At 63.3% G+C, this 56,818-nt stretch carries 51 protein-coding genes and 1 pseudogene (1 of these 52 cut by a window edge); 29 read left to right on the top strand and 23 right to left on the bottom strand.

From position 1 onward, the window contains the following. Positions 1–765: the 5' portion of a mandelate racemase/muconate lactonizing enzyme family protein gene (locus tag Q0602_RS21395; protein ID WP_295036104.1), read on the bottom strand. The gene continues 405 nt to the left of window position 1, outside the view; 765 of the gene's 1,170 nt are visible here — the first part of the coding sequence; its start codon is at positions 763–765; its stop codon lies beyond the left edge, outside the window. Between the two features lie 129 nt (positions 766–894). Between Q0602_RS21395 and Q0602_RS21390 the strand changes: the two genes are divergently transcribed. Then, positions 895–1,827 (top strand): LysR family transcriptional regulator, encoded by a 933-nt coding sequence (locus Q0602_RS21390; RefSeq protein ID WP_298847862.1) that lies wholly within the window; start codon positions 895–897, stop codon positions 1,825–1,827. 38 nt (positions 1,828–1,865) lie between these two features. Here Q0602_RS21390 and Q0602_RS21385 read toward each other — a convergent pair whose 3' ends face one another. After that, positions 1,866–2,735, bottom strand: coding sequence for an aldo/keto reductase family oxidoreductase (locus Q0602_RS21385; RefSeq protein WP_298847860.1), 870 nt, complete (start codon positions 2,733–2,735; stop codon positions 1,866–1,868). Between the two features lie 119 nt (positions 2,736–2,854). On the opposite strand from Q0602_RS21385, the gene Q0602_RS21380 reads away from it, so the two are divergent. The 4 genes from Q0602_RS21380 to Q0602_RS21365 all read left to right on the top strand — a co-directional run bounded on the left by Q0602_RS21380 (position 2,855) and on the right by Q0602_RS21365 (position 7,614). Continuing rightward, entirely contained in the window at positions 2,855–3,754 is a 900-nt protein-coding gene (locus tag Q0602_RS21380; protein WP_298847857.1) for a LysR family transcriptional regulator, read from the top strand. 59 nt (positions 3,755–3,813) lie between these two features. Beyond that, on the top strand, positions 3,814–4,746 hold the full coding sequence (locus Q0602_RS21375; protein WP_149435390.1) for a LysR substrate-binding domain-containing protein: 933 nt from the start codon (positions 3,814–3,816) through the stop codon (positions 4,744–4,746). Positions 4,747–4,859: 113 nt separating this feature from the next. After that, complete coding sequence (locus tag Q0602_RS21370) at positions 4,860–6,128, top strand: amidohydrolase family protein (protein ID WP_298847855.1); 1,269 nt, start codon at positions 4,860–4,862, stop codon at positions 6,126–6,128. Between the two features lie 97 nt (positions 6,129–6,225). Next, complete coding sequence (locus tag Q0602_RS21365; protein WP_298847853.1) at positions 6,226–7,614, top strand: sodium:solute symporter; 1,389 nt, start codon at positions 6,226–6,228, stop codon at positions 7,612–7,614. Positions 7,615–7,766: 152 nt separating this feature from the next. Here the strand turns inward: Q0602_RS21365 and Q0602_RS21360 are convergent, their stop codons facing one another. Next, complete coding sequence (locus tag Q0602_RS21360) at positions 7,767–8,363, bottom strand: phosphatase PAP2 family protein (protein ID WP_298847851.1); 597 nt, start codon at positions 8,361–8,363, stop codon at positions 7,767–7,769. A 627-nt stretch (positions 8,364–8,990) separates the two neighbouring features. Here Q0602_RS21360 and Q0602_RS21355 point away from each other — a divergent pair. From Q0602_RS21355 to Q0602_RS21335, 5 genes are all read left to right on the top strand, one after another. Beyond that, positions 8,991–10,358, top strand: a complete 1,368-nt coding sequence (locus Q0602_RS21355) for an MmgE/PrpD family protein (protein ID WP_298847849.1) — start codon at positions 8,991–8,993, stop codon at positions 10,356–10,358. 647 nt (positions 10,359–11,005) lie between these two features. Continuing rightward, positions 11,006–11,455, top strand: coding sequence for a tripartite tricarboxylate transporter TctB family protein (locus Q0602_RS21350; protein WP_298847847.1), 450 nt, complete (start codon positions 11,006–11,008; stop codon positions 11,453–11,455). Positions 11,456–11,464: 9 nt separating this feature from the next. Then, positions 11,465–12,973 (top strand): tripartite tricarboxylate transporter permease, encoded by a 1,509-nt coding sequence (locus Q0602_RS21345; RefSeq protein ID WP_298847845.1) that lies wholly within the window; start codon positions 11,465–11,467, stop codon positions 12,971–12,973. Positions 12,974–12,983: 10 nt separating this feature from the next. Further along, positions 12,984–13,937: a tripartite tricarboxylate transporter substrate binding protein gene (locus tag Q0602_RS21340; RefSeq protein WP_298847843.1), complete on the top strand. Its 954-nt coding sequence runs from the start codon at positions 12,984–12,986 to the stop codon at positions 13,935–13,937. Positions 13,938–14,012: 75 nt separating this feature from the next. Continuing rightward, complete coding sequence (locus Q0602_RS21335; protein WP_298847841.1) at positions 14,013–14,954, top strand: LysR family transcriptional regulator; 942 nt, start codon at positions 14,013–14,015, stop codon at positions 14,952–14,954. On the opposite strand, the gene Q0602_RS21330 is transcribed toward Q0602_RS21335, so the two are convergent. The 7 genes from Q0602_RS21330 to Q0602_RS21300 all read right to left on the bottom strand — a co-directional run bounded on the left by Q0602_RS21330 (position 14,909) and on the right by Q0602_RS21300 (position 21,395). Then, on the bottom strand, positions 14,909–16,051 hold the full coding sequence (locus Q0602_RS21330) for an N-acetylmuramoyl-L-alanine amidase (protein ID WP_298847839.1): 1,143 nt from the start codon (positions 16,049–16,051) through the stop codon (positions 14,909–14,911). The genes Q0602_RS21335 and Q0602_RS21330 overlap by 46 nt on opposite strands. Positions 16,052–16,166: 115 nt before the next feature. After that, positions 16,167–17,033, bottom strand: coding sequence for a metal ABC transporter permease (locus Q0602_RS21325; protein WP_298847837.1), 867 nt, complete (start codon positions 17,031–17,033; stop codon positions 16,167–16,169). Beyond that, positions 17,030–17,932 carry an iron/manganese ABC transporter permease subunit SitC gene (sitC, locus tag Q0602_RS21320; RefSeq protein WP_298847894.1) on the bottom strand — a complete coding sequence of 301 codons (903 nt, stop codon included), beginning with the start codon at positions 17,930–17,932 and terminating at the stop codon, positions 17,030–17,032. Before sitC ends, Q0602_RS21325 begins: the two co-directional genes overlap by 4 nt. Further along, positions 17,932–18,852, bottom strand: coding sequence for a manganese/iron ABC transporter ATP-binding protein (locus tag Q0602_RS21315; protein ID WP_298847835.1), 921 nt, complete (start codon positions 18,850–18,852; stop codon positions 17,932–17,934). The genes sitC and Q0602_RS21315 overlap by 1 nt, the downstream gene beginning before the upstream one ends. Beyond that, positions 18,849–19,736 (bottom strand): metal ABC transporter substrate-binding protein, encoded by an 888-nt coding sequence (locus Q0602_RS21310; protein WP_298847833.1) that lies wholly within the window; start codon positions 19,734–19,736, stop codon positions 18,849–18,851. Before Q0602_RS21310 ends, Q0602_RS21315 begins: the two co-directional genes overlap by 4 nt. Before the next feature lie 291 nt (positions 19,737–20,027). Beyond that, on the bottom strand, positions 20,028–20,624 hold the full coding sequence (locus Q0602_RS21305) for an HAD family hydrolase (RefSeq protein ID WP_298847831.1): 597 nt from the start codon (positions 20,622–20,624) through the stop codon (positions 20,028–20,030). Positions 20,625–20,711: 87 nt separating this feature from the next. Then, entirely contained in the window at positions 20,712–21,395 is a 684-nt protein-coding gene (locus Q0602_RS21300) for a GntR family transcriptional regulator (protein ID WP_295036113.1), read from the bottom strand. A 188-nt stretch (positions 21,396–21,583) separates the two neighbouring features. On the opposite strand from Q0602_RS21300, the gene Q0602_RS21295 reads away from it, so the two are divergent. Genes Q0602_RS21295 through Q0602_RS21285 form a run of 3 tightly spaced genes read left to right on the top strand, consistent with a single transcriptional unit; the run spans position 21,584 to position 24,366 of the window. Further along, a complete protein-coding gene (locus Q0602_RS21295) occupies positions 21,584–22,351 on the top strand; it encodes a class II aldolase/adducin family protein (RefSeq protein ID WP_295036114.1) in 768 nt (255 codons plus the stop codon). A 2-nt stretch (positions 22,352–22,353) separates the two neighbouring features. Beyond that, positions 22,354–23,298 (top strand): glyoxylate/hydroxypyruvate reductase A, encoded by a 945-nt coding sequence (locus Q0602_RS21290; RefSeq protein ID WP_298847830.1) that lies wholly within the window; start codon positions 22,354–22,356, stop codon positions 23,296–23,298. A 36-nt stretch (positions 23,299–23,334) separates the two neighbouring features. Further along, positions 23,335–24,366, top strand: coding sequence for a histone deacetylase family protein (locus tag Q0602_RS21285; RefSeq protein WP_298847828.1), 1,032 nt, complete (start codon positions 23,335–23,337; stop codon positions 24,364–24,366). Positions 24,367–24,382: 16 nt separating this feature from the next. Here the strand turns inward: Q0602_RS21285 and Q0602_RS21280 are convergent, their stop codons facing one another. Further along, positions 24,383–24,937: a flavin reductase family protein gene (locus tag Q0602_RS21280; protein ID WP_298847827.1), complete on the bottom strand. Its 555-nt coding sequence runs from the start codon at positions 24,935–24,937 to the stop codon at positions 24,383–24,385. 158 nt (positions 24,938–25,095) lie between these two features. Between Q0602_RS21280 and Q0602_RS21275 the strand changes: the two genes are divergently transcribed. Next, the gene (locus Q0602_RS21275) at positions 25,096–25,302 is read left to right on the top strand and encodes a hypothetical protein (protein ID WP_149435376.1); all 207 of its coding nucleotides are present in this window, start codon (positions 25,096–25,098) and stop codon (positions 25,300–25,302) included. Positions 25,303–25,374: 72 nt separating this feature from the next. On the opposite strand, the gene Q0602_RS21270 is transcribed toward Q0602_RS21275, so the two are convergent. Further along, positions 25,375–26,241 (bottom strand): glycine betaine ABC transporter substrate-binding protein, encoded by an 867-nt coding sequence (locus Q0602_RS21270; RefSeq protein WP_298847825.1) that lies wholly within the window; start codon positions 26,239–26,241, stop codon positions 25,375–25,377. Between the two features lie 177 nt (positions 26,242–26,418). Between Q0602_RS21270 and Q0602_RS21265 the strand changes: the two genes are divergently transcribed. Both Q0602_RS21265 and hutC read left to right on the top strand, forming a co-directional pair. Beyond that, positions 26,419–27,048, top strand: coding sequence for a HutD family protein (locus Q0602_RS21265; RefSeq protein ID WP_298847823.1), 630 nt, complete (start codon positions 26,419–26,421; stop codon positions 27,046–27,048). Continuing rightward, positions 27,045–27,761 (top strand): histidine utilization repressor, encoded by a 717-nt coding sequence (gene hutC / locus Q0602_RS21260; protein ID WP_295036119.1) that lies wholly within the window; start codon positions 27,045–27,047, stop codon positions 27,759–27,761. Before Q0602_RS21265 ends, hutC begins: the two co-directional genes overlap by 4 nt. Positions 27,762–27,785: 24 nt before the next feature. On the opposite strand, the gene Q0602_RS21255 is transcribed toward hutC, so the two are convergent. Then, positions 27,786–29,102 carry a YjiH family protein gene (locus Q0602_RS21255; RefSeq protein ID WP_298847821.1) on the bottom strand — a complete coding sequence of 439 codons (1,317 nt, stop codon included), beginning with the start codon at positions 29,100–29,102 and terminating at the stop codon, positions 27,786–27,788. 57 nt (positions 29,103–29,159) lie between these two features. Further along, entirely contained in the window at positions 29,160–30,521 is a 1,362-nt protein-coding gene (locus Q0602_RS21250; RefSeq protein WP_298847819.1) for a formimidoylglutamate deiminase, read from the bottom strand. A 258-nt stretch (positions 30,522–30,779) separates the two neighbouring features. Between Q0602_RS21250 and hutU the strand changes: the two genes are divergently transcribed. The 5 genes from hutU (at position 30,780) to hutG (ending at position 37,799) form a co-directional block, all read left to right on the top strand. Then, positions 30,780–32,447, top strand: coding sequence for a urocanate hydratase (hutU, locus tag Q0602_RS21245; RefSeq protein ID WP_298847816.1), 1,668 nt, complete (start codon positions 30,780–30,782; stop codon positions 32,445–32,447). A gap of 117 nt (positions 32,448–32,564) precedes the next feature. Further along, positions 32,565–34,166, top strand: coding sequence for a BCCT family transporter (locus Q0602_RS21240; RefSeq protein ID WP_298847813.1), 1,602 nt, complete (start codon positions 32,565–32,567; stop codon positions 34,164–34,166). Positions 34,167–34,170: 4 nt separating this feature from the next. Continuing rightward, a complete protein-coding gene (hutH, locus tag Q0602_RS21235; RefSeq protein ID WP_298847811.1) occupies positions 34,171–35,730 on the top strand; it encodes a histidine ammonia-lyase in 1,560 nt (519 codons plus the stop codon). Between the two features lie 30 nt (positions 35,731–35,760). Continuing rightward, entirely contained in the window at positions 35,761–36,966 is a 1,206-nt protein-coding gene (gene hutI, locus Q0602_RS21230) for an imidazolonepropionase (RefSeq protein WP_298847809.1), read from the top strand. Next, positions 36,963–37,799, top strand: a complete 837-nt coding sequence (gene hutG, locus Q0602_RS21225; RefSeq protein WP_298847807.1) for an N-formylglutamate deformylase — start codon at positions 36,963–36,965, stop codon at positions 37,797–37,799. Before hutI ends, hutG begins: the two co-directional genes overlap by 4 nt. Before the next feature lie 190 nt (positions 37,800–37,989). Here the strand turns inward: hutG and Q0602_RS21220 are convergent. Continuing rightward, a pseudogene (locus Q0602_RS21220) lies at positions 37,990–38,628 on the bottom strand (peroxiredoxin); the annotation flags it as partial. A gap of 208 nt (positions 38,629–38,836) precedes the next feature. Further along, entirely contained in the window at positions 38,837–39,406 is a 570-nt protein-coding gene (locus Q0602_RS21215) for a C40 family peptidase (RefSeq protein WP_298847804.1), read from the bottom strand. Between the two features lie 229 nt (positions 39,407–39,635). Here Q0602_RS21215 and gloA point away from each other — a divergent pair, with 229 nt between their 5' ends. Then, complete coding sequence (gloA, locus tag Q0602_RS21210; protein WP_298847802.1) at positions 39,636–40,199, top strand: lactoylglutathione lyase; 564 nt, start codon at positions 39,636–39,638, stop codon at positions 40,197–40,199. A 97-nt stretch (positions 40,200–40,296) separates the two neighbouring features. Here gloA and Q0602_RS21205 read toward each other — a convergent pair whose 3' ends face one another. After that, positions 40,297–41,697 (bottom strand): PLP-dependent aminotransferase family protein, encoded by a 1,401-nt coding sequence (locus tag Q0602_RS21205; RefSeq protein WP_298847892.1) that lies wholly within the window; start codon positions 41,695–41,697, stop codon positions 40,297–40,299. A 181-nt stretch (positions 41,698–41,878) separates the two neighbouring features. Here Q0602_RS21205 and Q0602_RS21200 point away from each other — a divergent pair, with 181 nt between their 5' ends. Genes Q0602_RS21200 through Q0602_RS21185 form a run of 4 tightly spaced genes read left to right on the top strand, consistent with a single transcriptional unit; the run spans position 41,879 to position 45,963 of the window. Continuing rightward, positions 41,879–43,168, top strand: coding sequence for a hydroxymethylglutaryl-CoA reductase, degradative (locus Q0602_RS21200; protein WP_298847800.1), 1,290 nt, complete (start codon positions 41,879–41,881; stop codon positions 43,166–43,168). Next, the gene (locus Q0602_RS21195) at positions 43,165–44,121 is read left to right on the top strand and encodes a hydroxymethylglutaryl-CoA lyase (RefSeq protein WP_298847798.1); all 957 of its coding nucleotides are present in this window, start codon (positions 43,165–43,167) and stop codon (positions 44,119–44,121) included. Before Q0602_RS21200 ends, Q0602_RS21195 begins: the two co-directional genes overlap by 4 nt. A 4-nt stretch (positions 44,122–44,125) precedes the next feature. Next, complete coding sequence (locus Q0602_RS21190) at positions 44,126–44,584, top strand: hypothetical protein (protein ID WP_298847796.1); 459 nt, start codon at positions 44,126–44,128, stop codon at positions 44,582–44,584. Next, the gene (locus Q0602_RS21185; protein WP_298847794.1) at positions 44,581–45,963 is read left to right on the top strand and encodes a tripartite tricarboxylate transporter permease; all 1,383 of its coding nucleotides are present in this window, start codon (positions 44,581–44,583) and stop codon (positions 45,961–45,963) included. Before Q0602_RS21190 ends, Q0602_RS21185 begins: the two co-directional genes overlap by 4 nt. 57 nt (positions 45,964–46,020) lie before the next feature. On the opposite strand, the gene Q0602_RS21180 is transcribed toward Q0602_RS21185, so the two are convergent. Then, positions 46,021–47,277: an alpha-hydroxy acid oxidase gene (locus Q0602_RS21180; protein ID WP_298847792.1), complete on the bottom strand. Its 1,257-nt coding sequence runs from the start codon at positions 47,275–47,277 to the stop codon at positions 46,021–46,023. A 398-nt stretch (positions 47,278–47,675) separates the two neighbouring features. Between Q0602_RS21180 and Q0602_RS21175 the strand changes: the two genes are divergently transcribed. Beyond that, a complete protein-coding gene (locus Q0602_RS21175) occupies positions 47,676–49,328 on the top strand; it encodes a glucan biosynthesis protein (RefSeq protein ID WP_298847790.1) in 1,653 nt (550 codons plus the stop codon). Between the two features lie 135 nt (positions 49,329–49,463). On the opposite strand, the gene Q0602_RS21170 is transcribed toward Q0602_RS21175, so the two are convergent. The 4 genes from Q0602_RS21170 to Q0602_RS21155 form a co-directional block, all read right to left on the bottom strand. Next, the gene (locus Q0602_RS21170) at positions 49,464–50,657 is read right to left on the bottom strand and encodes a sulfotransferase (protein WP_298847787.1); all 1,194 of its coding nucleotides are present in this window, start codon (positions 50,655–50,657) and stop codon (positions 49,464–49,466) included. Next, positions 50,654–51,370 carry a hypothetical protein gene (locus tag Q0602_RS21165; RefSeq protein WP_298847784.1) on the bottom strand — a complete coding sequence of 239 codons (717 nt, stop codon included), beginning with the start codon at positions 51,368–51,370 and terminating at the stop codon, positions 50,654–50,656. Before Q0602_RS21165 ends, Q0602_RS21170 begins: the two co-directional genes overlap by 4 nt. 138 nt (positions 51,371–51,508) lie before the next feature. Further along, complete coding sequence (locus Q0602_RS21160; protein ID WP_298847782.1) at positions 51,509–51,856, bottom strand: hypothetical protein; 348 nt, start codon at positions 51,854–51,856, stop codon at positions 51,509–51,511. A gap of 5 nt (positions 51,857–51,861) precedes the next feature. Continuing rightward, positions 51,862–53,199 carry an arylsulfotransferase family protein gene (locus Q0602_RS21155; protein ID WP_298847780.1) on the bottom strand — a complete coding sequence of 446 codons (1,338 nt, stop codon included), beginning with the start codon at positions 53,197–53,199 and terminating at the stop codon, positions 51,862–51,864. A gap of 362 nt (positions 53,200–53,561) precedes the next feature. Between Q0602_RS21155 and Q0602_RS21150 the strand changes: the two genes are divergently transcribed. Next, complete coding sequence (locus Q0602_RS21150; RefSeq protein ID WP_298847778.1) at positions 53,562–54,923, top strand: Na+/H+ antiporter NhaC family protein; 1,362 nt, start codon at positions 53,562–53,564, stop codon at positions 54,921–54,923. A 36-nt stretch (positions 54,924–54,959) separates the two neighbouring features. Here the strand turns inward: Q0602_RS21150 and Q0602_RS21145 are convergent, their stop codons facing one another. Next, a complete protein-coding gene (locus Q0602_RS21145; protein WP_298847775.1) occupies positions 54,960–55,853 on the bottom strand; it encodes a polysaccharide deacetylase family protein in 894 nt (297 codons plus the stop codon). A gap of 123 nt (positions 55,854–55,976) precedes the next feature. Here Q0602_RS21145 and Q0602_RS21140 point away from each other — a divergent pair. Beyond that, positions 55,977–56,818 (top strand): M42 family peptidase (locus Q0602_RS21140; protein ID WP_298847773.1); only part of this gene is annotated, 842 nt, incomplete at its 3' end.

The raw sequence follows: 56,818 nt of genomic DNA, 5'->3' as shown, positions 1-56,818 counted from the left end.
GTGGTTCGCGAGCTCCGCCTGCAGCGCGTAGTCGAGCGGATCGCCGGCCTCTTCGTACCAGAACAGATTGTAGGGCTTGAGTGCCTCGGCGTAGGCGATGGCCGTCGCCTGGTCGAAGCGGCCGTTGGCATCGACCGCCAGTCGACTGCCGTCGCCGACGATCTCCAGCACCGCGTCGATCCGGCGCAGGTCCTCATCCAGCGGTGCGGCGCCGATCTTCATCTTGACCACGCTGTAGCCGCGATCGAGATAGCCGCGCATCTCCTCCTGCAGCTTCGAGTGGTCCTTGCCGGGATAGTAGTAACCGCCGGCGGCATAGACCCAGACCTTGTCGTCGGCCTGACCATCGCGGTAGCGCTCCGCCAGCAGCCGATAGAGCGGCTTGCCCTCGATCTTGGCCACGGCGTCCCAGACCGCCATGTCGATGGTGCCGACCGCCACCGAGCGCTCGCCATGGCCACCGGGCTTCTCGTTGGTCATCAACGTCTTCCAGATGGCGAACGGGTCCAGGTTGTCGTGTTCGTGATCGATCAGCGTCTCGGGGTCGGCTTCCAGCACCCGGGCCAGAAAGCGGTCGCGCATCAGCGCGCCCTGGCCGTAGCGACCGTTGGAGTTGAAGCCGTAACCGATCACCGGCTTGCCGTCGCGGATCACGTCGGTGACCACCGCGACGACCGAACAGGTCATCTTGGAGAAATCGATGTAGGCATTGGCGATGGGAGAGGCGATCGATGCGGTCTGTTCGCGGATATCGACGATACGCATGGCTGAACACTCGTGGAGGAAGGAGAGGCCACGATAACGGTGGCGTCGACTCGCCAGCCAATGCTATTAACGGGGTTTGACATGCCGAAACGGCATTGCCATTGGTAACCCTCTCACAGGACTCCACCCATGGAACTGGTCTGGCTCGAGGACTTCATCGCCTTGGCGGAGCACGGCAGCTTCGTGCGCGCCGCCGAGGCGCGCCATATCACCCAGCCGGCCTTCAGCCGAAGAATACGCGCGCTGGAGGCGTGGATGGACGTCACCTTGTTCACGCGAACGCCCCAGGGGACGTCGCTGACCGAAGCCGGGCGGGCGATGCATCGCGGTGCGCTGGAGTCCGCCACCCGCCTGCATCGGTTGCGCGAAGAGGTTCGGGAGGTGGCGGGCAAGACCGCGCGAACCCTGCAGTTTGCGGCGACACACTCGCTGTCGTTCACGTTCTTCCCGCGCTGGATTCGTCAGATCGAGAAGGGCGCGCCGCTCGAGGCGCTGCAGCTGCACACCGAGAGCATGGCGGAATGCGAGCAGAGGCTGATGCAGGGGCGGGTACATTTTCTGCTCAGCCACCGTCACCCGGAGGTGCCCACGCGACTCGATCCGGGCCGATTCGAGAGTCGAAGGATCGCGCAGGACACGCTGGTACCGCTGATCGGTGCGGAATTGGGCAGAAAACTCGGCGAGGGCAAGGACGCAGCGGCGGGCTTCGATCCCGAATTCCCGCCGGTGGACGATCCCGCCGTTCCGTATCTGGCCTACACCGACGCTTCCGGGCTGGGGCGCATCGTTTCCCACCGCCTGCGCAGCGATGCCGAGTTCGCCTCGCGCGCGCCGCTGTTCTCGAGCCACCTGGCGGCAGTGTTGATGTCGATGGCGTTGGAGAACAAGGGGATGGCCTGGCTCCCGCTCATCCTGGCGGAGTCGGAGTGGCGCGGTCGTCAACTGGTCCGGGCGTTCGGACCGGCCTGGGACATACCGGTCGAGATTCACGTCGCCCGGGCCAGGGCGGCGCTGCCTGCCGCTGCCGAGGAATTCTGGCAGCGCCTGGCGACGTTGCCCTAGACCGTCACGCTGCGCCGGATGCCCCGATGTCGGCCGCGTTACTCGCTGCCGATACGATCGAGCAATGCCATTTGAGCATCAGGTATCTCCATCGCGGCCGCCTGGATATTCTGCTGCAGATGCTCGGGCGACGAGGTGCCGGGGATCAGCAGGATATTGGGCGAGCGCTTGAGCAGCCACGCCAGCGCCACCTGCATCGGGCTGGCGTCGAGGGTCTGCGCCACCTCGGACAGTGTTTCCGACTGCAGGGGCGTGAAGCCGCCTAGCGGGAAGAACGGCACGTAGGGAATCCCGTCCGCGGCGAGCCGGTCGATCAACGCATCGTCGGCGCGATTGGCCAGGTTGTACTGGTTCTGCACGCAGACGATGGGGGCGATCTTCTGTCCGTCGGCGACCTGGGTGGCGGTGACGTTGCTCAGCCCGATGTGCTTGATCAGGCCGCGCTCGCGGAGCTCGACCAGGGTCGTCAGCGGCGCCTCCAGCGAGCCTTCCGCCGGGCCGTGGACGTCCAGCATGCTGCGCAGGTTGACGACCTCCATCTGTTCCAGGCCCAGGTTGCGCAGGTTGTCCTCCACCGCCTGGGTCAGCTCGGCTGGGGAGAGCGCGGGCAGCCAGGCGCCGGTTTCATCGCGTCGGGCGCTGACCTTGGTGACGATGCAGAGATCGTCGGGATAAGGATGCAGTGCCTGCCGGATCAGTTGGTTGGTGACGTGGGGGCCGTAGAAATCCGAGGTGTCGATATGATCGATACCGGCGGCGATGACCTCCTCGAGCACCCGCAACGCCCGTGCCGGATCCCTGGGCGGACCGAACACGCCGGGGCCGGCGAGCTGCATGGCGCCGTAGCCCAGGCGCTTGACCCGACGATCGCCGAGGGCATATGTACCGGCCTTGTCGATGAGAGACATGGTTCACTCCTGTATCGAATAACGGATGGTGGACGCTCTTGTGAGTCCTGCATGGTAGGCCTGCCGATGCTGTGCGACTATTCCGTTCAATCCATACAGGGCGTACGGGAAAGTGCACAATGAGCGCCGATCTCGGTGATCTTCAGGTCGTGCTGGCGGTGGCCAGAGCCAAGGGGTTTCGGGAAGCCGCGAGACTGAGCGGTACCAGCGCCTCGCGCTTGAGCGATGCGGTGCGGCGTGCGGAGACCGCACTCGGCATTCGACTGTTCCATCGCACCACTCGGGCGGTGACGCTGACGCGAGCCGGCGAGGCGCTGGTGGCGCGCTTGTCGCCCGCGCTGGCGGAGGTGGAAAGCGCGCTGGATGCGGTCAACGGCTTCAAGGATCGCCCGGCCGGTACGCTGCGGCTCAACGTGCCGGTCAGCGCATCGAGACTGGTGCTGCCCTCGATCCTGCCCGACTTCCTCAAGGCCTACCCGGAAATTCGCGTGGAGATCACCGCCGACAGCGCGGTGACCAATATTCTCGCGGCGGGATACGACGCCGGCATTCGCTACGATGAGCGCCTCGAGCAGGACATGATCGCCGTGCCCATCGGCCCGCGCGAGCAGCGTTTCGCGCTGGTCGCGTCGCCCGACTATCTGGCCCGCTGCGGCACCCCCGAACATCCCCGGGATCTGCTCGACCACGCCTGCATTTACGGCCGTTTCACCAATGGCAACCTGGCGGTCTGGGAGTTCGAAAAAGGCGAAGAGCTGATCCGTATCGAGCCCCATGGGCCATTGGAGGTCAGTATCGGTGGCGGGGTCGATCTCGGCGTCGACGCCGCGCGGCAGGGCGTCGGCCTGATCATGCTGTTCGAGCAGTGGCTCCGGCCCGACCTGGAAAGCGGTGCGTTGATGCCGGTACTCGAACCCTGGTGGCCACGGTTTTCCGGCCCCTATCTCTACTACGCCGATCGCCGGCTGGTACCCGGCCCACTGCGCGCCTTCATCGACTTCATCCGCGATCGCGACTAGCGTTCCCGCCGGCGCGATGACGTATCCTGGCCCTCTCCGCCGCCTCCCTGGAGCTTCTCATGCGCATGTCGCCGCTGCCGCCGCTCAACGCTCTGATCGCTTTCGAAGCGGCGGTGAGACACATGAGCTTTACCCGTGCCGCCGTCGAGCTGAACCTGTCCCAGAGCGCGGTGAGTCGTCAGATCGTCCATCTCGAACAGTTTCTGGGCCGCAAGCTCTTCATCCGCGAGCAGCGCCAGCTGACGCTGACCCGGGCGGGCGAAACCTACGCGCTGCAGGTGCGCTCGATCCTGGACGACTGCGTCAACGCCACCGCCGAGGTGATGAAGAGCACCGGCGAGAACGAGTTGACGGTGGCCTGTACCGCCGGGGTGGCCCAGTTCTGGATGGCGCCCCGGCTGGGCGATTTCCGGCGCCAGTACCCCAACTTCAAGCTGCGCCTGATCGTACGCGACGGCGTGACCTCGCTGTCGTCGTTCGAATTCGACATCGGGCTCTACTACCTGAAGCAGGCGGCGCTGCCGGGATTCGAGACCACCTATGCGATTCCCGAGAAAGTCTTTCCGGTCTGCGCACCCGCCTACCTCGCGGCGTGCCGCGAGCGTTACGGTCTCGGCGAGCATCAGAAGCTCGAGCCCGAGCATCTTCTGCAGGAGACGCTGTTGACCCTGGAGGATGCCCAGAGCCTGTGGATTTCATGGCGCGACTGGTTTCGATATCACGATGTGACGATCTCGCCGGCGACCCAGGCCGTGATCTTCAATCACTACCCGACGCTGGTCGAGATGGCGGTGTTCGAGCAGGGCATCGTGCTGGGCTGGCGCCACGTCATCGACAGCCAGATCGAACGTGGGCGCCTGGTGGTGGCGTCAAACCACTGGGCGAGCCACGGCGGCGGCTACTATCTCATCACCCCGGACGAGCGCCGGGAGAACGTCGCCACGCGCTGTTTCAAGCGCTGGCTGCTGGAAATATCGCCGCAGGGGGAGTGATCGGGGGATCGATGCGCTGACCGCATGCTGCCATGCGTTTTTAGCGCTTTTCACGGGCTCGAGGCGCTGGGTAGGCTCAAGCCGTATTCGAGTCACCCACAAGAGCCCAAGCCATGACCGAACGCTCCTCCGCACTCTCCTCGCAAGCTGTCCTGTTCCGAAACGCCAGCCTGGTCGACGGCTCCTCCCCGCAGCCGCGGACCGGCGTGCATGTCCTGATCGAGGGCGACCGCATCGCCCAGGTCTCCGATGCGCCGATCGAGGCGCCCCAGGACGCCCGCGTGATCGATCTCGAGGGGCGCACGCTGATGCCCGGCCTGATCGACTGCCATGTCCACGTCATCGCCACCACCGCCGATCTCGGCGCCAACGCGCTGCTGCCGGACGCGCTGGTCGCCGCCCGCGCAACGCCGATCATGGAAGGCATGCTGATGCGTGGCTTCACCACCGTTCGCGACGTCGGCGGTGCCGACCGCGGCATCCAGCAGGCGGTGGCGGAAGGGCTCTTCGTCGGCCCGCGGCTGGTGATCTGCGGCAAGGCGCTCTCCCAGACCGGCGGTCACAACGACTACCGCGGCTTCTATGACGAGCGCGACGACCAGTACCAGACCCGCCGGCTCGGTTCGATGGGGCGGATCTGCGACGGCGTCGAATCGGTGCGCCGCGCGGTACGCCAGGAGATCAAGGCCGGTGCCCAGTTCATCAAGGTGATGGCCAACGGCGGCGTCTCCTCGCCCAGCGATCCGATCGACTTCCTGAGCTTCTCGGTGGACGAACTCAGGACCATCGTCGAGGAGGCGAGCAACGCCCAGACCTACGTCAGCGCGCACCTCTACACCGACGAGGCGATTCGCCGCGCCGTCGAGGCCGGGGTGCGATCGCTCGAACACTGCAACCTGATCGAGGCGGACACCGCCCGCCTGGCCGCCGAGCGCGGCGCCATGGCCTGCCCGACGCTGGTGACCTACGAACGGCTCAAGATCGAAGGCGCCGATTATGGTCTCAAGCCGGAATCCGTGGCCAAGATCGACGACGTACGGCTGGCCGGGCTCGAGAGCCTGGTCACCATGCGCGAGGCGGGGCTGGAGATGGCCTACGGCACCGACCTGCTCGGCGAGATGCATCCGCACCAGTCGGAGGAGTTCGTGATCCGCTCCCAGGTGCTGCCGCCCCACGAGGTGATCCGCAGTGCCACTTCCACGGCGGCCAAGCTGCTGCGGATGGAGGGCGAGATCGGCTGTGTCGCGCCGGGGGCGTGGGCGGACCTGATCGTGGTCGACGGCAACCCGCTGGAGGACATGAGCCTGCTGACCGGCCAGGGCCAGCACCTGTCGCTGATCATGCAGGGCGGCCGCGCGGTCAAGGATCGCCTGAACCGCTGATGTCCCGCCGGCCCGGGGCGAGCGTTCGCACCGGGTCGGCAAGACGACACGCATCACAATCACGACGTATAACAATCAAGAACGGGAGGCTGCGATCATGCAGGCATTCTTCGTCATCGCGTATATCGTACTGATGGTCGTCATCGGGCTCTACTTCTCGCGACGCAAGGTCCACGACGATACCGACTTCATCGTGGCGGGGCGTTCGCTCTCCACCCTGGTGCTCACCGCGACGCTGCTGGCCACCTTCGTGGGGTCGGGCTCCATCGTCGGCGGCGCCAGCTTCGTGTTCCAGCACGGCCCGGGCGCGGCGATCTTCTTCTTCGCCGGCACGCCGATCGCCGCGCTGGTGGTCTACTTCCTGCTGGCGCGCAAGATGCGCCGCTCGCGGGCGACCACGATTCCCGGTCTGATCGAGGAGCGGTTCGGGCCCACGGCGCGCTCGATCGCGTCACTGATCATCCTGCTGGCCTACGTCGGCATCGTCTCGTACCAGTTCACCGGAGCGGGGCAGGCGCTCAACCTGGCGTTCGGCCTGCCGGTGTGGCAGGGCGTGGTGATCGCCGCGCTGGTGATGATCGGTCTGGCGACCATGGGCGGGCTGGTCTCGGTGGCCTACACCGACTACCTGAGTGCGATCATCATCTTTGGCAGCATGCTGATCGCCTTGCCGCTGGTGCTGACCCGGCTGGGCGGTCTCGGCGACATGATGGACGCGCTGCCGGCCACGCACCGGACGCTGCTCGGCGGTCTCACCCCGTGGCAGGCGCTGGGCTATTTCCTGCCGCTGTTCCTGCTGATCCTGGGCGACCAGAACCTGTTTCAGCGCTTCGCCGCCGCGCGGGACCCGGCCACGGCCAAGAAGGCCGCCATGGGCCTGGTCATCGCCTCGATCGTATGTACCTCGCTGATCACCCTGCTGGTCTGCGCCACGCGGGTGATGTATCCCGATATCACGCCATCGACCGCGATGATGACCCTGGCCCAGCAGGGGCTGCCGACGGTAGTCGGCGGGCTGCTGCTGGCGTCTCTGGTGGCGCTGCTGCTGACCACCGGCAACAGCTACCTGCTGTCGGCATCGGCCAGCCTGACCCAGGACATTCTCGGTGGATTGCTGAAACTGAATATCCCGGCAGGCAAGGCGTTGCTGGTCAATCGCCTGACCGTCGTGGTGCTGGGCGTATTGGCCTGGGTGCTGGGGGCGTTCTTCCCCAGCGTGCTGGCGATGCAGATGTACTCCTACGGCATGTACGGCGCCGCGATCACCCCGGTGTTCCTGGCCGCGCTGCTATGGCCCCGCGCCACGCCGGCCGGCGCGCTTTCCGCGATGATCGTCGGCGGCGTGATGACGCTGGTGTGGGAGATCGCGCTGGGCAAGCCGATGGGCTGGAACAGCGTGCTGGTGGCGATGCCGCTGGCGGCGGTGACGCTGATCGGGGTGAGTCTCGCCGGGCGGAGACGGCCCATGGTATCCGCCGGCGCCTGACACGTACGGCTGCACCTTGGAAACCAGCGGCCGGGCCATCACCGATGGTCCGGTCGCTTGGTTTTGGTCACTCGTAGCAGGGGGAACCACCTAGCGCATTGAGTTGGCATCGCTCGAGTCCGTGCAGGGACATGGCCTGGCGATATATCGGCTCAGTGGGCCAGCCAGCCGCGACTGATCAGGGGAGCGAAAAGGCGCCGATACAGGCCACGCGATAGGCCATGGAGCGTCGGCATGTAGAAGCGCTCGGTGATGGCCAACAGACTGGCAACGAAGGCCGACACGACGATGGCGCCGAGCATGTCCAGGGGAAAGTGAACGCCGAGGTAGACCCGGGCCCAGGCGATACCCATCCCCAGACCGGCGGAGAGATAGCCGAGCGGACGCCACTCACGGGATAACAGTAGCGTGATTGCCAGTGTCGAAATTACGGTCATATGATCGCTGGGAAACGAGCTATTCGCGGCGTGATCCAGGTAGGTATGGCCGACGGGGATGGCGAAAGGTCGAGGGTGATCCCACAGTAAGGTGACGACCTCGTTGACCGACAGGGCGGCGAGGCATCCTAACAATGCCTTCAACGCCAGGCGCTGGCGGTCGGGATCTCGATGCAACCAGCCGAGAATCATCAGTAGCGGCACGAGATAGATAGCGTAGATGGCCAGGGCATAGGCTAGTGACAGCGTCAGATGCGAAGCGTGCGAAGGGGCATTGAGCCAGGCGAAGAGACGTAAGTTGAAAGATTCCATGGTCCGGTACGATAGCGTTTGAATAAAGCCGCTCATGCTACAGACGCACGGGAAGGCGATTCACAGGAATTGGTAACGACACTGTCATTTTTTACTCGCCAACACGCGCAGGCGTCTGCCGACGGCGACGCTTTGCCAGTGTCATTTCCGCCACACCGGATTACGCCGGGAGCTCGCCAACAGAAATCGCTGTGTGAGACTAAAGTCTAATTCTGATGTCTGCCGTAACCACTTTCAAACCCCACCGTAAAAATCCTTTTTGTCCATAGACTTAAGATTGCTTTTTGATAGCTATCCATTTTCTTTGGAGCCCATCGAGAAAAAGCGATTTGTGACGCCGCGATCGGCCGTGACACCTTTCCAAGCCATGACACATGCGGCGCAGGGCATGACACTGGGCAGCGAAGAATCACGGCGATTCCCCATCTTTCTGTCCAGTGCCGCAACGTCGACCTGACAATGCCGGCAGGGGCCGTGACTTCCCCGTCCAAGTAGTCGACATCTCGCGTCCTGTATTGCGCCTGTAGCTGATAGCGCCGCCAATCCTTGCTGCGCCTTTTCTAGTGGCCGTACCAGACGATACGGCGCTATTGGTCCTGACTTCCGACATTCGAGACAGCCCTACCCATGACTTTATCCCAGCAATTGGCGGCACGAATCGTGGCGTTGACCTACGATGATCTTCCGGTGACCGCCATCGACAATGCCAAGACGGCGATTCTCGACACGCTAGGCTGCGCGCTTGCCGGTGCCAGGGAACATGCGGTGGGCACCTTGATGGCGACGCCCGGGATGGCAACCTCTGGCGAGTGTTCGCTAATGGGCCGGAGCGAACGCCTCGATCTATTGAGTGCCGCGCTGATCAATGGGTGTGCCGCGCATGCGCTCGACTTCGACGACGTCAATACTGCCATGGGCGGGCATCCGTCCGCGCCTCTACTGGCTGGGTTATTACCGTTGGCCGAGGAACTCGATAGCAACGGGAAGGCGCTACTGCTCTCCTTCATCGCGGGATTCGAGACCGAAACGCGACTGGCGCGGGCGGTCAATTTCCATCATTACGATCTCGGCTGGCATCCGACCGCCACGCTGGGCGTATTTGGTGCCGCTGCCGCCTGCGCCAAGCTTCTGAAACTGAGCGCGAATCATACTGCGACAGCACTCAGTATCTGCGTGAGTCTCGCCAGCGGTATCAAAGCCAACTTTGGCACCATGACCAAACCTTTCCACGTGGGGCATGCCGCGCGTCATGGTGTGTTGGCAGCACTGATGGCACGTCAGGGCTTCTCTGCGAGCCTGGATGCCTTCGAACATCGTCAGGGCTTCTTCAATGTCTTCAACGGCGAGGGCAATTACCAAGCCGATCGCGCACTCGAGAACTGGGCCGCTCCGCTTGATATCGTCACGCCGGGAATCGGTATCAAGCTCTACCCGTGCTGCGACAGCACCCACGCCAGCATCGATGCCGTGCGATTGCTCCAGGGCGAGCAGGCGTTCGATGTCGCAGATATCGAACGCGTCGTGGTAACAATTCATCCGCTGCGTCTGACCCACGTCGATCGTCCCGTACTGCGCAGTGCGACCGACGCCAAGTTCAGCGTCCAATACTGTATTGCGCGGACATTGCTGAATGGGCGAATTGATTTCGATAGTTTTACTCAGCAGGCCTATAAGAACGAGGCAGCAAAGTCGCTGATGGCCAAGGTCGAAACGCGCCCTCATGCCCACAACGCGCCGACCCCCGAAGGCAACTATCTCACTGAGCTTTGCATCGTGCTGCGAGATGGGTCGCAGCGGTTCAAGCGGCTGGAGCGCCCGTTGGGACGCCACGCCGAAGAGCCCGCTCCGCCAGCCATGATTCGGGCTAAGTTCGATCGCTGCGCGGCGTATGTCCTATCGTCTGAAGCTGGATCTCGACTGCACGATGCCGTCATGGGGTTGGAGACGCTGACGCGCGTGAGCGAGTTGACGGCGCTGGCCCGTTCTACCGAATGACCGATCAGGTCCGTCACGTGGGTGGCCACCGTACCCACTCGGTCAGGTGTGTCATGCGCTGGATCAATGGATCCTGTAGGCCGTTGGGACCACGATGAGGGTGGCGCTGACGCTCGTCGGCGTGGTTGCTCCGTGTGCACGACGGTAGTTCAGCCCCTCGCGCTCAGCTCTAGTCTTTAAACGCCCCATCGTCTCTTTTGGCTATATCCTCGGCTGCGCACTGCCGTTTGTGGGCCATGTGCGCGGCCAATTCCCACGCGGTGTCATCCATGCTGCTGTCGGCTCGACGACGATGATGTCGTGAGACGGAGCACACTGCTGGCATCAAGTCGGCACTCTGTCCTCATCCCGAAATCAAGACGATTGCCACGACATGACACGGGTTTTTTGGCCTGCGCCGAGGCTATCGGCGTAGGTAATATGGCCGGTAGAAAGCTTTAACTTTAGTCTAAGGGTGGCTCTACATACCACCTTCTGCTTAAGCTTTAATAATTTTTAAGTTTTTAATTTAAAATAAAAAATAAAGGTCTTCCCGGTTGGTGAGAGCCAGGTATAGCGCAATGCTATGGGTCTGGCAAAAAAACGCATTCGTGGCGCTCCGGCTTTTTCCCTAGCGTGACTCCCGAGACTACAGAGGGGAGAGGTACATGAAAGCCATATCCAAGGGGTTAATGCCAACGGCCGGTATCTGCATCGCACTGATCGTGACATCTACCTCCTTCATCGTCATGGGTACGGGAATTCCATTGGAATCGGCGATGTTTCCATTGACCGTTCTCGGCGTCGTGGGTGTTTTGAGTGTCGTGCTGCTCGCGCAGTCCTGCCTGCAGGGTCGGCAGTGCGAGGCTGGGGAGGGGCATCCCGAAAGCCTGGGCAAGGTCTTACTCGGCTTGCTCTGCGTGCTGATCTACCTGGTGGCCGTTGCCAAACTTGGCTTCTATGTCTCCACCTTCCTGATGATTCCGCTGATGAGCGCGGCATTCGGCTATCGCCGATGGGAGCGCAGCCTGTTCGGCTCAGCGCTGTTCACGGTGATGCTCTATTTGCTGTTCGACATGGCCATGGGCAGAAGCTTGCCCCATGGCTGGCTGATGTGAGGCTCGCCCATGTTTGAAGCACTCTGGCACTCCCTACCCGATATTCTTAGCGTCAGCAGTCTGCTGGCCGTTGCGGTCGGCGTCGTCGCCGGCATTTTCCTTGGCGCATTACCGGGATTGAGCGCAACGCTCGGCATCTCTGTATTGCTCCCCTTCACTTTCGGCATGAGCCCGCAGGTCGCGCTGGGCATGATGGCGGGTATCTACAATGGCTCGATGTACGGTGGCGCCATTCCCGCCATCCTGTTGCGTATCCCTGGCACGCCAGCGGCCGTGGCAACCACCTTCGATGGCTACCCGATGGCGCAGCAGGGCCACGCCAACAAGGCGCTGCGCGTGGCGCTTGTCTCCTCTGCCATCGGTGGTCTGGCCAGCGGGTTGGCGCTGATGTTGCTGGCACCGCCGCTGGGCAGTGTGACGCTCATGTTCGGGCCGACCGAGATTTTTTGGGTCTCCGTATTCGGCATTCTGAGCATCGCGTTATTGATCAAGGGTAACGCGGTGAAAGGGTTGATCAGCGCAGGTATCGGTATCTTCGTCGCCACGGTGGGGATCGACCCGGTGAGTGCCAATGAGCGCTTTACCTTCGGCTCGCTTTATCTCGATGACGGCATCAGCGTGATTGTGCTCCTGATTGGGCTGTACGCGATGCCACCTGTCATCGACACCTTGGTCAATCCGCAGAGCGGTGAAGAGAGCCACGCCAAAGAGGTGGGCGACGAGGGTTTCTTCAAGTCCTTGGTATCGATGCTCGGCTACTGGAAAACCTGGTTACGGGCGTCTCTGATCGGCATCGCGGTAGGCATCCTGCCTGGGGCTGGCGGATCCTTCGGGACATTTATCAGTTATAACGAAGCCAAGCGAAGTGCGCGCAACTCGGAAGAGTGGGGCAAGGGGGAGCCAGAGGGCGTCGCCGCCGCCGAGACCTGCAACAACGCCGATACCGCGGCTTCGATGATTCCGGCACTGACCCTGGGCATCCCCGGCACCTCGGTGGCTGCTGTCATGCTGGGGGGATTTCTCATCCATGGACTGCAGCCTGGCCCCAACCTGTTCCGAGAGCACCCTGACGAGGTGTTCGGTTTCATGTGGCAGTTCCTGATTGCGTCGGTGATGTTGCTATTTCTGGGTGGGTCCGTGGCGACCCGACTCTTCTCCAAGGTGCTCTATCTGCCGAGACCGCTGCTGGGCAGCATCATCCTCTCGCTGATGGTGGTCGGCGCCTACTCAATCCACGAAACCCTGTTCGACGTCTTTCTGATGTTCGGTTTCGGGGTATTCGGTTACGTACTCGAGAAGCTCAAATTCCCGATGGCGCCCATTGTGCTTGGCGTCATCCTGGGCGGGTTCATGGAATACAACTTCCGTATTTCGATGCTGATGAGCGGCAACGACCCCGCCGTGCTGTGGAGTTCGGCTCCATCGATCGTGCTCATTGCGATGATCGTGATGCTGATCGTCTTGACCTGTTTCAAGCAACGTCTGTCGTCGCTGATCGGTAAAAGACTAACCAACTAGGAGAGGCACCATGTTGAATGACTGGAACAAGATGACATTGATAGCGGGCTTGGTGGCGTTGATGCCGCTGGCGGCTCAGGCCGACTTTCCGGACAAGGACATTACCGTCGTGGTCGGCTACGGCCCTGGTGGTGGTACCGACATCACCGCGCGTGTGGTCGGGCGCTATCTCGAGAAGTACTTGGATGGCGATGCCAGCGTGGTGGTCAAGAACGTCAAAGGGGCGGGTGGCGTCATCGCGCTGACGCAGGTATCCAGAGCCGACCCTGATGGCTACACGGTGGGAACCTTCAACGTGCCCGCATCGATTGGACGGATGGTCGACCGCAAAGTGAGCTACGACCTCGATAGCTTCGAATTTCTTTCCAGCGTCACCTCGGATCCCAACACGCTGATTACTCAGCGCGATGATGACATCGCCTCGCTGGATGATCTCAAGCAGGCATGCGCCGGTGGCGGCCGGTTGACGCTGGGCCTGGCAGGATACGGCGGTGAAGACCATTTTGCCGCCAATCAGGTCGAGAGTGCCCTGGGCTGTCACTTTACCTACGTACCGCTGGGCGGCGACGGCTCTGCGCGGACGGCATTGATGGGCGGGCATGTCGACCTTGCAGTCGTCAACGTCAGCGCAGCCTACAATTATCAGGATTCCGTGAATTTCCTGGGTGTGATGGATGAATCCCGCTCGGAGTACCTGCACGACGTGCCGACCTTCAAGGAGCAGGGTTACGATATCGATATGGCCTCGACTCGGGGGTACGTGCTGCCCAAGGGAACGCCGACGGCGATCGTCGATCAGTACAATGAAGCCTTCGCACAGATGTTCGAGGATCCCGAGTTTCTCGAGGACATGAGCCGAGAGGCCGTACCAGCTGCCTATCTCGACGCCGATGCTTGGAAGGCGCTGGTCGAGCAGCAGCATCAGGCTGTCCTTGAACTCTGGAACAGCGATCCCTGGAAGTGAGGGAAAACTCAGACATTGGGTAGCCGACCAGGTACTTCCGCACTACCGAAAGTGTCTTCATCGTCAGGAGTCGGCATGAAAGCCAGTATCCGCAGCCTCGAGGTGTTTCGTTCGGTGATGCACACCGGTTCGATCAGCAAGACGGCCATCGAACTGAACGTATCGCAGCCCACCGCCAGCGGCATCGTCAAGAGGCTGGAGGAGAAGGTCGGCATGCCTCTGTTCTATCGCACCAGCTTCGGTCTCTCGCCGACGCCGGAGGCGGTACAGTTGCTGCCCGAAGTGGAACGTATTTTCGGCCACTTCGACCATATGCAGACCAAAATCGACAACATAGCCCGAGGCGGCGACGCCTTTCTGGCGGTGCAGTCGATCTCATCGATGTCGAAGCACTTCGTGGCGCCGACGATCCCTCGATTCATGGCTGCCTATCCAAGAGCGCGGGTCTCCTTCCATGCCGGACAATCCTCTCAGGTGATCGGCAATATCGAGGTCGGCTCGTTCGACGTCGGTTTCATCTATGGCACCAAGGTCAACGAGACGCTCGAGGTCATTCCTCTGGAACAGATCCAGTATCGGTGCATCGTTCGCCGAGACAGTCGACTGGCCAGGAAGGTGGTGGTGGATGTCGACGATCTAGCGGATGAGATTCTGATCCTCAACCGCAGCGGTACCTACTTGCGACATGCCGTCGAGCGCGCGCTGCAACGGCAGGGTTCGCATTTGGAGCCTCAGATCGAAGCCGGGACCATGCAAGCCTATGATCTGATCAGTCAAGGCGTCGGCGTGGGCATTCTCGACGCCTCGCTGATCACCGAGGGACACTATGCCGATCTGATCTCTCTGCCTACGACCCTCGATATTCGTGTGCAGGCATCGCTTATCTATAACAAGAACGTTTCGCTGTCGTTCTTCGCCCGGCAGTACATCGACATGGTAGTCGATCGGTTTACTTCGAACACCAACGACACTCAGCCCGGTATCGGGTTGGCCTCGAAGAAATCGGCCACGCTCTGATGCAGTGCCTCCGCGAGTTCCTGCTGGTGGGCGCTGCGCAGTAGCCGGCGGCAGTCCTGTCGATTGGACATGAAGCCCGTCTCGACCAGCATCGAGGGAATGTCCGGCGACTTGAGCACGGCGAAAGCCGCCTTGTTGACGCGATCGTTGTGCAGCGCGGTCACGCTGCCAAGGTGGTTCAACGTCGTCCTGGCCAGTTTTTGGCTGGCGACGTCAGTGCCGCGCATCGACAGGTCGATGAGCACCGACTGCACGTCGGGATCGTCCGAATAGATCTCGCTGTCCCGGGTCGAGGCGTAGCGGTCGGAGCTGTTCTGGCTCTCGGCCAGCCACCGGGCCGTGGCCGAACTGGCTCCGTGTTCCGAGAGAATATAGACGGAGGCGCCTGCGGCCTTGGTGGTCGGTGCGGCGTCGGCGTGTATCGAGATGAACAGGTCGGCGTGGTGATTCCGCGCCATCAATACACGTTGGTGCAGTGGGATGAAGATATCGCTGTCCCGTGTCAGCGATGGCTCGAACCTGGGATCCGTGTCCAGGCGCCCCTTGAGATAGTCGGCGACCCCCATGGTGACATATTTCTCGTAATGATCGTCGGCGCTGACGCAGCCTGGATCCTTGCCGCCATGGCCGGCGTCGATCTCGATGATCGCCTTGCGCGGCTGGTTGCGGGACTGCGCCTCGGCCGTCACCGCGGCCATCAGCGGGTCGGGATCGTTGATACTGACGATCAGTTGCGAGCGATTGGCGCCCAACTGGCGGATATGCGTCTTCGGTTGCTTGAGCGTCTTCAGGTCGAGCACGATGCGAATGCCGCCCGCCCGTTGGCCGGTCCGTACATCCTCGACGATGCCGGCATGCTGGTGAAGGGCGCTGGAGGGTGCCACCCGCGTGACCTGAGGCAGGTCGATGACGACGCGCGGTGGATGATCCAGCGTAAATACGTTGTGTTCGTTGCTGCCCTCCAGTTCGATGACGAAGCTGGCGCTCTCTTCGTCCTTGGACAGCGTGAAGGGGATTAGCGGGTTGCCGGCCAGCGCCCGGGTACTGGGGAGCAAACAGGTGGCCAAAAGCGTGGTGATGAAGCGCCTTCTGTCCATGGTGAATATCCGTAAACATGATAAGGAAAAAAGTTACCACGCATACGTTATAACATAACCAAATTTGTCGGTGACACCGGCCGTCGACGAGACATCCCAGGGCGACGACCGTTGCTCAGCGCCTCGCTGCCGGGAAGGCGTCGTCCTGGGCACGTTCTTGCCGCGCCGTGCGCCTTGTCGAGATGACGAAGGCCACACCGAACGCGATCGAGAACAGCAGCACGATGGTCGGGGCCGGGGCGCTGTCGAGGAAGAACGAGAGGTAGACGCCGAAAAAGGCGATGAGCGCCGACAGGGCAACGGATAGCAGCAGCATGGTGCTGAAGCGCCGGGTCAGCAGAAAGGCGATGGCGCCGGGCGCGATCAGCAGCGCAATGGCCAGGATGATCCCCGCCCCTTTCAGGGCGCCGACGATGGTCAGCGAGATCAGGCAGAGCAGGCCGTAGTGCAGAAGGCCGGTTCGCAGACCCACCGCCCGGGCCTGGGTCGGGTCGAAGGCGTGGAGCAGGAAGTCCTTCCACTTGAGACCGATGACGCCGACGGTGACAAGGGCGATCAGCGCCGATTCGCCGATATCACGCCAGGCCACGCCAAGGATGTCGCCGAACAGGATGTGATCGAGATGCACCGTCGACTGGATCTTGACGTAGAGCACCAGGCCGACGCCGAACATGCCGGAGTAGACGATCCCCATCACCGTGTCCTGCTTGATCCGGCTGTTCTCCTTGAGGAATCCGGTCGCGATGGCGCAGAACATGCCGGCGATGAAAGCGCCGATGGCGTAGGGGATGCCGACGATATAGGCGATCACCACGCCCGGGAAGACGGCGTGGGAGATGGCATCCCCCATCAGCGACCAGCCCTTTAACACCAGGAAGCAGGAGAGCAGGGCCATCGGCACGGTGACCAGCACGGCGATGACCATGGCGTTGACCATGAAGCCGAACTGGAACGGCATCAGCAGTGTGTCCAGCCAGCTCATGATCGCGACTCCGCCGCTTCGGCCACTGGCGTCCGCGCCAGCGACGCGGCGGCCCGGCGTCTCGCCGCCAGCATCCCGTGCTTGGGGGCGAACACGAACGCCATGAGGAAGATCAGCGTCTGCAGCACCACGATGATGCCGCCGGTGGCGCCGTCGAGGAAATAGCTGGCGTAGGCGCCGAGGAAGCTGGTCAGCGAGCCGATCGTCACCGCGATGATCAGCAGACGCGGGAAGCGATCGCTCAGCAGATAGGCCGTCGCGCCCGGGGTGACGACCATGCAGATCACCAGAAAGGCGCCCACCGTCTGCAGCGCCGCGACGGTCGATGCCGCCAGTAGCGTGAAGAACAGGATCTTGAGCGCGGTGGGGTTGAGGCCGATCGAGCGGGCATGGTTCTCGTCGAAGAACGTCACCATCAGGTCCTTCCACTTGGCCAGCAGGACGATCAGCGATATCACGCCGATCGCCGCCAGCTGCAGGGTGTCGGCGGGCGTGATCGCCAGGACGTTGCCCAGCACGATGGTCTGGATATCCACCGACGTCGGCGACAGCGAGACCATGAACAGCCCCAGGCCGAAGAACGAGGTGAAGATCAGGCCGATGATGACATCTTCTTTCAACTTGCTGCGCTGGTTGAGGAACAGCATCGCCGCCGAGGCGAGTCCGCCGGCAAAGAAGGCGCCGAGCGAGAACGGCAGCCCCAGCATGTAGGCCCCGGCGACGCCGGGCACGATCGAATGGGAGAGCGCATCGCCGATCAACGACCAGCCCTTGAGCATCAGATAGCAGGAGAGGAAGGCGCAGACGCAGCCCACCAGCGCCGATACCCACATGGCGTTACGCATGTAGCCATACCCGAAGGGCTCGGATAAATAGGCGAGTGGCAGGAGGAGATCCATCAACGGGAGCCTCCCTTTCCTGGACCGCGGTGGCGCCGCGCGGCGATGCCGTTCTGCAGCACCAGCGGCCGCTCGTCGTCGGTGAAGACACCCACGGCATGGGGTGGCGCGCCGGCCGAGTGGGACTGGTCGAGCACGAAGTGACGCAGCACGCCGCCGAACGCCAGCTCCAGATTGTGCTGGGTGAAGGTCTCGTCGGTGGGGCCGGACGCCAGTATCGTGCCCTTGATCAGTACGGTACGGTCGCAGAACTCCGGCACCGAGCCGAGATTGTGGGTCGAGACCAGCATGACCCGCCCCTCGGCGCGCAGTTCGCGCAGCAGGGCGATGATCTGCTCCTCGGTCTTGACGTCGACACCGGTGAACGGCTCGTCGAGCAGGATCACCCGACTATCCTGGGCCAGGGCGCGGGCCAGGAAAATACGCTTCTTCTGGCCGCCGGAGAGTTCGCCGATCTGGCGCCGGCGGAACTCGCTCATGCCGACCCGCTCCAGCGCGGCGGCGACCGCCTCGTGGTCGGCCCGCCTGGGGATGCGCAGCATGCCCATATGGCCGTAGCGCCCCATCATCACCACGTCCTCGACCAGTACCGGGAAGTTCCAGTCCACCTCCTCGGATTGCGGTACATAGGCGATCAGGTTGCGCTTGAGCGCGGTTTTGGCCGGCAGGTCCAGCACCCGGATGTCGCCCTGGGCCAGACGCACGAACCCCATGATCGCCTTGAACAGCGTCGACTTGCCGGAACCGTTGACGCCTACCAGCGCGGTGATCGTGCCGGTGGGGATCTCGAAGCTGGTGTCGCGAAGCGCCGTGTGTCCATTGCGGTAGGTCACGGTGGCGCCAGTGACGGAGATGCCGCCCCCACGCTGTCGGGAGGCGGTCGCTGTGGCCGGCTGCTCGGGCGCTCCGGGTTCGATCACTGGCTGGTTCCCTCGGTGAGACCGTCGGCGATGGTGCGGGACGTGACCTCGAGAAGATTGGTATAGGTCGGGACCGGGCCGTCCGGGCCGCTCAGCGAGTCGACGTAGAGCACGCCACTGTAGAGCGCGCCTGTCTCGCGGGCGACCTGTTGGGCCGGCTTGGCGGAGACGGTGCTCTCGCTGAAGACCGCGGGAATATCATGCTCGCGAACGCTGTCGATCACGTGGCGAACCTGTTGCGGCGTGCCCTGCTGGTCGGCATTGATCGGCCACAGGTAGAGCTCGCGCAGCCCGAAATCCCGTGCCAGATAGGAGAAGGCCCCTTCGCTCGTCACCAGCCAGCGATCCTCCTCGGGGATCTGCGCCAGCGAATCGCGGATGGGCGCAACGGCGGCTTCGATCTCTAGCTTGTAGCGTTCGGCGTTGTTGCGGTAAGTCTCGGCGTTGTCCGGATCGTACTTGATGAAGGCGTCGCGGATATTGTCGACGTAGATCAGCGCGTTGCTCGGCGACATCCAGGCGTGGGGGTTGGGTTTGCCGTCATACGGGCCGGAGGTGATGCCGATGGGCTCGACGCCCTCGGAGGCGATCACGCTGGGCACGCTGTCCAGATGCTGGAAGAACTTCTCGAACCAGCGCTCCAGGTCGAGGCCATTCCAGATGATCAGGTCGGCACCCTGGGCGCGCATGATGTCACCCGGCGTCGGCGAGTAGTTGTGGATCTCCGCGCCCGGCTTGGTGATCGACTCCACCGTGGCAGCATCGCCGGCCACGTTCTGGGCCATGTCCGCGATCACCGTGAAGGTGGTCACGGCCTTGAACTTCTGCTGCGCGGCTTCATTCGCGCCGGCGGGCAGGGCAAGCGCCAACATTGCGATGGCCATCAAGCACATCAGGGGCGAACGTCGACAGACAATCCCGGGCATGAGCGGCTCCGATCGAGTGGAGGTTGGCCAGGGCATCGCGCTCGCCGTTCGAAGGCTTTCGAGCGCAAAACGTTAGCATGATTTCTTTCTTTACCCTGGTTAAACAGTGTTCCTTTGGTTTCGATTTATAGCATTGGTTGATTCGGCTGTGAAGGGGGATGCGATGTCATTCGAAAAGGGGAAGGGGTTCGACGCGGAGACCGGCAAGGAGGCTGGAGCGGGGCGGATCACGCCCCGCTGGCGTTGGGCTCAAAGTTGCGCCAGCAGCCGTCGACAATCCCGATGGTGCCAGTCGGTGAGGTTCGGCCAGCGGTTTTCCGCGACGTTGACCAGAATCGTGCGGGCACCGGCGGCGCGACCGCACTCGAGATCCATCGGGCTGTCGCCGACCATGACCACTGCCGAGGGTTCGACCCGCCAGCGATGGATGAAATGGTCGAGGCCGCCGGGATGCGGCTTGGGCGGCGCCTCGTTGCGTCCGAGAACCTCATCGGGAGCGAAGCAGCCGTCGAGGCCGATGGCTTCCAGGGTGATATGCGCCAGCTCCTTGGCATTGCGGGTCAGGATACCCAGACGACAGCCGCGCTCGCAGAGTGCCTGAACCAGCTCGACCGCGCCGGCTGCCGCGGTCGAGCGCAACGCCAGCTCGCGCTCGTGCTCGAGCAGCCAGGCGTGCTTGGCATCGCGCTCGGCGGCGGGCAGCGTCTCCAGGTGATGCAGGATATCGGCGCCGTCCGGAATCTCCAGCTCACGCCGGATCGCCGGGAAATCGTGCACGCCGAGGGTGAGCGTGCCATCCATGTCGAAGACCCAGTGGGTCAAGCTCGCGAGGCTAGCGGTGGGCATGAAAGGGACCAAGGCCGAGACAATATCTCATCCTACCTGTCTGGGCGGGCGATACCAGATTCGAACGCGAAACCGGCACCGGGCCGCTCAGCGCGTCTCTCGCTCCCGAAACATCTCCACCACGCGCTGCTGGGCGATACCGATGTGGTAGTCGATCGCGGCCTCGCAGGCGTTCGCATCTCGTGTCCGCAGGGCGTCCATGACGGGTTGGTGGCTCTCCGCGACCTGGGCGGGGTCGTCGTAGAGCTGGCCGATCAGCAGGATGCAGAAGCGCATCTCGTGGCACAGTTCGTCGAAAACGCGCACCAGCCGCTGGTTGCCGCTGAACTGGCACAGCATGCGATGAAAGGCGACGTCTTCCTCGATCTGCTGGAGCGCCGTGCCGTCGTTGGCGACCCGGCGCATGGTCTCGAGCTGGGCGTCGAGCGCCGCCTCCATCTCGGCCGTCAGCTTGCCGGCGAGCAGGCGCACGGCATGGCGCTCCAGGCACAGGCGCAGGTCGTAGACATCGTCGAGTTCAGCGGCGTTGAAGGTGCGAACGAAGAAGCCGCGCCGGGGTTGGGAGACCAGCATGCCACGGCTCTCGAGCAGGCGTGCCGCTTCCCGCACTGGGGCGCGGCTGACGCCGAAGTCCCGTGCCAGCTGCGCTTCGGCCAGATGCACGCCCGGCGCGAAGTCCCCCTTGAGCAGGGCCTCGGTCAGCATGTCGGCGATCTGGTTGACCAGGTCGCGCTGCTGGATCGTGGCGAATCCACTTGTGGTCGTGGTCATGGCGTCTCGTTCTGCTCGGTTTCCGGTCGTCGCACTATCGCTCAAATTGCCATTAGGGTCGACTGTCGAGTGTCGACAGTTTGAAAGTTGCCTGATAGGTTATCTCTCACCGCTTCCGTCATGGTAACGGCGGCCGGCGACCCTCCCACAAGCACAACGATGATCCAGCGCCAACCAGGAGATCGACGATGAACATGGTGACCGATGCGCCTCATGACACGGCCCGGCAGGCAGCGCGCCGGGATCTGGCGGCCGCCTACCGGCTGATCGCCCACTTCGGGCTCGACGACAGCATCTATACGCATATCTCCGCGCGGGCCGAGGCCGGCAAGGAGCACTTCCTGATCAACCCCTACGGCTATCGCTTCGAGGAGGTGACCGCGGCCAATCTGGTCACCATCGATCTCGAAGGCAACGTGATCGACGATCCGGAGGGCGCGGGGGTCAACAAGGCCGGCTTCACCATCCACAGCGCGATCCACGAGGCACGACCGGACGTGCACTGCGTGCTGCATACGCACTCGGTGGCCGGGGTGGCGGTCTCCTGTCTCGAAGAGGGGCTGCTGCCGCTGAACCAGTGGTCGATGGAGTTCCATGGCCGCACCGCCTACCACGACTACGAGGGCATCGCGCTGGATCTGGCCGAGCGCGAGCGGCTGGTGGCCGATCTCGGCGACAAGCCGATCATGGTGCTGCGCAACCACGGCATGCTGGTGTGCGGGCGTACCGTGGGAGAGGCGTTCAAGCGGATGCACAATCTGGAGCGCAGCTGCCAGGCACAGCTGGCGCTGATGGGCAGCGGCATGAAGGTTCGGCGCGTGGACGATGCGCTGGCCGAGCATACCGCCCGGCAGTATGAACAGTGGGATTCGGATCACGGCGTCACCGACCACGATCCGGAGTGGGACGCCTACCTGCGGCTGCTGAAGCGCATCCAGCCGGACTTCGAGGGCTGAGCATGGCGCGGACGATTCAAGGCGTGCTGCTGGGCTCCCCGGAGATCATGCGCGACTATATCGCTGCCTTCGAACGCACGGCGCCGCATATCCAGCTGGCGCTGCCGCAGGAGGTCGTCGACCCAGAAGCGGTGACGCTGGCGCTGGCGTGGGACCCGGGTGCCGACGATTTTCGGCCCTATCCCAACCTGCGCCTGGTGTCGTCGATCGCGGCCGGCGTCAACGGCATCCTGGCGAGTGCGAGCCTGCCTGGGGACGTGCCGCTGATGCGCATTGCCGGCGAGTCCCAGGCGCAGATGATGGCGGGTTTCGTGACTTGGCACGTGCTGTGGCACCACCGCCGCTTCGGCGACTATCTGGCCAATCAGCGCCAGCGGCACTGGCAGCGGTTGCCCAAGCACGATGCCGGCGATGTCCGCATCGGCCTGCTGGGGGCGGGCAAGATGGGTGGCGCGGTGGCGAGGGCGCTCACGGCGCTGGATTATGACGTCGCGATCCACTCCCGCAGCGGGCGCAATCTGCCGGCTGGCGTCGAGGGCTTCAGCGGCACCGACGGTCTCGAACGGCTCGCGGCGCGCAGCGACATCCTGATCAATCTGCTGCCACTGACCGCTGAAACCCGCGGTATCCTGAATGCCGAACTGTTCTCGCGGCTGCCTTCGGGGGCGGCGCTGGTCCATGTCGGTCGCGGCGAGCACCTCATCGAGGCCGACCTGCTCGCGGCGCTGGAGAACGGCCAGCTTTCGGCAGCCTCGCTGGACGTGTTCGCGATCGAACCGCTGCCGCAGGATCACCCGTTCTGGCATCACCAGCGGATCGTGATTACGCCCCACGACGCCTGCGATTCGACGCCGAACCAGGTGGCCCACGAGGTCGCCGAAGCGATGGCGCGGCTGGATGACGGCCAGCTGCCGGCAAGCGTCGTGGATCGCCACGCGGGCTATTGAGGATCAGGTGGACTGCGGATGACAAGGACAACATCGATGAAGACCTTCTTCCACGACGACCAGTTGCTGCACCAGCCGCAGACCTATTTTTCCCGCGGCAAGATGCGCCAACCCCAGGAAGTTCGCGACCGCGCCGAGCACCTGCTGACGGCGGCCAGACGTCTCGGCTTCGAGATTCAGACGCCTCCGGATCGTGGCGTCGCGCCGCTGCGCGCGGTGCACTCGCTGCCCTACCTGCGCTTTCTCGAGGGTGCCCATCGACGCTGGCACGATGTCAGCGAGAACGGGGGCGAAGATTGGGGCGAAGAGGTGATCTCCAGCATCTTTGTGCGCTCGCCCAATGCGCTGCGCGGGATTCTCGCCGAAGCCGCGCGCTATCTGGCGGATGGCAGCGCCCCGGTGGGGGAGCACACCTGGCAGGCGGCTTACTGGGCGGCCCAGAGCGCGGCGGCCGGCGCCGAAGCGCTGCTGGCGGGCGAGCGCTTCGCCTATACGCTGTCGCGCCCGCCGGGGCACCACGCCGGCATCGACTCCGCCGGGGGCTTCTGCTTTCTCAACAACGCCGCCATCGCGGCGCAGCGTCTGACCTCGCGCTATCCGCGCGTCGTCGTGCTCGACACCGACATGCATCACGGCCAGGGCGTGCAGGAGATCTTCTACGAGCGCGATGACGTCATGTACATCTCGATCCATGGCGACACCACCAACTTCTACCCGGCGGTCACCGGCTTCGAGAACGAGCGCGGGCGCGGCGCGGGGCTGGGTTACAACCTCAATCTACCGATGCCCCACGGCTCACCCGAAGCGGTGTTCTTCGAGCGTCTCGAACAAGCCTGCCAGGCGATTCGTCTGTTCGAACCGGATGCGCTGGTACTGGCGTTGGGCTTCGATATCCACGAGAAGGACCCCCAGGCCAGGGTGTCGGTCTCCACGCCGGGATTCGGCAAGCTCGGCCGCGCGGTGGCGGGCTTGAACCTGCCTACGCTGATCGTGCAGGAGGGCGGTTACTACCTGGAAGGGCTCGAAGCCAACGCGGTGAGCTTCTTCGAGGGGCTGTTGAAAACATAGCTGCCCGCGATGGCTTCTACAGATTCTGCACCCGGAAGTCCCTCGATCGGTCGACCTCGTCGCCGGCGACCATGAAGCGGCCATGGCCGCGGTAGTGGAGCGTGCGGGGAAGCTCGATCGAAGTGTCGACATGGGCCTTGACGATCTCCCAGATGAACAGCTCGTGGCGGTCGATCTGGCTGTCGTCGACCAGACGGCATTCGAAGCTGGCGTAACACTCGGCGACCAGCGGTGCCGAGACGATCTCTCCCTCCTCCGGTGTCAGACCGAAGGCATCGAACTTGTCGAGTTGGTCGCCATCGCTGTTGCCCACCCCCACCGCGGCGTCGGCGATCTCCAGCGTCGGCACGTTGATAGTGCATTCGCGGCTTTCGCGCACCAGACGATGGCTGTGGTTGCCGGCGGTAATCAGGCAGCCGAAGTGTGCAGGCGCGAAGCCGAGCATCATGTGCCAGCCCATCACCATCAGATTGCGTTCGCCCCGCCAGTGGGAGCCGACCAGCACGATCGGCCCCGTTTCCAGATGGCAGCGGCATTGGTCCAGCGGAAAATCGGTCTTCGACGGTCTCAAGCCAGGTACCTCTCGGCCGATACTGTGGCTTCAGCATAGACCACCGACATCGATGACTCGCATACCGGTTATCGACGCCTTCAATTTTTCGTCACAGTCGTGTGGTTATATCCTCCGTGTCATTCCCCCCGATACCCCCCCATTCAAGGAGAAGCAGCGTGAAGATTTCAGGGCGCATCAAGGCGTTGATCGTTATGGCCGTGGTTGTCTACGTGCTCGCGCACGTGGTTCGCGCCATGCTGTCGACGATGCTGCGTTCGAATGTGCTGCTGCATCCGTTGCGCCGGTCTCCGGCATCGCCGCGCCGCACCCCGCGGCTCGAGAGCGACGAGGCCGAAACCCTGAAGCACTGCACGCGCTGCTGACGATCGCCGAGTTGTCGGCATGAAAAATCCTGGCTGATGGCCAGGATTTTTTCGCGCTGGTGATGAACGCGGTTATGGCCTGGCGGCGAGCCAGCCATCGACGAGATCGCGGTTGGCGGCGATCCACTGTGCCGCACCCTTGTCCGGGTCGCCCGTGTTCTCGATTTCCAGCATCAACTGGGACAGCTGTTCCGGTGTCATGTGCCAGGCATCCAGCATCGCCTTGAGCCCGGGGTTGTCATCGCCGAAACCGTGGTGCGATACCCACTTGATCTGCTCGCCGGCGCTGAAGGTCTTCTTCGGATCGTCGAGAATCTTCAGATCGTACTCGGCGAATGCCCAGTGCGGTTGCCACAGGGTGACGGCAACCGGCTGCTTCTCGCGATAGGCTTCCTTGAGCTGGGCCATCATCGCCGATTCGCTGCTGCTGAGCTGACGGAATGGCAGTCGATACTGTTCGATGGCAGCGTCGGTCTCGTCGGCGATGGTCGAGCCGGGCTCGATGCCGAAGATCGTCGGCTCGCCCTGATACTCGAAATCCTCGGCATGACGCTCGAGATCGGCAACGGAATTGATATCGTCGACGTAGGATGGCACGACTAGCGCGTCGAGCGCATCGTCGTACCAGGTGCCGTGGAGATCGATGCGATCGCTGTAGGGTTCGACGAACGAATTGTCGCTCGGCAGCCAGACTTCCAGCGAGATGTCGATATCGCCCGCCGCCAGCCCGCCGAACAGGATCGGCTTGGAGACTTCGCTGAGCGAGACATCGAATCCCTTTTCACCGAGCAGTTGCTGCCACATGTGGGAAATGGCGATATTCTCGGCCCAGTTGTTGGTACCGATGGTAATGGGGGGATTCGCCGCGCTCACGGCACTCATGCTCATGCCGGCGATGAGGAGACCGCCACCGACCAGTAGATTTTTGAAAGGGGACATGCGACATCCTTTTTGGTTTATTGATGTTGTTGTCTGAAAAGGTACGGTAGTGACTGGGGTCACGCGTCGAATGTTTATATAATGTATATACATTAATTTCAATGCTTCGACCATCGTGTCAGCCGTGTCATGCAAGCGCGGCTGAAACAGATGACCCACTATCGGATCGAGACGCGTATGACCTTGTCGCTGGAAACCGTTCACTGCTTGCCATGGCGCAATCTGGAGGCGGTGCGCTGGAAGAATGGTGGTGGTACGACTCGTGAAGTGGCATGCGATGCCAGTGCCAGCGAGCCCGGCTGGCGCCTTTCGATTGCCGATCTGGACCGGGCCGGCCCGTTCTCTTCTTTCAGCGGTTGGCAGCGCTGCTTTGGCGTGCTTGGTCGTCATCCCGTCACGCTGGCCTTCGGTGACCGCGAGGTTGGGCTATCGCTCGCTGAGTCGGTCGTTTTCTCGGGAGGCGAACCCGTCGACTGCCGCCTGCCAGAAGGCCCCAGCCTGGCGCTGAACCTGATGTTCGATCCAGCGCGATGGGATGGCAGCATGAAGCCGTGCCACTGGGATGACGTCGTCTGCCCCAAAGGTTGTGAGGCGGCTTGGTTCGTACTGGCCGCCTGCCCGACGCAGCCGAGTCAGGGCGGATGTACCTGGATGGCAGGCGATACGCTGGTTTTGAAAAGCCATCCCGCGAGGCGCAACGAACGATGCTTCGATGCCTCTGCGCCTACGTTTCTGGCAGACACGTCCGTTGCCGGTTTTCTGATCGCGATCTACCCGGCACAGCTATCATCAAAGGAGCGTAAGTGAGCCCCCAGCCTCCACGTTATAAAGTTATCAAGCAGTATCTGCTCGACAGGATCCATAGCGGTGAGTTTCCCGTGGACCACCAGATCCCGCCAGAGGAGGCGCTGGCGGAGACATTCGGCGTCAGTCGCATGACCGCCAATAAAGCGATCCGCGACCTGGTGCAGGAGGGGTATCTCTGGCGCCAGTCGGGTATCGGCACTTTCGTCGCCGATCGCCGCTCCGAATCGCCACTGGTCGAGATCAACAACATCGCCGACGAGGTGCGGGGACGCGGTCACGAATATGCCAGCCGTGTGCTGACATTGGAGAGCGTTGTGGCTGACGACGAGATTGCCATGCGCATGGGGGTCAAGGTCGGCACCAGGCTCTATCACTCGCGCCTGATTCATCTCGAGAATGGTCGGCCGATCCAGTTGGAGAATCGTTACGTCAACCCGCGTTGGGTGCCGGCCTACCTGGACGCTGACTTCCACCGCCACACGCCCAATGAGGTACTGGTAGCGGCTTGTCCTATCAGCGATATGGAACATATCGTCGAGGCGATCCTCCCTGACATCGAGATCGCCCTGCAACTCGATGTCGCAGAAGCCATGCCGTGTCTGAGCGTTCGACGGCGCACCTGGTCCGGCGATCGCCTGATCAGCTACGCGCATCTCATCCATCCCGGTGACCGTTACAAGCTGCGTTCCATGGCGCACGCACCAACGGCTTGAGCCGGTTGGACAGTGGCCCCGGTTTCAACTGACCCAGGCAGCGACGAGATAGCCGGCGGGAACCGCAAGCGCCACACTCAGGAATGTGCGCTGAAACCAGATCACCAGGATTTTTCCCACCGACAGCGGGATCTGCGTCGACATGATGCAGGGAATGGACGCGGAGAAGAAAAGGATCGTCGATACCGACACGACCCCAGCAGCGAAACGCGCCGGCAACGAGGCATCCGCCATCAACAGGGCGGGCAGAAACATCTCCGCCATGCCGGACGCCACTGCCTGGGATAGCTCTCGCGCTTCCTCCAGTCCGAACAGCGCGATCAGCGGATAGAACAGAAGGCCCAGCCATTCGAACACCGGCGTGTATTTGGCCAGCAGCAGTCCGAGCAAGCCCACCGACAGAATGGTCGGGAGAATACTCATGGTCATCAGCAGGCCTTCCTTCAGGTTGGTCACGACGCTTTCGCCGAGTCGGGGCGCGCGGTCCGCTGCCTTGAGGCCTTCTTCCCAGGCATGGCGTAGACGAGAGCCGGAAAATGTCTTCGCCTCCGCGACCGCCACGCGATCATCCATCCGCGCCAGCGGCGGCAACCGTACACTGATGGCGGTAACGATGAACGTGATCAGTAGGGTGAGCCAGAAGTAGAGATTCCAGATCGCCATCAAGTCGAGCGTTCTGGCGACGATGATCATGAAGGTGGCCGAGACGGTCGAGAAACCCGTGGCGATGATGGCCGCTTCGCGTGCCGAATATCGTCCGGCCCGGTACACCCGGTTGGTAATCAGTAGCCCGATCGAGTAACTGCCGACGAAAGACGCCACCGCGTCGATTGCCGATCGCCCCGGCGTACGCCATAGCGGACGCATCAACGGCTGACATAGCACGCCGACGCTCTCCATGAGCCCGTAGTTGATCAGCAACGCCAGAAAGACTGCGCCGACGGGAACGATCAAGCCCACCGAGATCACCAGTTTATCGAACAGAAAAGGCAGCATGTCCGGTGCGAACAGTGCCTCTGGGCCGATGCCGCTGATCGCCATGCCCGCGACCAGCGTACCCATCACCTTGAAGAGCGTCAGAACGGCTTCGGTTCGGCTCTGGCGCCAGCGTCCGGTGTAGAGCGGATGGATGGCCCCGGCGACGATAACGGCCAGCGCGAGTAAATTGACGCTGGAGCCAAGCCCATGACGAATGGCCGTCACCAGATGATCGAGCAGTATCGTGCGGGTACCGGCGATCGATATCGGAACGAAGAAGATGAGAATGCCGAGTACGCTCGGCATGATCATTTTTGCCCGTGTCCGCAGCGTGGGCTCGAAAGGCTTGTCGGTCGTATCCATCGTCGTTCCCGTTGTCGATTATTGTATTGGCGAGCGTGGGTATCGTTGCGTGGGGCCTCAGGCGAGTGTTTTGAGCAGTGCACCCAGTTCGCGTCGATTGACGTCATCCAGCGCATGCCGGCGATCACGGATTTGCCAGTGACCGGCGACCATGACGTCGCGAATCTGCGAGCGGGCCCCCCCGAACAGCCAACGCCCGAGGCGTGAGGCGTCGTCGCTGGCGGCGAGATCGGGATCTTGCCCATCGAGCACGAGCCAGTCGGCGCGCTTGCCGACCGCCAATTCTCCAATCGGCTGCCCCGAGGCGAGGGCGCCGCCGGTCACCGCCTGTCGGTAGAGCCAATCGCCTACCCCTCTCCGCTCGACGTCGTGCAGTACGTTCCTCCGTTGTGTCATCAGACGCTGACCGTATTCGAGCCACCGCAGCTCCTCGACCACATTCCGCGAGACGTGACTGTCCGAGCCGATGCCCCAGCGCCCGTCTAGCTCAGCGTAACGCGCCGCGGGGAAGACACCGTCGCCGAGGTTGGCTTCGGTGGTGGGGCAGAGACCGACCACGGCACCGCTGGCGGCAATACCCCGCACTTCGGCGTCGTCGAGATGGGTGGCATGAATCAGACACCACCTTGAGTCGAGCTCAATGTTGTCCAGCAGCCACTGGACGGGACGTTGGCCGCTCCAGGCGATGCTTGCCTCGACCTCTTTCACCTGTTCGGAGATGTGGATGTGACGCGGGCCGGCGGGATTGGCTGCAAGCACCGTTTCGATCTCCTCGAGCGTCACCGCGCGGAGCGAGTGCAGCGCCGTGCCCAGGCACAGACGCGGGTTCTCGGAGCACCGTGGTGTGAGCTGCGCCAGTAATTCGAGGTAGGTTTCCGGCGAGTGGATGAAACGCCGCTGGCCGTTGCTGGGTGGTTGACCGCCAAAATCGCTGTGGGCGTAGAGTACCGGCAGCAAGGTCATGCCGATTCCACTGGCATCCGCCGCTTCCAGCAAGGCATGCGACATCGTCGCCGGGTCGGCATAGGCGTGGCCCTGCGGATCGTGATGCAGATAGTGGAACTCGCCGACTTGGGTGTAGCCCCCTCTGAGCAGCTCGACGTAGAGTGCGCGGGCGATAACGCCCACGTCTTCAGGTGTGAGGCGATCCACCAGGCCATACATGTGGTTACGCCAGCTCCAGAAACTGTCCGCCTTGTCAGAGGCGATCTCGGCGACACCGGCCATGGCGCGCTGAAAGGCGTGAGAGTGGAGGTTGGGCATGCCGGGCAGCACGGGTCCGCCGAGGCGTTCCGCCTCGTCTGCAGTGGCATCGGCGGTCACGTTGTCGATGAATCCTCGATCATCGACACGGATCCGGACGTCGTGTCGCCATCCGTCGGGCAGTAGCGCGGCAGTGGCGAAGTAGGTCTTTGGCATCCCGGGTCCCTTTGGTGCAGTTTATTGTATATACATATAGCGTGTCCGGTGACAGGATTCAAGCGTCTCGATCTGCATCGTTTTGGTGCGTTTAGCGCCCGTATTTGCACCATTGTTGGAGAAATCAGGAATCCCCCCGATTTTTGATGACACACTTGGCTGCCGACGTTTGACAGGGTAATGTATATACATATTCAATGGTAGAGCTCGCCGTCTCGGCCAACGTTCTCGTCCCGTTATCGACTGCCCGGAGTACTCATGACTCATTCTCGTTTTCGTGATATCGACATTCGCGCCCCCCACGGTTCGACGTTGACTGCCAAGAGCTGGTTGACCGAGGCGCCGATGCGCATGCTGATGAACAACCTCGACCCGGACGTGGCCGAGAACCCGAAGGAACTGGTCGTCTATGGCGGCATCGGCCGCGCGGCACGCGATTGGGAATGTTTCGATGCGATCGTTGCCACGCTGAAAACGCTCGAGACGGATGAAACACTGTTGGTGCAGTCGGGCAAGCCGGTCGGCGTGTTCAGGACGCATGCCGATGCGCCGCGGGTTCTGATTGCCAACTCCAACCTGGTTCCACACTGGGCCGACTGGGAGCATTTCAACGAGCTCGATGCCAAGGGGCTGATGATGTACGGCCAGATGACCGCGGGCTCGTGGATCTACATCGGCTCCCAGGGCATCGTTCAAGGGACCTACGAGACGTTCGTCGAGGCCGGGCGCCAGCATTACGACGGCAGGCTCGCCGGGCGCTGGATCCTGACGGCGGGGCTCGGCGGCATGGGCGGCGCGCAGCCGCTGGCGGCAACGTTGGCGGGCGCCTGTTCGCTCAACATCGAGTGCCAGCAATCACGTATCGACTTTCGCCTGCGTACGCGCTATGTCGACGAACAGGCGGAAGATCTGGACGATGCCCTGGCCCGGATAGAGCGCTACACCGCCGAAGGCAAGGCGGTTTCCATCGCCCTGCACGGTAATGCGGCTGAAATTCTGCCTGAACTGGTACGCCGTGGCGCACGCCCGGACATGGTCACCGACCAGACCAGTGCCCACGATCCGCTCAACGGTTACCTGCCTGCCGGTTGGCGCTGGGAGGACTATCGCGCGCGTGGCAAGACCGAGCCGCAGGCGGTGGTCAAGGCGGCCAAGGCGTCGATGGCCGAACATGTGCGCGCCATGCTGGCGTTTGCCGAGCAGGGCATCCCCACCTTCGACTACGGCAACAACATCCGCCAGATGGCGCAGGAGGAGGGCGTTGCCAACGCCTTCGACTTCCCAGGCTTCGTTCCCGCCTATATCCGGCCGCTGTTCTGCCGGGGCATTGGCCCGTTCCGCTGGGCCGCGCTGTCCGGCGATCCGCAGGACATCTACAAGACCGATGCCAAGGTGAAGGAACTGATTCCCGATGACGCGCACCTGCATCGCTGGCTCGACATGGCACGAGAGCGCATCAGCTTCCAGGGGTTGCCGGCGCGTATCTGCTGGGTGGGTCTGGGCCTGCGCGAGAAGCTGGGGCTGGCGTTCAATGAAATGGTGCGTAGCGGCGAGCTCTCCGCGCCAGTGGTCATCGGACGGGACCATCTCGACTCCGGTTCGGTGGCCAGCCCCAACCGGGAAACCGAGAGCATGAAGGATGGCTCCGACGCCGTCTCCGACTGGCCGCTGCTCAACGCCCTCCTCAACACTGCCAGCGGTGCCACCTGGGTCTCGCTCCATCATGGCGGCGGCGTCGGCATGGGCTTCTCTCAGCACGCTGGCATGGTGATCGTCTGTGACGGCAGCGACGACGCGGCGCGCCGCATCGCCCGGGTTCTGCACAACGACCCGGCCACCGGCGTCATGCGTCATGCCGACGCGGGTTATGACATCGCCATCGATTGCGCCAGGGAGCAGGGGCTTGACCTGCCGATGGTCAAGTAACGCATTCGGGCCGGCAGCCGCATCGGGGTGCCGGTTCCCGCGAGACCCCGACTGCTGATATCACCCACTCGTCGTGGGCTTACGCGCCGTTCTAAACCTTCATTTCAGGGTATAAAAATGTCAAAACCCGCACCGAGAAGCATCAAGCTCAGCGTGTTCATCCCGACCTTCTTGATCGTTGCCGTCGCCGCGATCATCGGTCTGGTCGACAACGAACTGCTGATCGACGTCACACAGGATATTTTCTACCTGACGCTCTCCGACTTCGCCTGGCTCTATCAACTGGTCGCCGTGTCGGCCCTGGCCGTGGTCGGATACGTCTTCTGCTCGAAGGTGGGCAATATTCGTCTCGGCGGGCCGGATGCGAAGCCGAAATTCTCGCTGATGTCGACCTTCGCGATGGCGCTGACCGGCGGTATTGCGACGGGAGTCGTGACCTACGCCGTCAACGAACCCATCATCTACATGGGTAACGTCTACGGTGAAATCGACAATCAGGGCTTCGCGCCGGGTAGCGGCGAGTCGGCGGTTTTCGCGCTGGCACGCAGCTTCCACAACTGGAGCTTCATTCCCTACGCCATGTACGCCGTGGTCGGCATGATGATCGCCTACATGCACTACAACCGCCGCCAACGGTTCTCCATTTCGGCAGCCATCTCGCCGATCATCGGCGATCATCACCGTCGACCGACGGTCACCGCCATCATCGACATCGTCTCGGTTCTGGCGATTGCGCTCGGTCTGGCGTCGTCGCTGGGCGCCGGCGTCGCTCTGATCGGCTCAGGGGTGCAGGAGGAATACGGCATCAGCGTTGGCCCGACGACCTGGCTGGTGCTGGTGGCCATCATCACGGTGATTTTCATTGCCTCCTCGGTTTCGGGGCTCAAGCGCGGCATCCGCTACCTGTCTTCGCTGAACGCTTATCTCTACTACGGCATGCTGGCTCTGTTGCTGATCATCGGGCCGGTGGTCTACATGCTGAATCTGTCCACCACCAGTATCGGCTATTGGCTGAACAACTTCTTCACCTGGTCTTTCGACACCAAGGAGCTGGGCGGTGAAGCGCTGGTGACCTGGTGGACGATGTACGACTGGTCGATCTGGATCGCCTACGCGCCGCTGATGGGCCTGTTCCTGGCGCGCATCTCCTACGGGCGGACGCTGCGCGAATTTCTGATGATCAACTGGGTTCTGCCGGCGATCTTCGGCATCGTCTGGTTCACGGTCTGGGGCGGCAGTGCGATCAAGTGGCAATTGGACGGCACGCTCGATCTGGCCTCGATCATCGATCAGGATGGCGCCGTAGCTGGCTTGTGGGGCTTTCTGCATCAACTGCCGCTGGCCTGGTTGCTGGTGCCGGCCACGATTCTGGCGCTGATTCTGTCGTTCGCCACGGCAGCGGATTCCATGTCGGCGACCATCGCCACGATCTGTACTCGTGGTATGACCGCCGAGGATGAATCGCCCACCTTCCAGAAGATTCTGTGGGGCGTGTCGATCAGCGTCATCGCCTACGTCATGGTTGCCTTCGGGGGTGGCGAGCAGGGCGTCGATGGCATCAAGTATCTCGCGGCGGCGGGTGGCTTCTTCGTGGTGTTCCTGTTCGTTCTCGTGCTCGCCGCGAGCGTCAAGGCGCTGATCTACGGACGTGAAAGCGCCATCGCCACGACGCTGCCCGAGGACGCGGCCAGCGGCTCCACACCGGCGATCGAGGGTTGAGGCGATGAAGACCGTCACGCTTGGCAACGAGACAGTTTCCTGGCGCGCCATCGTCGACGTGGCCTGCCATGGCGCGCAGCTGGCGCTCCATGAAGGGCGCTGGGCCAGGGTCCGAGAGGCTCGCCAGGCCGTGGAGGCGTTCGCTCGGGAGGAGACGCGTTATTACGGCATCAATACCGGCCTCGGTGCGCTCTGCCACGTGCGCCTGGCGCCGGACCAGCTCCAGCGTCTCTCCTACCACACCCTGATGAGTCACGCCTGTTGCGTCGGCGACCCCCTGCGCGACGATCAGGTGCGCGCGATCATGGCGACCGCCGTGGTCAATTACAGCCACGGTCATTCGGGCATCAGTCCCCAGATCGTCGAGCGGCTCCTCGACTTTCTCAACCATGGGGTGACGCCGGTGGTGCCGGGACAGGGGTCGGTGGGGTATCTCACCCACATGGCGCATATCGGCCTGGCGATGATCGGCATCGGCGAGGTTCGCCACGAGGGCGGCGTCATGAGCGCCGAAGCAGCGCTGGCGCGGATCGGCAAGGCGCCGGTGACCTTGGGCGCCAAGGACGGCTTGAGTCTGGTCAATGGCACCCCGGCCATGACCGGGTTGGCCTGCCTGGCACTGGATGGCGCCAATCGCTTGAGCGCCTGGGCGGACGTCGGCGCGGCGATGAGCTTCGACGCGCTGGGTGGCCAGCTGGCGGCGTTCGATGCCGATGTCCTCGCGCTCAAGCCGCAGCTCGGGATGCAGATCTGCGGCGCCACCCTGCGCGAGCTTCTGCACGATAGTCCGTGGCTCGCTGCTCGACGCGGCGGGCACCTGCAGGACGCCCTGAGTCTGCGTGCCATCCCTCAGGTCCACGGCGCCTGTCGCGACCAGCTGGCACACGCGGCACAACAGATCGACCGCGAGTTGAACAGCGCCACCGACAATCCTTTGCTGCTGAAGAACGCCGAAGGCTACCGGGTCGTCTCGCAAGCCAATCCCCATGGCGAGTCGATCGCCCTGGCCTGCGACCAGTTGGCGATGGCGGTGGCGGAGTGGAGCGCGATATCGGAGCGGCGCATCTACCGTCTCGTGACGCCCGAAGTGAGTGGTCTTCACAGTGGCCTGCCGCCGTTTCTCTCCGCCGAGAGCGGGGTGAAGTCCGGGCTGATGATCGCGCAGTACACGGCCGCTTCGCTCGCCGCCGACAACAAGCGCCTGGCGCAGCCGGCGGTGATCGACAACTACCTCACTTCCGCACTGCAGGAGGATCACCTCAGCCTCGGCGACAGCGCCGCGCTGAAGCTGGATGCCGCGCTGGACAACGCCTTTCGCATCATCGCCATCGAGTGGCTGTGCGCGGCGCAGGCCTTCGATCTGCTGCCGAGCGAGCGCTTCGCGACCGGCACCAGCGCGGCATGGCGCTGGCTGCGCGCCCTGGTCGACATCTACGAGGAGGAGCATCCGCTCTCCCGGGATATCGAGCGAGCCTTCTCGGCGATGCGCTCCGCCGCGATCCCAGAGGCGGTGGCGGCGACCCTGAGTGGTCCGCCGGAAACGCGCGCCCTCACCCTGACGTAATCATCCCCGACCGAATGGAGGCAATCGCCCATGACCCAGCTCTGGCACCACTGTCACGCCATTACCATGGCTGACGGCCGCTACTCCCTCATCACTGACGCGGCTCTCGTCATTGTCGATGGGCGGATCGACTGGATCGGCAAGGCCGACGATCTGGCCGCGCAGGCGTTCGATGCCATCCACGACCTCGGTGGTCGCTGGCTGACGCCGGGGCTGATCGACTGCCACACCCATCTCGTGTTCGGGGGCGACCGCAGCGGTGAGTTCCAGCAGCGTCTGGAGGGTGTCGACTACGAGACGATCGCACGTCAGGGCGGCGGGATCGTCAGCAGTGTCAGAGCGACCCGGGAGACCGACTTCGAGACGCTCTACGCGAGTGCCGAAGCGCGAGCGCGGCTGCTGCTGGCCGAAGGCGTTACCACGCTCGAGATCAAGTCCGGCTACGGTCTCGATCTCGACAGCGAACGGCGCATGCTGCAGGTCGCCCGCGAACTGGGCAAACGCCTGCCCGTGACGGTAAAGACGACTTGCCTCGCCGCCCACGCCCTGCCGCCGGAGTATGCCGAGCGCAGCGATGACTACATCGAGCTGGTGTGCGAGACGATCCTGCCGACGCTGGCGGGAGAGGGGCTGATCGATGCCGTCGACGGCTTCTGTGAGGGCATTGCGTTTTCTCCGGCACAGATGCGGCGGGTATTCGAGACGGCACGCCGGCTCGGCCTGCCGGTCAAGCTGCACGCCGAGCAACTGTCGCGCCTGGGGGGCTGCCAGCTGGCGGCCGAGTTCGGCGCGCTGTCGGCCGATCACGTCGAGTACGCCAACGACGACGATGCACGGGCCATGGCAGCCAGCGGCACCACCGCCGTGCTGCTGCCCGGCGCGTTTCTGACGCTGCGGGAGACCCGGGTGCCGCCGATCGAGGCGTTTCGCGAGCACGGCGTCGCCATGGCGCTGGCCAGTGACCTCAACCCCGGCACCTCGCCGGTGCTGTCGCTGCGGCTGATGATGAATCTCGCTTGCACGTTGTTCCGCCTGACACCGGAGGAAGCCCTGGCCGGTGTGACGCTGAATGCGGCCAGGGCGCTCGGCATCGACGCCAGCCACGGCTCGCTCGAGGTGGGCAAGGTGGCTGACGCGGTTGCCTGGGACGTGACCGGACCGGCGGAACTCGCCTACTGGCTGGGCGGCCAGCTACCCGGCATTCGCTTCCACCAGGGAGAGAGGATCAGCGCATGAGCCGTTTCCAATTGACCCGGGGAGCGACCCCTTTACTGGTATCGATGCCCCACGCCGGGACTCGCCTGACGCCGCAAGTCGAAGCCGGGCTCAGTGACCGCGGGCTGTCGTTGATCGACACCGACTGGCACATTCCGCAGCTTTACGATTTTCTCGATGACCTCGGCGTCAGTCGGCTGCAGGCTGAATACTCCCGTTACGTGATCGATCTCAATCGCTCCACCGACGACAGGCCGCTCTATGCCGGCGCGACCACCGGCCTGTTCCCGCAAGTCGACTTCGACGGCGAGCCGCTCTACCGGCGCGGGTGCGAACCTTCGAAAGCGGCGCGCGACTGGGCGCTGGAAAACGTCTGGCGGCCTTACCACGCTGCTTTGAGCGAGGAGCTCGAGCGTCTTCGCCGGCGCTTCGGCTACGCGGTGCTGTTCGACGCGCACTCGATTCGCTCGCGGGTGGCGAGGCTGTTCGACGGCCAGTTGCCCGACATCAACCTCGGGACCAACGATGGCGGGAGTTGCGATCCCACCTTGAGCGACCGGCTCGAGGCGATCTGCGACGCACAGACCGATTACACATGGGTGACCAACGGGCGTTTCAAGGGCGGCTTCATTACCCGTCACTACGGAATGCCGAGCGATGATGTCCACGCCGTGCAGCTCGAGCTTTCCCAGGCGACCTATATGGAGGAGCCGCGGGAGGCCGATCTGATCGAGGCATCAACGACTTTCCCCTATCGGGAGCGAGAGGCGACACAGGTGCAGGCGCTGTTGAAGGCCCTGGTCGAGGCGCTTCTGGCATGGCGTCCCCGTCCCGAGCCCGGGACCATCGCCTGATTCGGGCCTAGACACCTCGTCTATGGCGTGTCTCCTGGTTGCCGCGCTCGCCGCTGACTCTCCCGTGACCCAAAAACGCCCGCGCTCTTTCGAGTGCGGGCGTCGTCGTTTCTGGCCGGCATCGTTTCTAGCCGACACCGTTTCGATCGACAGCGTATTGAATCGCGTCACCGCGACGCTGCCGTGGCGATCACTTGTTGGGCTGCTTGGTCACGCGAAGGTAGGGCTTCTTCTCGTCCCAGCCGTTGGGGAAGAGTTCCTTGGCCTTCTCGTTGTCGATCGACGGCACGATGATCACGTCGTCGCCATCCTGCCAGTTCACCGGCGTGGCAACCTTGTGGCTGTCGGTCAGCTGCAGGCTGTCGAGCACGCGCAGGATCTCGGCGAAGTTGCGGCCGGTACTGGGCGGATAGGTGATGGTCAGGCGCACCTTCTTCGCCGGATCGATGATGAATACCGAACGCACGGTGTTGGTGCCGCTGGCGTTGGGATGGATCATGCCATAGGCCTCGCTCACCGAGCGGTCGGCATCGGCCAGCAACGGAAAGTTGAGCCCACAGCCCTGGGTCTCTTCGATATCGCCGACCCAGCGCTGGTGGTCGTCCAGCGGGTCGACGGAGAGGCCGATCGCCTTGGTGTTGCGGCGCTCGAACTCCGGCTTGAGGCGCGAGACCTCGCCGAGTTCGGTGGTGCAGACCGGGGTGAAGTCGGCCGGATGGGAGAACAGGATGACCCAGCTGTCGCCGGCCCACTGGTGGAAGTTGATCGGCCCTTCGGTGCTCTCCTGGGTGAAATCCGGGGCGGTATCGCCGAGTTGCAAAGCCATGACTTTCTCCTGTTGCCGTTGGCGGCTTGCTTGAAGCCTGGGATCGGATGCCCATCATGACGAGCCGGGGCAGCGCTGTGAAACAATCGATAGCGATAACGACATGCCCGCGCTCGCGCGATGTGTCCGTGACGTTCCTACAACGTGGTAGCCAGCGCCCGATATCTCAAGGGCGAGGTGCGGTTTTAGTAGTTGGGTCACGGCAGGCGGTTCAATCCGCGGGCGCCGCCGCCCCCAGGTAGTGCTTGCGCCAGTAGCGGACATCCAGCGACGACACGCTGACGGTGCGGCCGCTGCCGGGGGCGTGGATCATCTGGCGGTCGCCCATGTAGATGCCGACATGGGTGGCATGGCTGCCCGAACCGAAGAACAGCAGATCGCCGGGGCGGGCGACGTCGATCTCCTCGAGGGCATGGAACTGCTCGTTGGAGGTCCGCGGCAGCGAGATGCCGATCTTGCCGTAGGCCATCTGTACCAGTCCCGAGCAGTCGTAGCCCCGGGGCGTGCTGCCGCCCCATTGGTAGGGCGTGCCGAGCGCATCCTTGGCGGCGGACATCACCAGGATGCGATCGATGGAGAGGTTGTTGCCATCGATGGCCGGGCCATCGTCGCGGGTGACGATCGCTTTCTGGGTACTGCAACCGGCGAGCAGCAACAACAACAGGCCGATGAACAGCAGGCCCGGATGGGATAGCGTTGCCTGGTGACAGGATCGGGTCGAGGGAGTCTGCCGCATCGCGGCGAATCGGGAGAAACGGTGGGGGGTGGTGCCTGTCGCCATGCCCGCGGGCCCTGTCTGCCGGTTTCAATCGAGTGTAGAGCAGGGGCCCGGTGCTGCAAAGTCGCACGGCCGCTGCGTTTGGGTTGCGGTCGTCAGGGTGGCTCCCCTCGAGCCGGGGTCGGGGATCGCGCCGCTTGAGAGCGGCGGAGGTTGCCCCCACTTTCAGGTGTCGCCCATCGGCGTTTCGGCTGTCTGTCGATATCGTCATCCGGACCCACAGGAGGATCCCATGTCCATTGCCGAAGACCAGGTTCCCGGCGTGCAAGCCGCCCCGACGGAAACGCGAGGCTTCGTGTTCAACCACACCATGCTGCGGGCCAAGGACCCAGCGGTGTCGCTGGCCTTCTACACCCGTGTGTTCGGCATGCGTCTGCTGCGCAAGCTCGACTTTCCGGAGATGCAGTTCACGCTCTATTTTCTGGCCCGGGTCGACGACGAAAGCGCCATCCCCGAAGACGACGGCGAGCGTACCGCCTACACCTTCTCGCAGAAGGGCGTACTGGAGCTGACCCACAACTGGGGCAGCGAGGACGATCCCGAGCTTTCGTATCATGACGGTAATGCCGAACCGCAGGGCTTCGGCCATATCTGCTTCGCGGTACCGGATCTGGCGGCTGCCGAGCAGTGGTTCGACGCCAATGGGGTCGAATTCAAGAAGCGTTCCGACCAGGGCAAGATGAAGAACGTGATCTTCGTCAAGGATCCCGACGGCTACTGGATCGAAGTCGTGCAGCCCTCGCTGTCGAAAGGGCTGGGGCGAGATTCGGGAGCGGCGGTGTCGCCAAGCGCTTGAGCCAAGATCGGGACGCCGTGAACGTGGAAACGACGAGTTCGATCCTGGTCATGTTCCCGATTCGAGTGGTTACCGGACCCAGTTCAAATCAAGCAGGTTATGCTTCACCGCCCTGGTCACGATAACTCTCGATCATTCTTCGGAAATCAGGGTTGTCCACATAAGCGACATTGAAGCGAGACCAGGCGACTGGCTCCCGGAGAGCGACAGAGAAGATCGAACCGGGAGCCAGGACGAAATTTTGCTCCAGCATGTAACGGGCAAGGGCATCAGCATCGTCGATGCCGGGAAAACGAGCCCAGAGGTAGAGGCTGGTTTCCGGTCTGCAGAACACTTCGGCACCCATTTCATCGAACTTGGCGAGACCATGCTTGACTGCACGGGTGGCATGCTCCGCCAGGTGCAGGGCGTGTCTGCGAAAACTTCCCTCCTCCAGAATCAATGCCAGAGTTCGCTCGGAGATTTCCGAAGTGCTGGCGTTGATGAGCATATTCAGGTCTGCCAAGCCTTCGGCCAACGCGCGATCGCAGGCAATGAATCCTGAGCGTAAACCTGCAGATATCGATTTCGAAAAGCTGCCTACGTAGATGCAGTGGCTGAACCCGCCCAGAGACGCTACTCTCCGGCTCTCAGGCGGACCGAATTCTGCCAGGGCGTCGTTCTCCACGATGGTGAAGTTGTGTTTTCTTGCCAGTGCCAGCAAGGTCCTGGACTTCGATGGAGATGTCGTGGACCCCGTTGGATTGTGAGAAACCGACTGGGTGAAGAATAACTTCGGCCTTTCCTGTGTCGCCCACCGAGAAACCGCATCCAGGTCTGGACCATCGGCCAGGCGTGGAACCGGAAGCATTCTGACATTGCCCAACCGGAGCTTTCCGAAAAGCAAGTAGTAGCCCGGATCGTCGATCATGACGCTATCACCGGGGGCCAGCGAAAAGCGGATGATCAGGTCCAGTGCCGAATTGACACCGGACGTGGTCAAGATATTGTCTGGAGAGGCATCGATTTCGTGATCCGCCAGCTTCTGTGCCAACTGCTCTCGTAGTGGTGGATAACCGCCGTGATAACCATAGCGAATGGCGGAAAGCGATCCTCCACTGATGGCTTTCCGGTAATGTCGCTCCAGTGCGATCTCCTTGAGCCAGTGCGCGGGCGGAAATCCTTCTCCCAGTCGTGAGGGACCGGGATTTCTCACCAGCTGTTCCCGCATTAGCCAGATATTGTCCATGGCCCGGTCGAGTTCGCGAGGTGTGTCACTGTCATCGATACGTTGGGTGGCAAGGCCGGTAACGAAGAAGCCAGCGCCGTGGTGGCTTTCGATCAGCCCCTCCTTCACCAACCGGCCATAAGCGTTGAGCACCGTGTTTTTCGCCATTCGATGTAGCGCCATGAATTCCCGAATCGAGGGTAAGCGGTCGCCCTTGTGTAACGACCCGCTGGCGATCTGACGGCGAACGATCTCAATGGCGCGTTCGGTAAGAGTCTGTTTTTGACGCACTGACAAAGCGTTATCCTCGTCGAAAGTAGCAGGAATATCCTCGATACCGCTCCTTCTCCAGCCTTGTTCATTCCGTCGGCAGGAGTGTACCCATAATACTGTTACCAAGACATAGGTACAGTATGTGGGGTGGTGATGTTCCGTTAGTCTGACGCTATTCGTTCACCACAGAGTTGTCGCCATGACCTGCTCGCGTATCGCTGATTTCCGCAATCTTTCACCTCGTGATCGCCTCCAGAAGCTCGTGGAAATAGAGGCTTTGTCAGATGACGAGGCGACAAAGTTGATGAGTCCCGGCGTCCTGGGGCTCGAGACAGCCAATGGCATGATCGAGAACGTCATCGGGACTTTCGAGTTGCCGGTGGGAGTCGCCACCAATTTCATCGTCAATGGTCGAGAAGTATTGATTCCCCTTGCCGTGGAAGAGCCCTCGGTCGTTGCTGCGGCCTCCTATATGGCCAGGCTGGCCCGAGATAGCGGCGGCTTCACCACGTCCTGTAGCGAGCCGTTGATGCGAGCACAAATCCAGCTGCTGGACATTCCCGACCCGCATAACGCTCGACTGAGTATTCTCGCCAACAAACAGGAGATCATCGACAAGGCCAACGCCTGCGATGGCCTGCTCAATCGACTGGGCGGGGGGTGCAGGGACGTCGAGGTTCATGTTTTTCCCCATACGGCCAGCGGGCCGATGGTGGTGGCGCATCTGATCGTGGATGTTCGGGACGCCATGGGAGCCAATGCGGTCAATACCATGGCGGAAGCCGTCGCCCCTCTTGTCGAAAGCCTGAGCGGCGGTCGCGCCTGCCTGCGTATCCTCTCCAACCTGGCCGATCTCCGGTTGGCGAGAGCCCAGGTCAGGCTCTCCGCTGACCAGCTGACCACCTCGAGATTCGACGGCAAAGCCGTGATCGAGGGAATCGTCGAGGCATACCGGCTCGCGGCGATCGACCCCTACCGGGCGGCGACCCACAACAAGGGCATCATGAACGGCATCGATCCCCTGATCATCGCTACCGGTAACGACTGGCGCGCCGTCGAAGCCGGGGCGCATGCCTTTGCCAGCCGCCATGGACGTTACGGCTCGCTATCGACCTGGGAGAAGAATACCCAAGGTGATCTGGTGGGGACGCTCGAAATACCCATGCCGGTGGGATTGGTCGGCGGCGCGACCCGTACGCATCCGCTCGCGCAGCTGTCGCTGAAACTCATGGGTGTCGAAACCGCCAGCGAGCTGGGCGAAATCGCGGCGGCAGTGGGCCTGGCTCAGAACCTGGCCGCCCTCCGGGCGTTGTCGACGGAGGGCATTCAAAAAGGACACATGGCGCTGCATGCACGCAATATCGCGCTGACAGCCGGCGCGACGGGGGGCGAGCTCGACCTCATCGTGCGGCGAATGGTCGAGGAGGGGCGCGTCAGCGCAGATCGTGCTTCGGAACTGCTGCGGCAGCAGCGCGGAACGATCTCATGACGACCGGGGAGCCGGTGCGACTCGTCGAGGTTGCCGCCCGAGATGGCCTCCAGAACGAGTCGGAGGTGCTGCCTGTCGCGATGCGGGTCGAACTGCTCGAACGCTTGGCCGATACGGGCTTTCGCCATCTGGAAGCCGGTGCCTTCGTCTCCCCGCGCTGGGTACCCCAGATGCAGCAGACTCGGGAGGTGCTCGGCCGGCTGAATCGGCGACCGGACATTACCTACTCCGTACTGGTACCCAATTCGAGAGGGTTCGAATCTGCACGGGCCGCGGGGGTCGACGAGGTCGCGGTATTCACGGCGGCTTCCGAAGCCTTTGCCCATCACAATATCAACTGTTCCATCGCCGAGAGCCTGGCACGGTTCGAGCCCATCATGCCGCTGGCTGCGCAGGCCGGCATCCGCGTCCGGGGTTACATCTCCTGTGTGCTGGGTTGTCCCTACGCCGGCGACGTCGATCCGCAAGAAGTGGCGACGATTGCCCGGCAGCTATTCGACATGGGCTGCTACGAGGTCAGTCTCGGGGACACGACTGGCATCGGCACACCACGCCGCACTTGTGAATTGATCGAGGCTTGTGCACGGCAGCTGCCCGTCGGCGCCTTGGCGGGGCATTTCCACGATACCTGGGGAATGGCCGTCGCCAACGTGCAGGCCGCGCTGGAGGCCGGCGTGCGGGTCTTCGATGGTTCGGTCTCGGCTCTGGGTGGCTGTCCCTACGCATCGGGTGCCACGGGTAACGTGGCGACCGAATCCCTGGTACGCCTGCTCGAGAGTCAGGGGTTCGATACCGGCATCGACCTGGAGCGTTTGGTCGATGTTGCCGAGTGGGTCGACCGCACGCTGTCACGGCGCATGCCTTCGCCCGTGGCCAGGGCCATCCGCGCCAATCGTGGTCGAGGCGATCATCGCGGCAACCAGCAAGAGAAGGGTTATGACAATGAGAAATGACCGATTGCTCGAGGTCTGGAATGACACGGTGGATGGTCATCACCTGATCGGCTCGCTGATCATCGGTGGGGCGGTCAGCTTGGGCGCTTTTCAGGCGGCCGAGTGGCTGCTTGGCATGTTCATCGATGACCCTCGAATGGCGCGGACCTACGCCATGCTGTTCGGCATCATCGGTTGCGTGGTAGGCGGCGCGATTTGCGCATACCTCTTCCGGCCCAAGCGGGAAGTCGTCGAAGACACCGTCGACACGGAAAACCTGCAAGGGGTGCTGGCTGCACTCTACGCCGATTACGGCAGCAGGGGCGGCGTGGAGGATTTACCGGAGGCCGTCCGATCGGAGTTGAGGGAGCTCGAATTGGAAGAGGCCTTTCTGGTCTATGAGCGTGATCATGCCCAAGGCGACGCCGTTGCGCTGGCCGAGCATGACCTCGGGCGGGCGGGTCGGGAAGGAGTGAAGTCATGATGGATGCCTTGTTGGCACAGCTTCCCGTCGCATTGGGCATGGGCATCATTGGGGCCGTGGTATTTTCAGCGATAGGTCTCATCTCCGGCAGTGACGAGACCACGACCATCGCGCCCTTGACGTTACTGGTCGTGTTGATCGGCGTTCCGCCCGCCGGTGTGTACACTTTCTTCCTGGCAGGTGCGGTATCCAAACACATGACCCATGCCGTACCCACCGCACTGCTGGGGATTCCCGGCGACACCATGGCCACGCCAATGATGCGCGAGGCGAACTATCTGCGTCAGCTGGGTGTGCCGCACATCGCTTTGCGCAAGATGATCTCCGGTGGCGTCATCGCTGCCTTGATCGCGGTACCGGTGACCGTGGTCTTCGCGCTCCTGCTGGCGCCTTTCGGTGGCTTCGTGCAGCACACCGCGCCCTACCTCTTCTTGATCGCCGCACTGGCCATCGCCTACTTTTCTCCTGGTCGCTGGGCAGCGGTACTGGCGTTGGGGCCGTTCGTGCTGATAATCGTCGCGCTGCAGAATCTCACCGCCGCCCACGGCGTCAAGTTGGGCGTCAGCTATTTCCTGGGCATTGCCATCGGGCCGCTGATTTCCGACCTGTTTCTGGTATTGTCGCCTGCCGAGCGAGCCCGGCGGAAACGGGATCGACCTGCCCGGTTTTCGCTGGCGCCCGACGTCAAACGCTGGAGCGGTTACTTCCCCAACCCCCTCAAGGTCCTGGATTCCCGCCAGACGAGTTGGACGATAGGCACTGCCGTGGCCTCCAGTCTCACCTTCGTGTTCAGCCCGGTAGCCATGACGGTCATCATGGGTGAGGTGGTATCAAGCCGCATTCGACACGTCTATCACCGCTTGACGACGACGCTGGCGGTTCGCAATGGCGTGACCGAGTCGACCTATATCGCCGAGGCCCTCATTCCTTTGATGGCATTCGGCCTGCCATTGAGCCCGGTCGCTGCGGGTCCGGCGGCGCCGCTGTTCAACGCGCCACCCCGTTTCACCGTTGATAGCGCCAGCGGCCAGGTGAACAACCTGCACAATCTGCTGGGGACTTGGGAGTTTCTGGTCTACGGGCTACTGGCGGTCGTGCTGGCGCTGCTGATCGCCTACCCCTTCTCGATGAACTACGCCCGCCGTGCTGCCTCCTTCGTGTCCCGCAACATCAGCCACGAAGCGATCATCGGCACCTTCGTCGGGCTCATATTGGTGATCGGTCTCTGGGAGGGCGGCCTGTTGGGTTTGCTGGTCGTCGTCACGGTGGGGCTGGTAGGCGGATTCCTGTCACGTCTGTTGGGCTTCAATATCGGGGTGCAGTTCATGGGGTTCTACATCGCCGTATTGACCGTGCCAGCGTTGACGGCTCTGTTATGAGCCGAACACCCGATACCGCTCTACAGGATTGCTCGCCATCGAATGCGCGGATGGCGCTCAAGGCACGTCCCCCGGCGTCTCTCCACCCGGCAGGGTGTCGCTAGGGCGTTGGGGTAGATCGCCCCGGGTCGATGCATAGGGGGAGCGCCGCAGGCAGCGGCGGTCGATCTGCTCGAGGGTTGGCCGTCCCAGCTGCGCCATCAGGTTGTGCAACTGATCCTTGAGCAGGTCGATGGCATGGGCCGCCCCGGCCTCTCCGCCCAGCGCCAGGCCGTAGAGCGTGGCGCGGCCGCAGAGCACGCCCTCGGCGCCCAGCGCCACGGCCTTGGCGATGTCGCTACCGCGGCGAATGCCGCTGTCGAGCAGCACGTGCATCGAATCTCCCACCGCGTCGACCACCTCGGGCAGCGCATCCAGCGTCGCCGGCGCGCCGTCGAGCTGGCGGCCGCCGTGGTTGGTGACGACCACGCCGTCGGCACCGATGCGCCTGGCCTCGAGTGCGTCCTCGGCATTGAGAATCCCCTTGACCAGTAGCTTGCCGGGCCAGCGCTGGCGAATGTCGGCCAGCACTTCCCAGGTCAGCCGGCGTGTCATGCGCTGATTGATGTAGCCGGCGGCGCTGCCCGCACTCTGCTGTTCCCTGGGTAGATACTTCATCAGATTGCCCAGCGTCGGCAGGCCCTGGGGCCAGAGCGCTCGATAGGCCCACTGCGGATGCAGGGCGGCGTCCAAGAGATAGGGCAGTGCCAGGCGCCGGGGATTGAGGTAGCTTCTCGAATCCCATTCGCGACGTCCCAGCACCACGGTGTCCGTGGTGACCATCAGGGTGTCGACGCCGACGTTCTTCGCCCGTTCGAGCATGTCGTTGCGAACGGCCTCGTCATCCAGCACGTAGAGCTGGAACCAGAGCCGCGCCTCCGGCACCGCGTCGGCGAGGGTCTCCAGGCTGGCGCAGGAGACCGTGCTCAAGGTGAAGGGGATGCCGCGACTGGCGGCCGCCCGGGCCAGCGCGATATCGCCGTCCCGCCACAGCATGCCGTTGTAGCCGGTGGGGGCGATCGCCAGCGGCAGCTCGGCGGGGGCGTCCAGCAGCCGCGTGCGGCTGTCGCGCTGCTCGACGTCCACCAGCGTCCGCGGTTGCCACCCCCAGGCGGCGAAGGCGCGGCGGTTGTCGTGCAGGGTGATCTCGTCCTCCGAGCCGCCGTGGACATACTCCCAGGCGAAGGCGGGCAGGCGCCGGCGCGCCATCCAGGCGAGTTCGTCGATGCTCTGGGCGCGGCGCCAGGCATGGTGCGAGGAGTAGCGTCGTTTCACGGGGCCTCTCGATGGCAATGGAGCGATGATGGACTCGACGTTAGGCTTTGTACGAAAACTGCCTGCGCTCGGCCATACGGCGTTAAAAAACAGCTCAAAGTACTCATTTACACCCCGTAAACTCCGTCTCTTCGCTGTTTTTTGCCTTGTCTGGTCATCGCTCGCCGACTTTTCGTACGAAACCCTAGCACGCCAACCATGGGTCGACGATGCCACCAACGGCGAGTCGACGGGGCTGGCGAATACCGGTGCGAGGGATGAGGGCCAGGCCGGCTTGCCGCCGGGGAACCCTCGGATGGCATTGGCGTCTGAAAAGGGATTTTATCCGGTGCAGCCTGATCCGAGACGATCGGGTATGCTTCCAGTTCGATTGCCGACAGACAAAGGATGGGGTGTTCATGGATCGTAGAAGTGTGCTGAAAAGCGCGATTGCCCTGGCTGCCTGGTATGGGTTGCCTTCGGCGCCGCTATTCGCGGCGGCGCGTGCCACCAGTGACATTGCCGATGGCGAGGCTTCTTCCTTCAGCTTCGATTGGCTGCAGGGGTTTGCCCGTGACCTGGCTGCCAAGGCCTATCAGAGCACCGTCGAGCAGCTACCGCCGACCCTGGCCGATCTCACGCCGCAGAAGTACAACGCCATCGGCTACGATCCCGATCATTCGCTGTGGAACAGCATGAACGGTCCGCTCGACATCCAGTTCTTCCACGTCGGCATGGCGTTCAACCAGCCGGTCCGGATGTACTCCATCGATCCGCAGACCCAGCAGGCCAAGGAGATCCATTTCCGGCCGGACCTGTTCGACTACTCCCGGGCCGACGTCGATGTCTCCCAGCTCGAGGGCCAGGGCGATCTCGGCTTCGCCGGGTTCCGGGTGTTCAAGGAGCCTTCACTGACCGAGCGCGACATCGTCTCGTTCCTGGGCGCCAGCTACTTCCGCGCCGTCGACGACACCTATCAGTACGGCCTGTCCGCCCGCGGCGTGACGGTCAACACCTACAGCGACGGCAAGACCGAGGAGTTTCCGGCCTTCACCCGCTTCTGGTTCGAGACGCCGAAGCCCGGCGCGACGACCTTCACCGCCTATGCGCTGCTCGATTCACCGAGCCTGGCCGGGGCCTATCGCTTCGTCATCCACTGCGAGGACGAACGCGTGGTGATGGATATCGACAAGCATCTCTACCCGCGCGAGTCGATCGCCCAGCTCGGCATCACCCCGATGACCAGCATGTTCAGCTGCGGTACCCAGCAGCGCGACATGTGCCTGACCTTCCATCCGCAGATTCACGACTCCGACCGGCTGTCGATGTGGCTCGGCAACGGCGAATGGGTCTGCCGCCCCCTCAACAATCCGCCGCGGGTCCAGTTCAACACCTTCGGCGACGACAACCCCAAGGGTTTCGGCCTGCTCCAGACCGACCACGACTTTACCCATTACGAAGACATCGTCGGCAATTATCACAAGCGGCCCAGCCTGTGGGTCGAGCCGAAGGGGCAGTGGGGCAAGGGCGAGATCCAGATGCTCGAGATTCCCACCACCGGCGAGACCATGGACAACGTGGTGGCGTTCTGGAAGCCCGAACAGGCGATCGAGCCGGGGCAGGAACTCAACTACGGCTACAAGCTCTACTGGAGCGCGCAGCCGCCGGTGAAGCCCGAGCAGGCCCGCGTGCGCAAGACGTTCACCGGCATCGGTGGCTTTCCCGAGGGCTGGGCGCCGGGCGAGCACTACCCCGAGGTCTGGGCCAAGCGGATCGCGGTGGATTTCATCGGTGGCGAGCTCAAGCACTTCTACGACAACGATATCGACATCAAGACCCAGCTCGACGTGCCCGAGGGCGATGTCAAGCAGCTCGATATCCTGTGGGTGGAGGAGATCGAAGGCTTCCGTATTCAGTTCGACTGGTACCCCACCAGCGACTCCACCGATCCGATCAACATGCGCCTGAATCTGCTCGCCGACGGCAACACGGTGAGCGAGACCTGGCTCTATCAGTACTTCCCGACCCCGCCGGAGGAGCGTCACTATCCGGCACATCCCGCCCAGGGGTGACGGCGGAGCGAGTCGATTCGACCAGAAACGGGGCGGCCAGATGGCCGCCCCGTTTCTTTTCAAGCGCCCCGAAACCGGCGCAGGCCGAAGCCGCTTTTCAAGCGCCCCGAAACCGGCGCAAGCCGAAGCCCGCGACTAGTACCCGAACCGTGCCGCGACGGGGCCGGTGATCTCGGCGATCGTGGCCAGCTCCGCATCGCTGAACCTGGGCTTGTAGTAGGTCGGCGCGTGCAGGCCGCTGGCGGCGTCGGCCAGCGCCTGGGGCTCGAGTTCGAGCTCGGCGTGGTCGAAGACCGCCTGCAGGCTGTCATGAGGTTCGCTGCAGAGCGCCTCGTAGCGCACCAGCAGACAAGCCGATCTCAACTCCGGGTCGGCATCCAGCGTGTCGGCGACGTGGGCGTAGATCGCCGCCCAGTAGCGAGCCCACCCTTCGACTTCGTTGCCGGATTCCCACAGCCCGGTGATGCGCCGGGTTCCCTCGTCGTCGCCCACGTTGATCGCCCGCCGGTCGAGGCCGAACTCGTAGTGCCCCACCCGGCGCATGTGCTCCAGCGCGCGCGGCTCGCTGGTCTCGCCGGCCACGAACAGCTTCTGCTGCTTCATCAGCGAGGCGATGTGCCAGACCGGATCGCGAATCACCAGGATGAATTTCGCCGCCGGGTAGAGCCGGTGCAGATAGCCCAGCCGGACCAGGTTGTAGTTGCCCTTGGCGACGTAGCGCCGGCGGTCGCGCACGGCGAGCAGTTTCCGCACGTGTTCGTCGTAGAAGCGCTCGAAGGCGGGATGCTCGGCATCGCGGCCTTTCACCGAGCTGTGATCCGGGTCGTGGATGTCGGGGAAGAAGGCCATCCACAGCATCTCCTCGAACGCCTCCGGGCTCTGCGAGGTCACCTCGATGCCATCCTTGTGAGCGCGCTCTTGGGCCTGCTCCTGCTCCTTTTTCTGCGTCAGGGGCACCTTCTCCAGCCAGCGATTCCACCAGTAAGGGGTCAGCAGGGGAGGGAAGTCGACGTAGCGGTGGGTCGCGACGTCGGGGTGGGAGGCGAGGTGCTCGAGCAGGATCGTCGTCCCCGAGCGGGCCAGGCCGGCGACGTAGACGGGGCGGTCGACTCGCCTGTCGGCGATCGCGTCCCGGACCGCTCGGGTCTCCAGATTGCCAAGCCGGATCCAGGTGCCGGGTTTGCGGTGGATCCAGCCACCCAGCCAGTGCATCCAGCCGGGGACCACGAAGCCCGGATCGCTGATCTCCCCGCTGGCGGCCGTGTCGTTGTTGGCGTTGCCGGCCCCGGCAGAACGGGGCGTCGAATCGTCGGAATCAAAGTGGCTCATTCGATTTTCGCCCAGCGATAGGTGATGAGAGAGACGATCGTCATGATCGGAAAGAAGACCGCCAGCCAGTGGCGCATCCAGCCCGGTCCGAACGGGAGATACTCGGGTTCCGGCAGGTCGAAGGCGATCCGCGCCACGCCGCTCTCCGCGGGCAGATAGCCCAATGGGTTGGCGGCCAGCCAGTTCCACCACTGGCGTTGCTCGATCACCGGGATCGGCGCCGTGATGGCGACGTTGGCCAATTCGCTATCGCTGTCGCTGACGATCACGTGGGGGGCGCCGTCCTGCTGCACCCACTGCGCGTCGTAGGTGTCCGGCGTGACCTGCACGGTCGGTGTGTCGCCTGCCGCCGGCAGCGCGTGGGCGTAGTAGCTCTCCAGCCAGGTCAGTAGCGCCAGCAGCGGCAGGATCGAGACGAGCGTGGGCAGGAACACCAGCCCGAGATGCTTGAAGGCGGTGAGGAACTGGTTGCGGATCAAGGGACCGGCGTCGCTGAACTCACCGTCGAACTCGTTGAGTTGCTTGCGTGCGGCACGGGCCTCGCGTTTGGCGCTGCCGATTCTGCCTTGCGGCGATACCAGTCGGTACAGGAACAGTGTGCCGATACCGGCGATCGTCGCCCATACGATCAAGCGCACGGTGGCCGGCAGAAACGGCTGCATCCCGCCATCGATGGCGCCGAAGATCGGATCAGGCAGATTCAGTAAACCCATGTGTCCTCCTGACACGAGCCCGTCCTCGGCGCGTTGTCCGGCGCCGAAGAGAGTGGTGGCGTTTCATGGCGAGGGGTTGCTCGCGTCGCGATCGATGATCGGGACGAGCCGGGACGTCCCCGGCCCGTCACCCCGAATTCACGAGCGCTGGTCGGTTTGCGGCGTCTCGCGCTGCGCGTGTTCGACGCGGGTAGTGGACGGCGGCGACTCGGGATCCTGAGCGGTGCGGGCCTGGGCCGTGGATGAATCGCCCGCCGCGGCCGCGGCGGCTTCGGCCTTGCGGCGGCGGCGCATGCGACGGATCGGCCACATGATGACGAAGAACAGCGCCATGCCGACGGCGGCGATGATGCCCCACAGGGCCGTGAGAAGGCTCAGGCCGGCGCCCGGGCCGACATAGGCCTCGGCCGTGAGCGGCAGGATGGCGCCGACGGCCAGTACGCCCGTCAGCAGGAACTTGTCGTATCGCTTGGTCAAACGCGTCATGACGATCACCTCCCAGTGGTGTCGAGATCGGCGCGGAAATCCGCGTCGAGGTTTGCAATGGCGATGCGCTGGCCCGATGAGACCACGGGGACGTACTGCTCCTTGTCGCCTCCGCGAGCGGGATTGATGAACTCCCAGGCGATCTCCCCCTGTGGAGTCGTCTCGAACAGCCGGCCGCCATCGGATTCGGTGATCAGCCGGTTGCCGTTGGGCAGCGTCTGCGCGGCACCGCGCAGGCCGCTGTCGAAGGGATGTTCATCATTGCCGCTATAGCTTGCGACAATCGCATCGTCGTTCGGGTTCACTTCCAGGATGCGGGTACGGTTGCCCCGCTCGAAATTGCCCAGGTTGTCGAACAGCGTGAAGTGGCCGTTGGGCTGGACACGGGCCGAATGCTGGCCCAGCCATGGGCCCTGCATGGCCCAGGTCATCTCCCCCGAGTCCGGATCGACCAGCGCCACCGCCCCGGGGTGCCGGAACGACAGCATGATCTGGCCGCTGCGGCCGTCTGCCGGCGCGAAATTGCGGGTCAGTTCGTCGTCCAGATACTGAACGCTGTTGGTGTGGAGCGGATCTTCCGTGGCGAAGCTCGGCACCGAGTAGAAGAGGCCGGCGAAAGGGGAGTCGATGAAGGCGTCGCCCAGCGACACCTTGCTGATCTCCTCGCCCGTCTCCCCATCCAGCCTGACCAGGTAATCGTCGAGCCACGGGTAGGAGAGCGCCTGGAACTCGGGCACCTCGCGTTGGGTGAACTCGTGGGTCAGCGTGATCACATCGCCGTCCGGGGTGATATCCAGGTCATGATGCGTACTGGCGTGATACTTCCAGATGACCCGTGAATCGGGATCGAGTTTGACGATGCCGTATCCCCACGGGGTGTCGTTGTCGGCGATGTACATGGCGACCAGATCGCCATTGGGCAGGAGTTTGGCCTTGCGCCAGTACATGCGCTCGTCGGGGCGGGGATCGCGGCCGGTCGGGCTGGTTTCCCAGACATCGCTGTAGGGCAGTTCCCAGCGGTGAACGATCTCTCCGTGCATGTCGACCAGGTTGGCGTAGGTGCCGTCCCCCGAGGTGTAGAGGGTCAGGCCCTCGTAGGCCCTGGCCGGATCCTCGATGGTGGTGCCCCTGTCGTCCCGACGGGCGTCGCGCCACAGGTCGGTATCGGTATAGAGATCGTTGTCGGACTGCTGCGCGATGACGGCAACCGCCGCCTTGTGGGCATCTTCGAGATAGGTATAGGGGAACGATTTCGTCAGAATGACGAAGGCGCCCCCGATGAAAGCCATGAAGGCAATCGCCACGCAGAAGATGGCGAAGCCGGCACGATCCGCATTGTGCATGTCGCCGTTCCTGAAGTTGCTGAATCAGCCCCTTCAATCACCCCGGAGCCTCCCGACGTTTCGCCGGTGAGCCATCCCCGCCGACGCTTCCTGCGCCGGTCGTTATCGTCAATCGAGCTTAAGGGGCCCGGGTCGAAAATGAATGAGGTTTTTTGTCAGCGGGTTTACCGATATTGGAGCGTTTGGTAACCGGCGGTGAGTCGGGTAACCCGCGGGCTCGTCTCCCGGCCGGCCTGGAAGGCGAGGGTGCGCCGCACTGCTCGGATTTTCCTGGCGTTCGGTGACTGGGTCGATATCATCGTCGGCTTCGTCCGTCGGCAGCGTTCGATGGATACCGTTCACGTTTCGAAAAGAGGCGATGCATGAATGCTGTGGTGCTGGCCATTCTGATCATGGTCACGTTGAGTCTGGCGCGGGTATCGGTCGTTTTCGCGCTGATCGTTGCCGCCATCGCGGGCGGGCTTTATGCGGGCATGCCGCTCGATGCCATTCTGGAGGCCTTCAACGGCGGCCTGGGTAACGGGGCGACGGTGGCGATCTCCTATGCGGTGCTGGGAGCTTTCGCGGTAGCGCTTTCGCGCTCGGGTATCACCCAGGGACTGGCGCGACGCGCCGTCCAGCGATTCCATCTCGAGGGTGCCGGCGCTCGCCCGCGTCGCGTGGTACTGGCGCTTTTGGGTTGCCTGCTGCTGGCGGCGATCAGCTCGCAGAACCTGATCCCGGTGCATATCGCCTTCATCCCGATCCTGGTGCCGCCGCTGCTGACGCTGATGAACCGGCTCGAGCTCGATCGTCGCGCCGTGGCCTGCGTGATCACCTTCGGCATCACCGCCCCTTACATGCTGCTGCCGGTGGGGTTCGGGGCCATCTTTCTCAACGACATTCTGCTCAACAACCTCAACAGCAGCGGCGCCCAGCTCGGCCTTCAGGTCGAGGCGGCCCAGGTGCCGCTGGCCATGGCCATGCCGATCGGCGGCATGGCGCTGGGGCTGCTGGTGGCGGTGTTTTTCAGCTATCGCCGTCGGCGACATTACGACGACCGGGCGTTGGTGGGGCAGCAGGACGACGAGCAGCCCGCGACAAAGCTCGATGAAGACGCCGGCCTCCGTGGCTGGCAGAAGATCGTGCTGGCGGCATCACTGGTCGGCACTGTGGTCGTTCAGCTGTTGACGGATTCGATGGTGCTGGGCGGACTGTTCGGCTTTGCGCTGCTGTCGGTCAGCGGGGTGTTTCGCTGGCGTGCGCAGGACGACGTCTTTACCGAAGGCATGCGGATGATGGCGCAGGTCGGCTTCATCATGATCGCGGCCGCCGGATTCGCCGGGGTGATGCAGGCGACCGGCTCGGTGGAGAGCCTGGTGACGAGTTCGGCGGCGATGATCGGCGACCACAAGGGGCTGGCCGCACTGATCATGCTGTTGGTCGGCCTGTTCATCACCATGGGCATCGGTTCATCGTTCTCGACCATTCCGATCATCGCCTCGCTCTACGTGCCGCTGGCGCTGAGCTTCGGCTTCTCGCCGTTGGCCACCACCGCGCTGGTGGGAACGGCGGCCGCGCTGGGGGACGCCGGCTCGCCGGCCTCGGATTCCACGCTGGGCCCCACCGCCGGGCTCAATGCCGACGGCCAGCACGACCATATCTGGGACAGCGTGGTACCGACCTTTCTGCACTACAACGTGCCGCTGCTGGTGTTCGGCTGGATCGCCGCGATGGTGCTTTGAGCCACGAGCCACGAGCCACGAGCTACGGGCTACGGGCTAAGAGCGCCGGCTGGCGTAATCGGCGATGGCGCCCGGTGTCGTCCACCACACGCCCTGGGCCTCGCGGTAGTCGGCCAGCTCGGCGAGCACCTCGCGCAACTGGCGCAGCCGAAAGGGTTGCCCCACCAGCCAGGGGTGCAGCGAGATACCCATCACCAGCGGCTGGTGGCGGGACTGCTCGCGGAGCTCGTGGAACTGATCGCGGATCATCGTCGCGAACTCACTCATCGAGACGCGGTGCGAGGAAATGGTGGGAATATCGTTGAGCTCCTGCGGATAGGGGATCGACCACAGGTCGCCGTGAGTCGTCTGCATGGCGATCGGACGATCGTCGTGGGCCCAGTTGAGGGAGTAGCCGAATCCGGCTTCGCGCAGCAGGTCGGGCGTCGATTCGCTCTCCGAAATCCACGGCGACAGCCAGCCCTCGGGCGCCTGGCCGTAGCGCTCGGCCAGGCGCGTTCGGCAACGGCGGATCAGCTCGCGCTCTTCGTCGATGCCGAGCTGGCCCTGCCGCTCCGCATTGGTGTGGCCGTGGGCGATGATCTCGTCGCCCCGTTCGGCGAAGGCGTCCAGCAGCGCCGGGCAGTGATCGAGAATCGCGGTATTGGCGATCACACCCACCGGCAGGTTCAACGCTTCGAAGAGTTCGAGACAGCGCCAGGCGCCGACCCGGTTGCCGTATTCGCGCCAGGCGTAATTGAGTACGTCCGGCTCGCCCGCCGGCGCTGGCGGTGCGATCCCCACGCCTCGCCCCTCGCCGAAGGCGTAATGCTCCAGGTTGAGTCCGACGTAGACCGCCAGACCGGTGTCGCCGGGCCAGCGCCAGTCGTCCCGATCGGTGATCGGGCGGTAATCGAAGCGCTGGTGGTGGCGCAGTGGGTGTCGAGTCATCCTTGTCTCTCCGGTGGGTCGAGTGAGACCACTAGCGTAGACGCGAACGGGAACCGATGAAGCAATCACACGTCAGGGGCTGCTAAGCTAGAGTCACCTTCATGACTCGTTTAGGAAAGATGCATGAGCAAGAGCACGGACAAGAGCCCCAAGAAAACCACCAAAGGCGGCCGAGGCAGCGCCAAGCCGCTCGACGCGGATGCGATGACGTTTCTGGAGCGCTATCTCAACAACGCCTCGCCCACCGGCTACGAGTGGGAGGGGCAGAAATTGTGGATGGAGTATCTGCGTCCCTACGTGGATGAGTTCATCACCGACACCTACGGCACCGCCGTGGGTGTGATCAACCCGGACGCCGAGTACAAGGTGGTGATCGAAGGCCACGCCGACGAGATCTCCTGGTACGTCAACTACATCACCGACAACGGCCTGATCTACGTCATCCGCAACGGCGGCAGCGATCACCAGATTGCCCCTTCCAAGCGGGTCAACATCCACACCGACAACGGTATCGTCCAGGGCGTGTTCGGCTGGCCGGCGATCCATACCCGCCGCCAGGGGCCGAAGGAGAAGCCGCCGGAGCTCGACAACATCTTCATCGACGTCGGCTGCAGCACCAAGGACGAGGTCGAGGCGCTGGGCGTGCATGTCGGCTGCGTGATCACCTACCCGGACGAGTTCTTCGTGCTCAACGGCGACAAGCTGGTCTGTCGGGCCATCGACAACCGCATCGGCGGCTTCATGATCGCGGAAGTGGCGCGGCTGCTGAAGGCACGCAAGCAGAAGCTCGACTTCGGCCTCTACATCGTCAACGCGGTGCAGGAAGAAGTGGGCCTGCGCGGCGCGGAGATGATCGCCGAGCGCCTGAACCCCAACGTCGCCATCGTTACCGATGTCAGCCACGACACCTCGACGCCGATGATCGAGCCCAAGCGCGAAGGCGCCAACAAGATCGGCGACGGCCC

The sequence above is a fragment of the uncultured Salinicola sp. genome, from assembly GCF_937921195.1.
Classification (GTDB): Bacteria; Pseudomonadota; Gammaproteobacteria; order Pseudomonadales; family Halomonadaceae; genus Salinicola.
Note: the sequence above shows the minus strand (reverse complement) of the source record. Positions and strands in the feature narration are given on the sequence as shown.

What these genes read in the sequence shown, in the direction of transcription:
- Q0602_RS21380 (WP_298847857.1), top strand. Translation starts at nt 2,855, where the DNA reads ATGAGCGCCGATCTCGGTGATCTTCAGGTCGTGCTGGCGGTGGCCAGA.
- Q0602_RS21200 (WP_298847800.1), top strand. Translation starts at nt 41,879, where the DNA reads ATGACCTGCTCGCGTATCGCTGATTTCCGCAATCTTTCACCTCGTGAT.
- Q0602_RS21375 (WP_149435390.1), top strand. Translation starts at nt 3,814, where the DNA reads ATGCGCATGTCGCCGCTGCCGCCGCTCAACGCTCTGATCGCTTTCGAA.
- Q0602_RS21145 (WP_298847775.1), bottom strand. Translation starts at nt 55,853, where the DNA reads ATGACTCGACACCCACTGCGCCACCACCAGCGCTTCGATTACCGCCCG.
- Q0602_RS21160 (WP_298847782.1), bottom strand. Translation starts at nt 51,856, where the DNA reads ATGACGCGTTTGACCAAGCGATACGACAAGTTCCTGCTGACGGGCGTA.
- Q0602_RS21340 (WP_298847843.1), top strand. Translation starts at nt 12,984, where the DNA reads ATGTTGAATGACTGGAACAAGATGACATTGATAGCGGGCTTGGTGGCG.
- Q0602_RS21165 (WP_298847784.1), bottom strand. Translation starts at nt 51,370, where the DNA reads ATGGGTTTACTGAATCTGCCTGATCCGATCTTCGGCGCCATCGATGGC.
- Q0602_RS21285 (WP_298847828.1), top strand. Translation starts at nt 23,335, where the DNA reads ATGAAGACCTTCTTCCACGACGACCAGTTGCTGCACCAGCCGCAGACC.
- Q0602_RS21355 (WP_298847849.1), top strand. Translation starts at nt 8,991, where the DNA reads ATGACTTTATCCCAGCAATTGGCGGCACGAATCGTGGCGTTGACCTAC.
- Q0602_RS21155 (WP_298847780.1), bottom strand. Translation starts at nt 53,199, where the DNA reads ATGCACAATGCGGATCGTGCCGGCTTCGCCATCTTCTGCGTGGCGATT.
- Q0602_RS21265 (WP_298847823.1), top strand. Translation starts at nt 26,419, where the DNA reads ATGACCTTGTCGCTGGAAACCGTTCACTGCTTGCCATGGCGCAATCTG.
- hutU (WP_298847816.1), top strand. Translation starts at nt 30,780, where the DNA reads ATGACTCATTCTCGTTTTCGTGATATCGACATTCGCGCCCCCCACGGT.
- Q0602_RS21175 (WP_298847790.1), top strand. Translation starts at nt 47,676, where the DNA reads ATGGATCGTAGAAGTGTGCTGAAAAGCGCGATTGCCCTGGCTGCCTGG.
- Q0602_RS21370 (WP_298847855.1), top strand. Translation starts at nt 4,860, where the DNA reads ATGACCGAACGCTCCTCCGCACTCTCCTCGCAAGCTGTCCTGTTCCGA.
- Q0602_RS21310 (WP_298847833.1), bottom strand. Translation starts at nt 19,736, where the DNA reads ATGGCCATCGCAATGTTGGCGCTTGCCCTGCCCGCCGGCGCGAATGAA.
- hutH (WP_298847811.1), top strand. Translation starts at nt 34,171, where the DNA reads ATGAAGACCGTCACGCTTGGCAACGAGACAGTTTCCTGGCGCGCCATC.
- Q0602_RS21330 (WP_298847839.1), bottom strand. Translation starts at nt 16,051, where the DNA reads ATGGACAGAAGGCGCTTCATCACCACGCTTTTGGCCACCTGTTTGCTC.
- Q0602_RS21250 (WP_298847819.1), bottom strand. Translation starts at nt 30,521, where the DNA reads ATGCCAAAGACCTACTTCGCCACTGCCGCGCTACTGCCCGACGGATGG.
- Q0602_RS21300 (WP_295036113.1), bottom strand. Translation starts at nt 21,395, where the DNA reads ATGACCACGACCACAAGTGGATTCGCCACGATCCAGCAGCGCGACCTG.
- Q0602_RS21335 (WP_298847841.1), top strand. Translation starts at nt 14,013, where the DNA reads ATGAAAGCCAGTATCCGCAGCCTCGAGGTGTTTCGTTCGGTGATGCAC.
- Q0602_RS21350 (WP_298847847.1), top strand. Translation starts at nt 11,006, where the DNA reads ATGAAAGCCATATCCAAGGGGTTAATGCCAACGGCCGGTATCTGCATC.
- Q0602_RS21325 (WP_298847837.1), bottom strand. Translation starts at nt 17,033, where the DNA reads ATGAGCTGGCTGGACACACTGCTGATGCCGTTCCAGTTCGGCTTCATG.
- Q0602_RS21195 (WP_298847798.1), top strand. Translation starts at nt 43,165, where the DNA reads ATGACGACCGGGGAGCCGGTGCGACTCGTCGAGGTTGCCGCCCGAGAT.
- Q0602_RS21215 (WP_298847804.1), bottom strand. Translation starts at nt 39,406, where the DNA reads ATGGCGACAGGCACCACCCCCCACCGTTTCTCCCGATTCGCCGCGATG.
- Q0602_RS21170 (WP_298847787.1), bottom strand. Translation starts at nt 50,657, where the DNA reads ATGAGCCACTTTGATTCCGACGATTCGACGCCCCGTTCTGCCGGGGCC.
- Q0602_RS21255 (WP_298847821.1), bottom strand. Translation starts at nt 29,102, where the DNA reads ATGGATACGACCGACAAGCCTTTCGAGCCCACGCTGCGGACACGGGCA.
- Q0602_RS21305 (WP_298847831.1), bottom strand. Translation starts at nt 20,624, where the DNA reads ATGCCCACCGCTAGCCTCGCGAGCTTGACCCACTGGGTCTTCGACATG.
- Q0602_RS21360 (WP_298847851.1), bottom strand. Translation starts at nt 8,363, where the DNA reads ATGGAATCTTTCAACTTACGTCTCTTCGCCTGGCTCAATGCCCCTTCG.
- Q0602_RS21240 (WP_298847813.1), top strand. Translation starts at nt 32,565, where the DNA reads ATGTCAAAACCCGCACCGAGAAGCATCAAGCTCAGCGTGTTCATCCCG.
- hutI (WP_298847809.1), top strand. Translation starts at nt 35,761, where the DNA reads ATGACCCAGCTCTGGCACCACTGTCACGCCATTACCATGGCTGACGGC.
- sitC (WP_298847894.1), bottom strand. Translation starts at nt 17,932, where the DNA reads ATGGATCTCCTCCTGCCACTCGCCTATTTATCCGAGCCCTTCGGGTAT.
- Q0602_RS21390 (WP_298847862.1), top strand. Translation starts at nt 895, where the DNA reads ATGGAACTGGTCTGGCTCGAGGACTTCATCGCCTTGGCGGAGCACGGC.
- Q0602_RS21150 (WP_298847778.1), top strand. Translation starts at nt 53,562, where the DNA reads ATGAATGCTGTGGTGCTGGCCATTCTGATCATGGTCACGTTGAGTCTG.
- Q0602_RS21185 (WP_298847794.1), top strand. Translation starts at nt 44,581, where the DNA reads ATGATGGATGCCTTGTTGGCACAGCTTCCCGTCGCATTGGGCATGGGC.
- gloA (WP_298847802.1), top strand. Translation starts at nt 39,636, where the DNA reads ATGTCCATTGCCGAAGACCAGGTTCCCGGCGTGCAAGCCGCCCCGACG.
- Q0602_RS21295 (WP_295036114.1), top strand. Translation starts at nt 21,584, where the DNA reads ATGAACATGGTGACCGATGCGCCTCATGACACGGCCCGGCAGGCAGCG.
- hutG (WP_298847807.1), top strand. Translation starts at nt 36,963, where the DNA reads ATGAGCCGTTTCCAATTGACCCGGGGAGCGACCCCTTTACTGGTATCG.
- Q0602_RS21345 (WP_298847845.1), top strand. Translation starts at nt 11,465, where the DNA reads ATGTTTGAAGCACTCTGGCACTCCCTACCCGATATTCTTAGCGTCAGC.
- Q0602_RS21270 (WP_298847825.1), bottom strand. Translation starts at nt 26,241, where the DNA reads ATGTCCCCTTTCAAAAATCTACTGGTCGGTGGCGGTCTCCTCATCGCC.
- Q0602_RS21290 (WP_298847830.1), top strand. Translation starts at nt 22,354, where the DNA reads ATGGCGCGGACGATTCAAGGCGTGCTGCTGGGCTCCCCGGAGATCATG.
- Q0602_RS21365 (WP_298847853.1), top strand. Translation starts at nt 6,226, where the DNA reads ATGCAGGCATTCTTCGTCATCGCGTATATCGTACTGATGGTCGTCATC.
- Q0602_RS21385 (WP_298847860.1), bottom strand. Translation starts at nt 2,735, where the DNA reads ATGTCTCTCATCGACAAGGCCGGTACATATGCCCTCGGCGATCGTCGG.